Genomic DNA, 57,671 nt, shown 5'->3' with positions numbered 1-57,671 from the left:
TTTACCTGCAAAAGATATGCAGCTACAGCCTTATGAAGCTGTTTACTGGTTAGCGGGGTAACAATGGTTTTTGTTGCTAAATGATATTGCAGGAGCGGGGTAGACCGCATTTTTGCAGTCTACCTGATTACCGTCTTGCAATTCTTATTTGAAATTAACTGGAATTAACGTTTCAATGCTTCTGATAATTCGTTACGCATTTCAGCCAGAATATCTTTAACAACGCGTGGATTACCTGCAACAATGTTGCCGGAATGAATATAATTATGACCGCCAACGAAATCAGTTACGATACCGCCAGATTCACGAACTAACAGTTCGCCACCCATAAAATCCCACGGTTTTAGGCCAATTTCAAAGTAACCATCCACCCGACCAGCCGCAACATAAGCCAAATCCAGTGCAGCGGAGCCTGTACGACGGAAGTCAGCACAACGAACAAATAATTTACCCAAAGTATTAATAAAAACAGTGGAATGATGTTTTGCTTTGAATGGGAAACCTGTTGCCAGAATAGTGCCATCCAGATCACGGGCATTGGTACCACGCAGACGGTAGCCATTCAACTGCGCCCCTTGACCACGGGTTGAGGTGAAAAGCTCATTGCGCATTGGGTCATAAACAACCGCAACTTCAGTACGGCCTTTAATGCGTACTGCAATAGAAACGGCGAAGTGAGGGAGGCGTTTGATAAAGTTAGTCGTGCCATCCAGTGGATCGATTACCCATTGAATATCAGCATCTTCGCCTAGCAGCTCGCCACTCTCTTCAGTAATAATCGAGTGTTTGGGATAAGATTTGCGAATAATGTCGATAATGAGCGCTTCTGCGGCTTTGTCAACGTTGGTAACAAAGTCGTTACTGCCTTTTTGGCTAGCTTCAACCGCATCGGGAGTTTCATAATTTTTGGCAATTAAGTTGCCGGCTTTACGCGCTGCGCGTATAGCGATAGTCAGCATCGGATGCATGGGATATCTTCCACCAGGATGTTAAAGAACGGGTAATTAATCGGCGCGTAGTATAGCAGTAATTCGGAAAAATGACTAATGCTGTGTTAAGATATTTGACTCTTATAATTATCCAGACTATTCAGAAGTTGTCATGTTAGAAAATATCCGCATTATCCTGGTTGAAACTTCCCACACTGGAAATATGGGGTCAACCGCCCGGGCAATGAAAACAATGGGATTAACCAATCTTTATCTGGTTAATCCTTTGGTTCTGCCAGACTCTCATGCGATTGCACTTTCTGCGGGTGCTAGTGATGTTATTGGTCATGCGACGATTGTCGATAGTTTGGATAAAGCGCTGGCGGGTTGCGGCTTGGTGATTGGTACCAGCGCCCGTTCCAGAACGTTATCATGGCCGGTGGTCGAGCCTCGTGAATGTGGTGAGCGTAGTGTTCAGGAGGCTGTACACGCGTCGGTTGCCATAGTTTTTGGCCGTGAGCGGGTAGGGTTGACCAATGAAGAATTGCAGAAGTGCCATTATCATCTGAATATTCCAACTAACCCAGAGTACGGTTCATTAAATCTGGCAATGGCGGTTCAACTTGTTAGTTATGAAATCCGTATGGCCTATTTGGCGCGTCAGGATAAAAATGAGCAAAAAACCGATGAAGTGGAATATCCATTATCTGATGATATGGAACGCTTTTATCATCATCTCGAATCTGTGTTAAATGATTCTGGTTTTATCCGAAAAGCACACCCAGGCCAAATAATGAATAGATTAAGGCGGCTTTTTACCCGTGCCCGGCCTGAAGCGCAGGAACTGAATATTTTGCGTGGCATCTTGTCCTCCGTTGAAAAATGGGCGAAGAAATAGTTGAGTAAATTACTAGGTTAAATAGTTGACTAAAACACTCAGGAATGACACAATTTCTTCATATTTCACCACGGGGTAATTCATTTATGAGATTGACATCTAAAGGGCGTTATGCAGTAACTGCTATGCTTGATGTGGCGTTACACTCACAAGAAGGTCCGGTACCATTGGCCGACATTTCTGAACGTCAGGGTATTTCCCTCTCCTATCTTGAACAGTTATTTTCTCGCCTGCGCAAAAATGGTCTGGTTTCAAGTGTCCGTGGTCCGGGTGGCGGTTATTTATTGGGCAAAGATTCCAGTGAAATTGTTGTTTCCGAAGTGATTTTTGCTGTTGATGAATCGGTAGATGCTACCCGTTGTCAGGGTAGAGAAGGATGTCAGGGCGGTGATCGTTGCCTGACTCATGCTTTATGGCGCGATTTAAGTGATCGTATTACCGGTTTCCTGAGCAGTATCAGTTTAGAAGAATTGGTCAATAACCAAGAAGTATTGGACGTTGCTGATCGCCAGGATAACGATAAACGCCGTGCACCTAACGGCAGAGCACAAGAAACAATTAATGTCAATCTGCGCCCATAAGCAGAACTTGTGATGAATTGAAGTATTAGAAGTAGGGAGCATGTGAGTAATGAAATTACCAATTTATTTAGACTACTCAGCAACGACACCGGTTGATCCGCGTGTTGCTGAAAAGATGATGAACTATCTGACTAGGGACGGGATATTTGGTAACCCCGCTTCTCGTTCACACCGTTTTGGCTGGCAGGCTGAAGAAGCGGTTGATATTGCCCGTAATCAGATTGCTGATTTAGTCGGTGCGGATCCGCGAGAAATTGTTTTTACTTCTGGCGCAACGGAATCTGACAATCTTGCCATTAAAGGGGCGGCTAATTTTTACCAGAAAAAGGGCAAACACATCATCACCAGCAAAACCGAACATAAAGCGGTGCTGGATACTTGCCGTCAATTGGAACGTGAAGGATTTGAAGTCACTTATTTGGCACCTCAGAGCAACGGGTTGATTGATTTAAACGATCTGGAAGCCGCGGTGCGTGATGACACCATTCTGATTTCTATCATGCATGTTAACAATGAAATTGGCGTGGTACAGGATATTACCGCTATCGGTGAAATGTGTCGCAGCCGCGGAATTATTTTCCATGTTGATGCTACTCAGAGCGTAGGCAAACTGCCAATTGACTTAACCAAACTGAAAGTTGATTTGATGTCTTTCTCGGCCCATAAGATTTATGGGCCGATGGGGATTGGCGCACTGTACGTTCGCCGTAAACCCCGCATTCGCATTGAAGCACAACAACATGGTGGCGGTCATGAACGTGGGATGCGTTCTGGTACTTTGCCTGTTCATCAGATTGTGGGTATGGGTGAAGCTTACCGTATTGCCAAACAGGAAATGGAGAGTGAATCTCAGCGTCTGCGTGGTCTGCGGTTGCGTCTGTGGCAGGGTATCAAAGATATCGAAGAGGTCTTCCTTAACGGAGATTTAGAGCACGGCGCACCGCATATTCTGAATGTCAGCTTCAACTATGTTGAAGGTGAATCACTGATGATGTCATTAAAAGATCTGGCGGTTTCTTCGGGTTCTGCATGTACTTCTGCCAGCTTGGAGCCTTCCTACGTATTGCGTGCGTTGGGGATGAATGACGAACTGGCTCACAGCTCTATCCGTTTCTCTTTAGGGCGCTTTACGACAGAAGAAGAGATCGACTACGCCATTGAATTGATTCACAAATCTATTGGCCGCCTGCGTGAACTTTCTCCACTGTGGGAAATGTTTAGACAAGGTGTGGATCTAAATAGTATCGAATGGTCTCATCATTAATCAGATGGTTTCAGGAGTAATAACATGGCTTACAGCGAAAAAGTAATTGATCACTATGAAAATCCACGTAACGTCGGTTCTTTCGATAGTGAAGATCCAATGGTTGGCAGCGGCATGGTCGGTGCCCCTGCGTGTGGTGATGTGATGAAACTGCAAATTAAAGTCAATAATGAAGGCATTATTGAAGATGCGCGTTTCAAAACTTACGGTTGCGGTTCTGCGATTGCTTCCAGCTCTTTAGTCACTGAATGGATGAAGGGCAAATCTCTGGAGCAGGCAGAAGCGATTAAAAATACTGAAATTGCCGATGAATTAGAACTGCCGCCGGTGAAAATCCACTGTTCTATTCTGGCAGAAGATGCGATTAAAGCAGCGATTGCGGATTACAAAAGTAAATGCCAGGGCAAATAATTGCCCTTGATAATAAGAAAATAGAAAAAAATTTGGTGGATACGGGCTGTTACATACCATCCGGTATCCGCCTTTGCTGGTTTTAATAAGTGAGGTTGTTGTATGTCAATTTCCCTTACAGAAAGTGCCGCACAACGCGTTTCGTCATTCCTGAGTCACCGTGGAAAAGGTGTTGGTTTGCGTCTGGGCGTCAGAACATCAGGCTGCTCAGGTATGGCCTATCTGCTTGAATTTGCCGATATGATTAACGAAGATGACACTGTGTTTGAAGATAAGGGTGTCAAAGTTATCGTAGATGGCAAGAGCATGGTCTATCTCGACGGTACGGAACTGGATTTTGTTAAAGAGGGCCTTAATGAAGGCTTTAAATTCAACAACCCAAATGTTTCCAGCGAATGTGGTTGTGGAGAGAGTTTTAACGTTTAATTCCGTTTTTCGGCCAAATCCAGAGTAAGTTTAGATTATGGACTATTTCACTTTATTTGGGCTGCCGGCTCGTTATGCTGTTGATCGTGAACAACTGGCAAGCTGTTATCAAGAATTGCAGCGTCAGTTTCATCCGGATCGCTTTGCTAGTCAGCCAGAGCGTGAAAAAATGCTGGCATTGCAGCAGGCAGTGACTATCAATGATGGTTATCAAACGCTTAAACATCCACTGAAACGCGCTGAATATATGCTCTCTCTGCATGGTTTTGATTTAGCCAATGAACAGCACACTATGAATGACAATGCTTTCCTGATGGAACAGCTTATGTTGCGGGAAGAATTGGAATGTATTGCCAGTGAAACCAATGCAGAAGTGGCATTGGCTGATTTTGCCGCTCGCCTGAATGGGATGATTAAAACCCGTAATCAGTTAATGGTGCAGCAATTGGATGAACAGCAGTGGGAGCAAGCAGCCGATACGGTGCGTAAATTACGTTTTTTGGATAAATTGCAACAGCATGTTGAGCAACTAGAAGAACGTTTATTGGACGACTTTTAAGGAAGGCGTATATGGCTTTATTACAAATTAGCGAGCCGGGTTTATCCGCTGCACCACATCAACGTCGTTTAGCTGTCGGTATTGATTTAGGCACGACACATTCATTAGTTGCCACTGTTCGCAGTGGGCAAGCGGAAACATTGATGGATAGTGAAGATCGTGACCTGCTTCCTTCGGTTGTTCGCTACCATGAAAAGGGCCCTGAAATTGGTTGGCGGGCCCGTCAACAGGCTGCGTGTGATCCTGCGAATACCATCAGCTCAGTAAAACGTATGATGGGACGCTCTCTGGCTGACATTCAGCAACGTTATCCAAATCTTCCTTATCAATTTCAAGCGAGTGAAAACGGGTTGCCGTTAATCAACACCTCAACAGGTTTGGTCGATCCTATTCAGGTTTCTTCTGAAATTCTTAAATCGCTGGCGCAGCGTGCAGAAGAAACACTGGATGGTAAGCTTGACGGTGTTGTGATCACGGTTCCTGCCTACTTTGATGATGCACAGCGTCAGGGAACAAAAGATGCGGCGCGTTTAGCCGGGTTACATGTTTTGCGCTTACTTAATGAACCGACTGCGGCTGCGATTGCTTATGGACTGGATTCTGGTCAAGAAGGTGTGATTGCGGTTTATGATTTAGGCGGCGGTACATTTGACATTTCTATTCTTCGGCTAAGCCGTGGTGTCTTTGAAGTGCTGGCAACCGGTGGTGACACCGCACTGGGTGGTGATGATTTCGATTTGATACTGGCTGACTGGATACGTGAACAGGCAGGGATTGATAATCGAGATGACCATAGTCTGCAACGTCAGCTATTGGATATGGCTACTCAGGTAAAAATCGCCTTGAGTGATGCTGATATTGCAGAGATAAACATTGCCGGTTGGCAGGGTAAAATCACCCGTTGCGAATTTGAAGCCCTGATAACACCATTGATAAAACGGACTTTACTGGCAAGTCGCCGGGCATTGAAAGATGCAGAAGTCTCTGCGGATGAAGTTTTACAGGTGGTTATGGTGGGTGGTTCAACCCGTGTACCGCTGGTTCGTCATAGGGTTGGTGAATTTTTTGGCCGCGAACCGCTGACTTCCATTGATCCAGATAAAGTGGTGGCTGTGGGGGCTTCGATTCAGGCGGATATTCTGGTGGGTAACAAGCCAGATAGCGACATGTTGTTGTTGGATGTGATTCCGCTTTCACTTGGGCTGGAAACGATGGGAGGTTTGGTTGAAAAAGTTATCCCACGTAACACGACCATTCCGGTTGCCAAAGCGCAGGAATTCACCACCTTCAAAGACGGCCAGAGTGCAATGAGTATTCATGTAGTGCAAGGGGAAAGAGAATTGGTAAGTGATTGCCGTTCACTGGCCCGTTTTACTCTACGTGGTATTCCGCCATTACCGGCTGGTGGGGCCCATATCCGGGTTACTTTCCAGGTCGATGCTGATGGCTTGTTGAGTGTCAGTGCGTTGGAGAAATCCACTGGCGTCGAAGCTTCTATTCAGGTAAAGCCTTCCTATGGCTTATCTGATGAAGAAATTGCTCGCATGATAAAAGACTCTATGGCGAATGCTCAGGAAGATATCAATGCGCGCCAACTGGCAGAACAAAAAGTTGAAGCGGCACGGGTACTGGAAAGTGTCACCGGTGCGTTAGAAAAAGATGCCGATCTACTGAGTGAACAAGAACAGGCGGCAATTGATGCTGCCGTAGAAATACTTATAAAAAGCGTTCAGGGCAATGATCCTGAAATTATTGAAAACGCAATTAAACAACTGGATAAGCAAACGCAGGAATTCGCTGCACGCCGGATGGATTCATCTATTCGTCGGGCGTTGGCGGGCCATTCTGTGGACGAGATTTAATTATGCCGAAAATTGTATTTTTACCTCATAACGATCTTTGCCCTGATGGCGCAGTTCTGGAAGCCAAAGAGGGGGAATCCATTCTGAATGTTGCATTGCGCAATGGGATTGAAATTGAGCATGCTTGTGAAAAATCCTGTGCTTGCACAACTTGCCATTGTATCGTTCGTGAAGGTTTCGATTCACTGGAAGAGAGCTCTGAACTGGAAGATGACATGCTGGATAAAGCTTGGGGGCTAGAGCCGGAAAGTCGTCTGAGTTGTCAGGCTAAAGTTTCTGACGAAGATTTGGTGGTAGAAATTCCAAAATACACCATTAACCATGCCCGTGAGCACTGATTGGCAGGAGAAAAATAAATGAGCCTGAAATGGTCCAATAGCCGTGAGATCGGTGAAGCGCTATATGACAAATTTCCAGAGGTGGATCCAAAAACGGTTCGCTTTACTGATATGCATCAGTGGATTTGCGAGCTGGACGATTTTGATGATGTGCCTGAGAAATCCAATGAAAAGATTTTAGAAGCGATCCTTCTCGTTTGGTTGGATGAGTTTGAATAACAAATAGCATTAATTTGTTATTTATCTGTCATCGTTTTAAGTTAGGCTGAACTTCTGAAAAACTGGCTTTGGCCGGTTTTTTTGTAGGATGAATATCGGGCAGGCGAAGAATTATGTAGGTAGAAGCTTGAGTAAGCTCCTTACTGCCATTAAGCGGTAATAATAAGAGGTGAGAAAAGAATGACCAAACAAATCATGCCAATAACACTGTCTTATGAACCAGCAGCAGCTTGCTGGGGTGAAAAAGCGCTGATTAGTTCCAGTGAGCAAGGGGTGATGATTCACCTGGTTGGTAAAGGTAAATTAGGGGTGGTTCAACGTGCCGGGCGTAAAATTGACGGGCAGGGAATTCGTCATGTGGCTCTGGTTGGCGAAGGTTGGGACTTGGAGAAAAGTTGGGCTTTCTGGCAAGGGTTCCGTGCGCCAAAAGGTAATCGCTCTATCGAATGGCCTCAATTGCCCGCGGCTGAAAAACAGGAGCTGGAAAGCAGAATTAAAATTATTGATTGGGTGCGTGACACCATCAATATGTCAGCGGAAGAGCTTGGGCCGGAACAATTGGCGAAGCGTGCGATTGATCTGATGTGTGGTATGGCTGGTGAGTCAGTAAGTTATCGCATTATTAAAGGCGAAGATTTACGTGAACAGGGCTATATGGGTATTCACACCGTTGGCCGTGGTTCTTCTCGTGATCCGATCTTATTGGCGTTGGATTACAACCCAACTGACAACCCACAAGCGCCGGTATTTGCCTGCCTGGTAGGTAAAGGCGTCACATTTGATACTGGCGGCTACAGCCTGAAACAATCTTCCTTTATGGATTCCATGAAATCGGATATGGGGGGAGCAGCAACTCTGACAGGTGCATTGGCGCTGGCAATCAGTCGTGGCTTGAAACAACGGGTTAAACTGTTCCTCTGCATAGCGGATAACATGGTCAGTGGTAACGCCTTTAAACTGGGTGATATTATTCGTTACCGCAATGGCAAATCTGTTGAAGTGATGAATACGGATGCGGAAGGTCGTCTGGTGTTGGCTGATGGTTTAATTGATGCCAGCAGAGAAAAAGCGAAGTTAATCATTGATGCGGCAACCTTGACCGGTGCGGCGAAAACGGCTGTGGGTAATGACTACCACTCTGTACTCAGCTTTGATGACAAACTGGCGGCTGATCTGTTGGCGGCGGCTGCATCTGAGAATGAACTATTCTGGCGTTTACCATTGGCTGAATTCCATCGTAGCCAACTGCCATCGAATTTTGCTGATTTGAACAACGTTGCTGCACCACCACATGCTGCGGGTGCCAGTACTGCGGCGGCTTTCCTGTCTCATTTTGTGGAAGAATACCAAAAAGGTTGGATTCACATTGATTGCTCGGCAACTTATCGTAAATCTGCGGTAGAACATTGGTCCGCTGGTGCAACAGGTTATGGGGTTCGTTCGATTGCTAATTTGCTGTTGGCGAAGGCGAAATAAATTTATTTTATCTAAAAAACTGATTGGAGATTTGTATGGGTTCATTAAGTGAATTAATTTCGGTTGAGATTGATGTTCCAAGTGGTAGTAAAATAACGCTTAGCCAACCGGAAGAATATCCTTCGCAGCTCATTGAAGCTTTGGTCAGTTTATTTAGCCAACGTAAACCTGTTCGCCGTGCTTTTATCATACAAGTTCATGATAAAAATGTGGATGAAAACCCCAATTTATTAATTGGACTGGAAATAAATGGCACCGCAGACGAAATTGAACAACTGATCCATGAAGCGGGCACTATTGCTTGTGAATACACATCGGAAGAAGAGCCGATTGACTTCTGTTTGGTTGATGAAAAAGAGAGTGGCATCAGCCATTATTTGATTCAGCATACGCAGCCATTTTACCAGCGTAAATTAGGCAGTTGGTTACGTGGAAGCATTCCGGTTATGAATAAGTGACTGTTTATCGGGTGATAATATAGTTGTCGGTAGAATTGAAGTCTCCTATTTATTACCACAACCATTACTGAATCAAGTAAAAATTAAAGAGTCTGAGCCTGGTAAAATATAGGGCTTGGACTTTAATAAATGCATGGTTTAATTTCTCAATTTTTTTGTAATAATTCACCATATCGTGGTAGTTTTGACTGCCGTATTTTTTTGTGAATAAATATTAGGTACAAAAATTTTAATTATTTTTATTGATGGTTGTTTGAAAAATAATTTAATTTTAATTATTACTTTATAAATATTCTTTTAACTCAAATAGATACAATAAATTAAAAATAAGAAAATGATAATTGTAATCCAGTTTTATTTCATATATATAGTGAGCCAATGTTAAATCGGTGATTGCAGATAATAAAATGAAAACCAAAATGGCAATATAAAATAAAGATATTTTTTATAAAGATAAAGAATAATAAGTTAAATGACAAAGATAATTGTGAGGCGAATAAACTAAAATCCTAATAACCTATAAATAATTCAGTGTCTCCATTATATATTAACTCTTGTTTTTTAAGTCAATGAAATCATTCATAATTAATATTTCTATTTTTTAAATAAATTTAATTTAATTATCACAGAAATAAATTTATAGAACGGATAAAGTATTCATTATCTGGTAATATATATTTTTTTATTTATTTCACTGGCTTGTTATTTGTTATTAATATTAACTTGTTGATTTTTATTTTTATTTTTTCTCTATTTTCAAGCGCATTCAGTCACTCTGGAATAAATTTTTCATTTTAAATTTATTTGTTTTTGTGTTCTATTTGAATAGTTACTTTATAAAATTATTCATAATGATTTTATAAAAATTTTTAATTTCACTATATGGATAGTTAAATAGGTAATAGTATTGAAATAAAATACTGATGAGAAATTAGCAATATTTTTTGTCTTAAATAGCTATGTTATATAAAACAATTGTTTATTTGTTTTATGCTATTTTTATCACGTTTATATTAAAAAAATATGTTAATTTTTTTTTACGTAATTAACTTTAGTGTTACTTTTATGGGCAGGAGTTTTTAATTGCGTGGCCGGGATAGCCCATTGTTTATAGGTTTTATTGACAGGTGTTTAATTAAATAGAAAGGTTTTATACCCTATGGATTTCAAGATGAATCACGACGGCAAGGGAGTGAATCCCCGGGAGCATAGGTAACTATATGACCGGGGTGAGCGAGTGCCGCCAACAAAGAGGCAACTTGAAGGATAACGGGTATATATCTAAGCTTTGAACTTATGGAGAAATATATGTCTGTAAAGAGGAAAGTTTCATATTTGGAAGAAGTTAGTGGTTCAGCAAAGGTAAACGAGGTATTGACCTGGCTACATGCTTATATTCCAGGTAAAGATCCTAATATTGTCGTTCGGCATGAGCCCAGTAAAGATGCGGCGAAAGAATTAATCCGCAGTGATTACCGTTGGGGGCATCAGAGTGATGACAAATCTGAAACTTTCCAATTAACGTATAACTTCCTGGAGAGTGAACCAGATGATATGCCGTGGATTATTTCTGGATTTTCAGCATTTAATGAAGAACAAAAAGCTGCTGCAAAGCTGTCAATTCAATCTTGGGCTGATGTCGCGAATATTAAATTCACCGAAACCTATGATATCAAGGAAGCGAATATCACTTTTGGTTTCTTTGATTTTAGTTTAACAGATGATTATGCGTTTGCTGAGATGCCGAATCCAGGTTTGAAACAAGTAGGAACTTGGTATAACGCGGAAAGCCGTACTTTCTTAAAAAATGATATTGGAGTGCATGGTTATGGCCGCCATACATTTACTCATGAGATCGGCCATACACTGGGGTTGGATCATCCGGCTGATTATGATGCATCTGATAAGGTAATGCCGACTTACAAGAAAAGCGCTACCTATTTTGAAGATAGTAGTGCTTATACCGTCATGGGTTATTTCAGTGAAAAAAATACAGGGCAAGATTTTAAAGGTATTTATTCTGCCGCGCCATTACTTAACGATATTTCTGCCATTCAGTCGGTGTATGGCGTAAATAATACTACTCGTACCGATGATACGGTATATGGTTTTAATTCCAACACAGATCGCGATTTCTTTACTGCAAAAGATGCAAAGAGCAAACTCGTGTTTACTGCTTGGGATGCGGGTGGCAATGATACCTTTGATTTCTCTGGTTTTACTCAAGATCAACGCATTAACTTGAATGAAGCCTCTTTCTCGGATGTGGGTGGTTTGAAAGGCAACGTCTCAATCGCCCGTGGTGTCACGATTGAAAATGCGATTGGTGGCAGTGGTAATGACATTCTGATAGGGAATGATGCCAATAATACTTTGAAGGGTGGTACCGGTGATGACATTATCTACGGTGGGCTGGGAGCAGATCATCTTTGGGGTGGGGAAGGCAAAGATACATTTGTCTACTTGAACGCCAAGGAATCACCTTTTCTTGAGCGTGATTGGATCCATGACTTTGTTTCCGGTGAGGACAAGATTGATGTGTCATTGTTCGATCTGGGTGAAGCAGGAAAAGGCACTATTAAGTTTGTCGAGGAATTCACTGGCGCTATTGGGGAAGCAGTGATCAGCTATGATAGCGTTAACAAGGTAAATGATTTCGTTATTAATATGGGGGGAGAATTATCTCAAGATGGTTTTGGGGTGAAGATCGTTGGAGAGCCGCTGACAGAGTCTGATTTCATCCTTTCATAACGCAACAACACAACCGCATCTGACTGGATGCGGTTATTCGTTTAGTCATTTTGAACGTCTGGGCGTATATGCTGTCCATGTCGTGCCCGTCAATGTGTACTTTCCTCTCTTCTGGTTGACGTCAAACCCTTTCAAACTGGCGATAGATATTGTGAGAAATACCGTCAGTACCCGGGATTTGGATATATTGGCAATATTTTTGGAAATAAATTTGGCATTAATGGCGACATTAGTTTTACGGATAACATGATTTTTGGGGAAACCATATTAGTCTGAGCTGATTTAGCTAGTCGTTATCATTCCTGATCTACTATTTTTCTATTATATAATAAGTAAAATACATTTTAATAAGTAATTAATGGTGTGATTTTTTTATTTTATAACAATAAGCAAATAATCTATTTTTAATTTAAAATTATTTACTAATGATATTAAATGTAATTAATGCATACGTTGTTCGTATTATTTCATTATGACAAAACAATATATGTGGAAGTTAGTTTTAGTTTGAAATTGTTTCATATCGGTGTTAAATGTAATTAACGTTTACATTAGTTGTATAATTTGATTATTATAAAATAATATGTAATCAGACTAGTTGATAATTTTTATGTGTATAAATATACATTAATCAATGTAACCAAGTGATAAATAATGTTTTTTGTGGTGAAGTCTGTTTCCTATTGGAATGCGGATAGGTCTATTTTTCAAAGAGTTATCAAAGTAAATTCGGTGTTAATTGGGGAACAGGAGGTTTAGTTTGTTTTGCTAATTACTTAATTATTTGTGAAATAATTTACATGTGATATTAATTCAAAATAGACAAAATACAGCAGGGATTTAGCATTCATGCCAGTAAATATATTCAATAAATCCATTTTTATTTAGTTGTGAAATTCAGTGTAGGCCAATAAAAAATTGCACAAAATCAAAGGCGATTATTAAAAAAACAGGAACAAAAATGGAATATCTTTTGCCGGTTCACTTGGTGAATCGTTTATTCCGTTATCAGGAAAATAATTGTCGAAGAATTGATAATTATGCAGCTATTAACCGGGATATTACCTCCGGCGTCCAAGAGAATGTGCTGTCTGAGGATTTTAATTGATGCCTGGTGTGTGCCCGTTTTTATTTCTTGGAGGGAAGAAATAAGGGCAAAACATTTGTGATGACTGTTGAGAATGACAGTTTTCAAATAACTAACAGATTCGTTGAGGTAGTAAGTAGATGAAAGATAGCATAGCTAAAAAGGAAATTATCTTTGACGCTGGATTAGTGCAAGTACCGTCAGACAAGGTTGGTGATGACATCTCTGTTCGGAAACTTAATTTGTTGTCAGAGGCTGAACGTACACTGCTGTTGAAAACCTGGAATGCCACTGAAACCGCCTATCCTGACCAGTTAGGTATCCATCAGTTGTTTGAACGACAAGTGGAAAAAAACCCGACAGCGACGGCGCTAATCGCAAATGATAAGACCCTAAGTTATACGGAGTTGAATACTCGCGCTAACCGACTGACTCATCAACTGATTAAACAAGGGGTTTGCCCGAATGACCATGTGGCAATCCTGTTAGAGCGATCCATCGAATTAGTTGTGGCTCAATTGGCTATTCTCAAAGCGGGGGCGGTTTATGTCCCTATCGATCCCGGTGTACCGGACGAAAGAAAAAATTGGCTGCTAAACGATTGCTTAGCCAAATTGTTGCTCACCAGCACACAAACGGATATCCCGGCAGATCTGGATGTTCCGCTAATTCGTCTCTCTGATGAGACAGGCGCGAACAAGGTGGAAGAGAGTTTCAATCCTGACTTACTTTATTCCAGTACTGCGCCAGCATATATCATGTACACCTCCGGCTCGACTGGCGCCCCAAAAGGGGTGATCGTGCCTCACCGCGCTGTGGTCCGACTCGTTATTAATAATGGCTATGTTGAAATTGAACCCAATGATCGGGTTGCTTTCGCGGCTAACCCGGCTTTCGATGCCAGTACTTTTGAAGTGTGGGCACCTTTACTCAATGGCGGGGCATTGGTGGTTATCGACCACACCACTTTGTTGACGCCGCCGGAATTTGTACAGGCATTAGACCGTTATCAAATTAATATTTTATGGTTAAGCGTCGGCCTGTTTAACCGGCTGGCGGCGGAGTTGTCCCCAGTTTTGCCGCAGTTGAAAAACCTGATTATCGGCGGCGATATTCTTGACTCCCATGTGATTTCCCAGGTTTTACGCAAGAACCCGCCTCAGCAGTTATTGAATGCTTATGGGCCGACCGAGGGCGCCACCTTTACCACCACATACCGGATGGAAACGTTATCCCCAGGAACAACCAACATTCCTATTGGTCGACCCATTGCCAATACGCGGGTTTACTTACTGGATGAGCAGGGCCAGCCCGTGCCATTGGGGAAAACGGGCGAGATTTATGTTGGCGGCGACGGGGTGGCCTGTGGTTATCTGAATCGCCCTGAATTGACCGCTGAACGCTTTTTGGTTGATCCATTTAGTGATGCACCGGATGCGCGGATGTACCGGACCGGCGATTTAGCTCGCTACCTGCCGGATGGCAATCTGGAATTTTTGGGCCGCAACGATCAGCAGGTGAAAATCCGCGGGTTCCGAATTGAACCGGGAGAAATTGAAGCCCGATTGGTGGAGTATTCTGCAGTACGTGAAGCGGTGGTATTGGCGTTAGGTGAGGGGCAGGACAAGCAGTTAGTTGCTTATGTGTTGGCAGAGTCGGATAACGAATTGCCTACCCACTTGCGTGAACACCTAAGTGCGCGGTTGCCTGATTATATGGTGCCGGTGGCCTTTGTGCGGTTGGATGAATTCCCGTTAACTCCTAATGGCAAACTGGATCGTCGGGCGTTACCGGCACCGGGGGAAGACGCCTTTGCTCGTCAGGTTTACGCCGCACCGCAAGGGGAGCGGGAAATTGCATTGGCTACTATCTGGCGTGAGTTACTGGGTATTGAGCAGATAAGTCGGTATGACAGCTTCTTTGCCTTGGGCGGCCATTCACTGCTTGGCGTGCGCATGATTGAACAGCTACGCCATTTAGGGTTGACATTGGCTGCCCGCGACCTGTTTCAATTGCCAATACTGGCGGAGTTGGCCCAAACATTGGGGCAGCATCAGATTGTGACAGTGCCGCTAAATGTCATTACCCCGGCGACCATTGAATTGACGCCAGCGATGTTGCCGTTAATTAATTTGACTCAGTCTGATATTGATTACATCGTCGAGCAGGTACCGGGTGGAGTGGTCAATATTCAGGATATTTATGCGCTGTCACCGTTGCAGGACGGTATCTTGTTTCACCATCTACTGGCGAAAGAAGGTGATCCTTACTTGCTGGCCTATCCAATGATCTTTGCTGACCGTGGTTTGCTAGACCGCTATTTATTTGCGGTACAACAGGTGGTTGACCGTCATGATATTTTGCGTACCGCTTTTATCTGGCAAGGATTATCCGTTCCGGCGCAGGTGGTTTGGCGTCAGGTCCCATTGTCAGTAACTGAACTGACGCTGAACCCGGCTGACGGGCCGGTCAGTGACCAATTGGCGCAACGTTTTGATCCACGGCAATACCGTCTCGATCTAAGTCAGGCCCCGTTGTTACGCTTTGTGATAGCACAGGAAGAGGATGGCCGCTGGTACGTACTGCAATTACAACATCACCTGATTGGCGACCATACCACGCTGGAAGTCATGAACCTCGAAGTTCGGGCCTATCTTGACGGACAGGGCGATAACCTGCCGACACCGGTACCGTTCCGTAATCTGGTGTTTCAGGCTCGGCAAGGGGTTGACCAGACAGAACATCACCGATTCTTTACCGACATGTTGGCAGAAGTGGATGAACCGACGTTACCGTTTGGGCTGACCGAGGTACATCGTGATGGTTCTCAGGTCACACAAGCGCATCGGATGTTGTCTCCCATGCTGAATGATCGTCTGCGTGCGCAAGCGAGACGTATAGGTGTCAGTCTGGCAACCCTGTGCCATCTGGCTTGGGCACAGGTGCTGTCGCGTACCAGCGGACAAGAGAAAGTCGTGTTCGGCACCGTGCTATTTGGGCGTATGGCCGCCGGGGAAGGGGCCGACAGCGGCATGGGGCTGTTTATCAATACCTTACCGTTGCGGCTGGATATCAATGATACCCCGGTACACAATAGCGTCAGAGTGGCGCATACCCGGTTAGCCGGATTACTGGATTATGAGCATGCTTCATTGGCGCTGGCTCAACGTTGCAGTGGGGTACAGGGCGGCACACCGCTTTTTAGTGCCCTGTTGAATTACCGGCATAATGAGCAACCGATGGTCCCGCATGAGATGGTGCCAGGTATTGAATTTCTCGGCGAACAGGAGCGGACCAACTACCCGTTTGTGCTGTCGGTGGAGGATAGTGGCGATACACTGGGGCTGACTGCTCAGGTAGTACAACCGTTTGATTCAGAAAGAGTATGCGGTTACATGCAACAGGCGCTGGAAAGTCTGGCGGGTGCCCTTGAACAGGCGCCGGAAACGCCGGTACGGGCGCTAAACGTTTTGCCTGCATTGGAACGCACGTTATTGCTGGAAACGTGGAACGCGACTGAAACACCGTATCCTGAGCAACTCTGTATTCATCAGTTAATTGAACAGCAAGTGGAGAAAACCCCAGAAGCTACTGCACTGGTGTATGAAAATCAAACGCTCAGCTATGGACAACTGGATGCCAGTGCTAACCGGCTTGCTCATCAACTGATTGCCTTGGGTGTCGTGCCAGATCAACCGGTGGCGATTTGCATGGCAAATTCACCGATGCGGGTGATAGCGGTGCTGGCGGTGCTGAAAGCGGGCGGGGCCTATGTGCCGTTGGACCCGGCTTATCCGGGAGAACGATTGTCGCATATCTTGACCGATGTAGCCCCGGCTAGGGGGTTGAAGGTCATGGGGTCGAAGACAATAGTGCTGGTGGATAGTACCGGGCGGGCTGCATTGGGTGAGCAAACGCTTGCGGGGCTGACGGTACTAGACCCGAATATCTTACCTGACCAGCCGGACAGCAATCCGCAGGTTCTTTCATTGACCTCTCGCCATCTGGCCTACGTGATTTACACTTCTGGATCAACCGGGACGCCCAAAGGGGTGATGATTGAACATCGTGGGCTGGTCAATCTTATTCTGGATAAAATCACCCGATTCGACATTCGCCCCGCTAGCCGGATGTTGCAGTTTGCTTCATTTGGTTTTGATGCGGGTGTCTGGGAAATCATGATGGCGTTAGGCAGTGGAGCCAGCTTGGTTATTCCTGCCGAAACTGTTCGTCAAGACCCGCGTCGCCTCTGGCATTATTTGGAAGAACAATCGGTGACGCATGCCTGCTTGACCCCTGCTTTGTTGCGAGAAGGGGCCGATTTGCCAACGATAACAATAAAACCGACATTGATATTGGGCGGTGAAGCCCCTGGCCCCGTGTTACTGCGGGCACTAAGTCATCAAGCAACTCTATTTAATGCCTATGGCCCGACAGAAATTACCGTCTGTGCCACCAGTTGGCGTTGTCCATCACACTATACTGATGTGTTGGTTCCCATTGGGCGCCCGACAGCAAATACGCGTATTTATCTATTGGATAACCACGGCCAGCCAGTTCCATTAGGCGCGGTGGGGGAACTCTATATTGGTGGGGATGGTGTCGCCCGTGGCTATCTCAATCAGCCAGATCTGACCGACGAACGTTTTCTAGCTGATCCATTTAGTGATGCTGCCGATGCCAGGATGTACCGGACCGGGGATTTGGTGCGTTACTTACCGGACGGCAATCTGGTGTTTGTTGGCCGTAACGACCTGCAGATTAAAATCCGTGGTTTCCGCATTGAGCCGGGAGAAATTGAAGCTCGGTTGGCAGAACACTCTATGGTGCGTGAAGCGCGGGTCGTGGCCTTGGGAGATGGGCAGGATAAACGTTTAGCTGCCTATGTTGTAGCCGAAGCGGATAGTGGACTGGCGGCCAGTTTGCATACTCATTTGAGCGCGATGTTGCCTGATTATATGGTGCCGGCAGCCTTTGTACGTTTAGATGCCTTCCTGCTGACGCCAAACGGTAAATTGGATTATCAGGCATTACCGACACCGGGGGAGGATGCTTTTGCTCGTCAAATTTATGTCGCGCCACAGGGGGAAATGGAAATCGCAGTAGCGGCTATCTGGTGTGAATTACTAGGCGTTGAGCAGATCGGCCGATATGACAATTTCTTTGCCTTGGGCGGACATTCCCTGTTGGCGGTACGGATGATGAACCGGATAGCTGTTTTCGGTGTCGACTTGCCGTTGGCCGCGTTGTTTATGTCTCCCTCACTGAGTGCATTTACCGAGAAGATCTGCGCACAACGTAATATGGGCAGTGATAAATTGCCTGAAATTAGGCCAATATCCCGTGATAGTGTCTTACCCTTATCGTTTGGTCAACAGCGTCTGTGGTTTCTGGCGCAATTTGAGGGGGTTAGTGATACCTACCATATTCCGACAGCCCTGCGTTTACGTGGACGGCTAAATCTTTCTGCCTGGCAGCAGGCCCTGAATCGTCTGTTTGCTCGCCACGAGGTGCTCCGTTCTGTTTTTATCACCGTTGATGGTCAGCCGCAGGTAGAACTGTTACCGGCGGAATTTGGTCTGCCAATAAAAAATTATGATCTCCGTAAAGCACTTGATGTGCAGACACAGCTTGAATTTTTGTGTGATCAAGAAGGTAAAAAACCGTTTAATCTTGCCCGTGGCCCCTTAATCCGTTGTGCGTTGATCCAGCAGGCCGAAGAAGATTATCTATTTCTACTGACTCAGCACCATATCATCTCCGATGGTTGGTCTTTAGGAATACTTAAATCAGAACTGTATGCACTTTATACCGCTTGTCTGAACCAACAGCCTGATCCGTTACCGCCATTGACCATTCAATATCCTGATTATGCTGCATGGCAACAGCAGGTATTTTCTGGTGAAGGGTTACAGGCACAGAGTGATTACTGGCACCGTACACTGGCAGATGCGCCGGTGTTACTTGAGCTGCCGACAGATCGGCCACGTCCCTCCCAGCAATCATTTACCGGCGGTCGGGTAGAGGTGCACATTGATGCCACGTTGGTACAGGCGCTAAAAAATCTGGGGCAGCAACACGGCACTACACTGTTTATGACCTTGCTGACCGCTTGGGCTGCGCTGTTATCGCGCTTGTCGGGGCAGGATGATGTTGTCATTGGTATACCAAGCGTCAACCGCAATCGGCGGGAAATTGAGCCACTGCTTGGCTTCTTTGTTAACACATTAGCGTTGCGCATCGATTTATCCGATATGCCGGATGTGGTCACCCTATTGCAGCGTGTGCAGCAGGTGACATTGGGAGCACAGGATCATCAGGACTTGCCTTTCGAGCAGGTGGTAGAAATTGTTCAACCGCCACGCAGACCGGAGCATACGCCACTGTTCCAGGTAATGTTTGCCTGGCAGGAGAATGAAACAGAGGAATGGCAATTACCGGAATTGGCGGTAGCATCATTCGAGCTAGGATACGATATAGCGAAATTCGATCTGCAACTGGAATTAACGGAAAAGGCAGGCGAAATTGTTGGAGAACTGAACTACTCTTCCGCCCTGTTCGACCATGAAACCATCGAAAGACAGGTTGGTTATTTACAGGCCATATTGCGGGCAATGGTGAACCAATCTCAGCAACCGGTCACGGCTATCGATATTTTGTCATCTGCTGAACGGGAGTTATTGCTAGAGAATTTGAATGCGACCGAAGAACCATATCCTACTCAGCTATGTGTGCATCAGTTGTTTGAACAACAGGTAGAGAAGACCCCGGACGCCATAGCGGTAATCTATGAAAACCAGACGCTCAGCTATGCGGAACTGAATGTCCGCGCCAACCGGCTAGCCCATCAGCTTATCGCTTTAGGCGTAACGCCGGATCAGCGGGTAGCGATTTGTGTGACACGCTCACTTGCGAGAATAATCGGGTTGTTGGCGGTGCTGAAAGCGGGCGGAGCTTATGTGCCGTTAGATCCAGCCTATCCCGGTGAACGTCTGTCTTATATGCTCACTGATGCGACACCGGTTATTTTACTGGCGGATAATGCCGGGCAGGCAGCACTAAGTGAAGACATTCTGGCGACGCTGACGGTGCTCGATCCGAATACCTTGCCGGAGCAGCCAGATAATAACCCGCAAGTCTCTGGATTGGCCCCACAGCATCTGGCTTATGTGATTTACACTTCTGGTTCAACCGGCAGACCAAAAGGCGTGATGATTGAACATCGTAGCGTGGTTAATTTGACACTGACACAAATTAACCAGTTTGATTTTTGTACCGCCAGCCGAATGTTGCAGTTTGCCTCATTTGGGTTCGATGCCAGTGTCTGGGAAATCATGATGACACTAAGTTGTGGGGCTATGCTGGTTATTCCTACAGAAACCGTGCGGCAAGATCCACAGCGCCTTTGGCGTTACCTGGAAGAACAGGCAGTGACCCATGCCTGTTTGACGCCGGCTATGTTTCACGACGGTGCCGATTTACCGGCGATAGCGATAAAACCAACCTTAATATTTGCAGGAGAAGCGCCGAGTACCGCGTTATTTCAGGCATTGTGCAGCCGGGCCGATGTGTTTAACGCTTATGGGCCGACGGAAACCACCGTGTGTGCGACCACTTGGGATTGCCCGTCAAATTATACCGGAGGATTAATCCCCATCGGCAGCCCGACCGCCAACAAACGCCTTTATCTGCTGGATGAACACGGCCAGCCAGTCCCATTGGGCACAGTGGGAGAATTGTATATTGGTGGCGTTGGGGTAGCGCGTGGCTATCTCAATCGCCCTGAATTGACGGCTGAACGTTTCCTGAATGATCCGTTTAGTGATGAAGCGGATGCCCGAATGTACCGTACCGGGGATTTGGCCCGCTACTTGCCGGACGGCAATCTGGTATTTGTTGGTCGTAATGACCAGCAGGTTAAAATCCGTGGTTTCCGCATTGAGCCGGGAGAAATTGAAGCACGATTGATTGAACACCCTGAGGTAAGTGAAGCGCTGGTATTGACGTTGGGTGACGGGCAGGATAAACGACTGGTGGCTTATGTGGTGGTGCCAGCGGATGACGGACTGGCGGCCAGATTGCGTGAGTACTTGAGTGATATTTTGCCTGACTATATGATACCGGCGGCTTTTGTGCGTTTGGATGCCTTTCCGCTGACCCCTAACGGTAAGCTGGATCGCCGGTCGCTGCCAGCACCGGGGGAGGATGCCTTTGCTCGCCAAGCTTACCAAGCGCCACAAGGGGAAATTGAGATAGCATTAGCCACTATCTGGCGCGAATTACTGAATGTTGAACAGGTCGGCCGACATGACAGTTTTTTTGCCTTGGGCGGTCACTCGCTGTTGGCAGTCAAGATGATCGAACGTTTACGGCGTATAGGGTTGGGCCTGTCGGTACAAACGTTATTCCAGCATCCGACATTAAGTGTATTGGCCCAATCTTTAGCGCCGCATCGTGAAATTAGCGTGCCTGATAACGGTATTACAGCGGGTACGACTGTGCTGACGCCAGCAATGTTGCCACTGATTGATCTGACTCAAGCTGAAATTGATCGTATTGTTGAACAAGTACCGGGTGGAATTGCCAATATTCAGGATATCTATGCGCTGTCACCGTTACAGGATGGCATTTTATTCCACCATCTATTGGCAAATGAGGGTGATCCCTATCTACTGATTACTCAACAGGCTTTTGCTGATCGCCCCTTACTTGACCGCTATCTGGCTGCGGTTCAACAGGTGATTGACCGCCATGATATCTTGCGTACCGCCTTTATCTGGGAAGGGTTGTCTGTGCCGGCTCAGGTAATTTGCCGTCAGGTGCCTTTGTCTGTAACGGAATTGACGCTCGACCCGGCTGATGGGCCGATCAGTAACCAACTGGCTCAACGTTTTGACCCGCGCCGGCATCGTATTGACCTGAATCAGGCACCGTTATTACGTTTCGTTGTGGCACAGGAGCGCGATGGTCGTTGGATTTTGCTGCAATTGTTGCATCACCTCATTGGCGACCATACCACGTTAGAGGTAATGAACAGCGAAGTTCAGGTCTTTCTCTCCGGGCGAATAGACACCGGGCAAATAGACAGCCTGCCTGCGCCGGTCCCGTTCCGTCATTTAGTGGCACAGGCTCGTTTGGGTATCAGCCAGACAGAGCATACTCGTTTCTTTACCGACATGCTGGCTGAAGTGGGTGAACCGACACTGCCATTTGGGTTGGCAGAAGCACATCATGACGGTTCACAGGTGACGGAATCTCATCGGATGCTGACAGCGGGACTGAACGAGCGCTTACGTGGTCAGGCGCGGCGGTTGGGCGTCAGTGTGGCGGCGCTATGCCATCTGGCTTGGGCACAGGTGCTATCGCGTACCAGTGGGCAAACGCAAGTGGTGTTCGGTACGGTGCTGTTTGGACGCATGCAGGCGGGTGAAGGATCTGATAGTGGCATGGGGCTATTTATTAACACCTTGCCATTGCGATTGGATATCGATGATACCCCGGTGCAGGACAGTGTACGCGCAGCACATGGCCGACTGGCGGGATTGCTGGAACATGAGCACGCTTCACTGGCGCTGGCGCAACGTTGCAGTGGCGTAGACAGGGGAACGCCACTTTTTAATGCGCTGTTGAACTACCGACATAATACCCAGCCGGTCACACCAGATGAAATCGTGAGTGGCATCGAATTCCTTGGCGCACAGGAGCGGACCAACTATCCATTTGTGTTGTCGGTAGAGGATAGTGGCTCTGATCTAGGGCTGACGGCTCAAGTGGTGCAACCATTCGATCCAGAACGGATATGTGGCTATATGCAACAGGCGTTGGCAAGTCTGGTGGAGGCGCTTGAGCAGGCGCCCGATATGCCGGTACAGCAGTTAGAAATTCTGCCGACAACTGAACGCACATTATTGTTAAAAACCTGGAACGCCACTGAAACAGCATATCCTGAGCGGTTGTGCATTCATCAACTGTTTGAACAGCAGGTGGAAAAGGCCCCGGATGCCACGGCGCTGATACATGAAAACCAATCCTTTAGTTATGTGGAATTGAATGCTGATGCTAACCGATTGGCTCACCAACTTATTGCGCTGGGTGTAGTGCCGGATCAGCGGGTGGCGATTTGCGTAGCAAGTTCACCGGCGCGGATAGTGGCGCTGTTGGCGGTGTTAAAAGCGGGAGGCGCTTACGTGCCGTTAGACCCGGCCTATCCGGGCGAACGTCTGGCCCATATTTTGACTAATGCTGAACCGATTATTTTATTGGCAGATAGTGTTGGACGTTCAGCCTTAGATGAGCAAATGCTTGTGGGGCAGACAGTGATTGATCCGCATTTATTGCCTGATCAATCGGATAACAACCCACAACTATCTACATTGACCTCCCGTCATCTGGCTTATGTGATTTACACCTCTGGTTCGACCGGTACGCCAAAAGGGGTGATGGTGGAGCATCGTGGGTTAGTCAACCTTATTCAGGATAAAATCGCTCGATTTGACATTTTCCCCGCTAGCCGGATGTTGCAGTTTGCTTCATTTGGTTTTGATGCGGGTGTCTGGGAAATGATGATGGCGCTATGCGGTGGTGCCGCTCTGGTTATTCCTGATGAGTCTGTTCGCCAGGACCCATACCGCCTTTGGCATTATCTGCAAGAGCAGTCAGTAACGCACGCCTGTTTGACTCCGGCTTTGCTGCGGGATGGGGCTGATTTGCCGGTGATAACGGTAAAACCTACCTTGATATTGGGCGGTGAAGCGCCCAGTGTGGCGTTGCTTAAAGCGTTGCGCAATAAGGCCACGGTATTCAATGCTTATGGTCCAACGGAAATCACCGTTTGTGCAACCAGTTGGCGTTGCCCACTAAACTATACCGATGTGTTAGTTCCCATCGGGCGCCCGACAGCCAACACCCGTCTCTATCTGCTAGATGCCCTCGGTCAGCCCGTGCCGATAGGGGCAGTGGGTGAACTCTATATTGGTGGTGTCGGTGTGGCGCGTGGCTATCTCAATCGTCCTGAACTGACCGACGAACGTTTCCTTGCAGATCCATTTAGTCATATTGCTGATGCCCGGATGTATCGAACCGGGGACTTAGTTCGCTATTTGCCGGATGGCAATCTGGTATTTGTTGGTCGTAACGACCAGCAGATTAAAATCCGCGGTTTCCGCATTGAACCGGGAGAAATCGAAGCCCGGCTGACAGAATACTCCGGGGTGCGTGAAGCGCTGGTACTGGCCTTAGGCGACGAACAGGATAAACGGCTGGTGGCTTATGTAGCGGCGGAAGCGGATGACGGGTTGGTTAACCGTCTGCGTGAACATCTGAGTGGGTTGTTACCTGATTACATGGTACCGGCGGCCTTTGTGCGGTTGGATGCTTTTCCGTTGACGCCTAACGGCAAGCTGGATCGCCGGGCGTTACCCGCACCGGGGGAGGATGCTTTTGCCCGCCAGATCTACGCTGCACCGCAAGGAGAAACCGAAACCGCATTGGCTGCTATCTGGCGTGAATTACTGGGCGTTGAACAGATCAGCCGGTACGACAGCTTCTTTGCCTTGGGGGGCCATTCGTTGCTTGCGGTACGGATGGTTGAACGTTTGCGTAATTTGGGTTTAACGCTGGCAGTACGTGATCTGTTCCAATCCCCGATACTGTCTGAACTGGCGCAAACATTGAGGCTGAATCAGACCGAAAAAGTGCCGGCCAACATGATTACACCGGCCACCACGGTGTTAACGCCAGAAATGTTACCGCTGATCGATCTCACTCAATCTGAAATTGATCACATCGTCGAACAGGTACCGGGTGGGATAGCCAATATTCAGGATATCTATGCGTTGTCGCCGTTACAGGACGGGATCCTGTTCCACCATTTGCTGGCAAACGAAGGCGATCCCTATCTGTTGGCAGGTCAAATGGCTTTTGCTGACCGGCCTCTGCTGGATCGTTATCTGGCGGCGGTTCAGCAGGTGATTGACCGTCATGACATCCTACGGACCGCCTTTATCTGGCAAGGGTTATCCGTTCCGGCGCAGGTTGTTTGCCGTCAGGTGTCGTTGTCGGTGATGGAATTGCCATTAGATCCGGCTGACGGGCCGATCAGCGAACAATTAGCGCAACGGTTTAACCCACGTCAATATCGTCTCGATTTGGGGCAGGCGCCGCTGTTGCGCTTTGTGGTGGCACAGGATAGTGATAGTCGTTGGATTGTTTTGCAACTGATGCATCATTTGATTGGCGACCATACCGCGCTGGATGTGATGAGCCACGAAGTTCAGGCGTACCTTGACGGGCAGGACGGCAATCTGCCAGCCCCGGCACCATTCCGTAATCTGGTGGCGCAGTCCCGACTAGGGATAAGTCAGGAAGAACATACCCGTTTCTTTACCGAGATGTTAGCTGAGGTTGATGAACCGACGTTACCGTTTGGGCTGGCGGAAGTTCGCCATGATGGCTCGCAGATGACCGAATCGCACCGGATGCTGACCCCTGAGTTAAATAACAGTTTACGTGGTCAGGCGCGGCGATTGGGTGTCAGTCTGGCGGCGCTGTGCCATTTGGCTTGGGCACAGGTGTTATCACGTACCAGCGGACAGCAGCAGGTGGTATTTGGCACCGTCTTATTTGGGCGCATGGCGGCGGGTGAAGGGGCTGAAAATGGCATGGGGCTGTTTATCAATACCTTGCCGCTACGGTTGGATATGGATGATACCCCGGTACGAGACAGCGTACAGGTAGCACATCACCGGCTGGCGGGATTATTGGAACACGAATATGCCTCGTTGGCACTGGCTCAACGTTGTAGCGGGGTGCAGGGAGGAACGCCTCTGTTTAGTACCTTGCTGAACTACCGACACAATATAGCTTCGGTGGAATCGAATGAGATCATGAGCGGTGTTGAATTTCTCGGTGCACAGGAGCGGACTAACTATCCGTTTACGCTGTCAGTAGAAGATTTTGGTGATGCGCTGGGGCTGACAGCGCAAATCGTCCAGCCGTTTGATGCCGAGCGGGTGTGTGGTTATATGCAACAGGCGCTGGAAAGTCTGGTGGGTGCACTGGAGCACGCCTCGGAAACCCCGGTTCAGCGGTTGGAAATTTTACCGGCAGTAGAAAGGAAACTGCTACTGAAAGTCGGCAATGGCCCGCAAACGACATATTCCGACCCGTTGTGTATTCATCATCTGTTTGAACAGCAAGTGGCGAAAAATCCTGAGGCTATGGCACTGGTCTATGAAGAGCAGACTCTCAGCTATGCAGAATTGAATGCATATGCTAACCGACTGGCTCATCAGTTAATTGAACTCGGAGTGGAACCCGATCAACGGGTGGCGATTTGTGTCACGCGTTCACCGTCAAGAGTGGTGGCGCTACTGGCGGTACTCAAAGCGGGTGGGGCTTATGTTCCCTTAGATCCAGCCTACCCGGGTGACCGGCTAGCTTATATGCTCACGGATGCGGCACTGTCAGTGGTACTGGCAGATAATGTGGGCCGTACTGCGTTAGGTGAACAGGCGCTTACGGCGTTAACGGTACTTGATCCGACTGTTCTGCCTGAGCAGCCGGATAATAATCCGCACGTCCCGGCGCTAACCTCACGACATCTGGCGTATGTGATTTACACTTCTGGTTCCACTGGTACACCAAAAGGGGTGATGGTTGAACATCATGGCTTGGTCAATTTAATTTGGGAGAAAATCACCCAATTTGACATTCGCTCGGATAGCCGGATGTTACAATTTGCTTCATTTGGTTTCGATGCCAGTGTCTGGGAAATCATGGTGGCACTGTGTGGGGGAGCTACCCTAGACATTCCGGTTGATAGCGTTCGTCAAGACCCGCTGCGCCTGTGGCGTTATCTGGAAGAGCGGCAGGTAACACACGCCTGTTTGACCCCGGCTCTGTTACGGGATGGGGCCGATTTACCGGCGATAACGATAAAGCCCACCTTGATACTGGGCGGAGAAGCACCCAGTGCGGCGTTGTTGCAAGCATTACGTGGTCGGGTAACGCTGTTTAATGCTTATGGCCCGACAGAAATCACCGTCTGTGCAACCTGCTGGCGTTGCCCGCCAGACTATACTGATATGCTGATCCCTATTGGGCGTCCGACAGCGAATACAGCTATTTATCTCTTGGATAATCACGGCCAGCCAGTGCCATTTGGGGCAGTGGGGGAATTATACATTGGTGGTGCCGGCGTCGCGCGTGGCTATCTCAACCGCTCTGATTTGACGACTGAACGTTTCCTGACGGATCCGTTCAGCGATCAACCGGGTGCTCGTATGTACCGAACCGGGGATTTAGCCCGCTATCTGTCAGATGGCAATCTGGTCTTCGTTGGTCGTAATGATCAACAGATTAAAATCCGGGGTTTCCGCATTGAACCGGGTGAAATCGAAGCGTGGTTGATGGAGTATCCTGATGTGCGTGAGGCGATTGTATTAGCACTGGGAGATGGTCAGGATAAACGTCTGGTGGCTTATGTCGCATCTGAGGCGGATGACGGGCTGGCTAGCCAATTACATCGTCATTTAAGAGCTTTATTGCCTGACTATATGGTGCCGTCAGCCTTTGTGCGTCTGGACGCCTTTCCGTTGACTCCGAACGGCAAGTTGGATCACCGGGCATTGCCGGTGCCTGATCAGAACGCGTTTGCCCGTCAGATCTATGAAGCGCCACAAGGCGAAACAGAGATCGCCTTGGCGGCTGTCTGGCGTGAATTACTGGGGGTTGAGCGAATTGGCCGGCATGACAACTTCTTTACCTTGGGTGGACACTCGCTGCTCGCTATGCGGATGATCAATCTGGCCGCAGAACGAGGGTTGATTTGCTCATTGAATAATCTGTTCCAATTCCCGGTGCTAGCGGAACTGGTGTCAGAGATCACCTCAGATCCACTGTCTCAATTGCAAAACAGCGCCATACCGGTGCGACCGGATGGAACCGAACCGCCGCTCTTCTTCGTGCCGAGTGGCATGGATGACTATTCCTATGTTTTTGGGCTGGCTCAGCATATTCAGGCGGATTACCCGATTTATGCGCTACCTTGGCCGTCTATCAATGAGGAACAGGCGTCGACCATTGAAGCTCTGGCGACCAGAATGATCACCTTTATGAAAGCAGTGCGACCAGAAGGCCCGTATCGGATATACGGCTACTCTTCTGGCGGTATACTGGCTTATGCCATTGCTCAGCAACTTTTGCATGCCGGAGAGACAGTTAATTTCTTGGGGCTAATTGATACACCTGCTCCGCACTGTTTCAAGACACGAGTCGATCAACCTAAACTTCAGTTCCTTGCTGAATTGGCAAGGCAGTCAGTGGATGAGCATCCTCAAGAGATTGCCGCATTGCATCAGAAAATGGACGAACTGAGTTTAGTGCAATTTATTGCAGCAGCGCAGAAGCTGGAATTATACCCATCAAATCTGCGTCCTGACTTAATTGCCAAACGTTGGGTACAGATGGGAAATTATGTCCAAATGGTCAAAGATTATGAACCGAAAGCCTTGGCGATAACGCTACATCAATTCTATGCAATGGAATCTTATCCACAGATTCCATTTGTTACCGATGTTGCGCTACAGTCCGTAACGATGGAACCGTCGTTAGGTTGGGAACAGATAGTTCCTGACTCTTCGCTACAGTTAACCTCGGTTCCGGGGGATCATTTTAGTTTGATGGAAGATAGTGAAAATAAAACTATTTTGGCTAAGACCTTAAGCAGGGCGTTGGCAATGAATTGTGAGGCGGAGGCGCTGTAATGCCAGTGATATTGTGGGATGAAAGGCTGTACTTAAATAAAAATAGTTAAAAATCAATTTGTCCGGTTAACGGTTTTTATAATAGCCGGACAATCTTGCTGAATATAGGCACCGAATGTTAATCACTTCGGTGCCTTATTTTTTATCAAGTCCTACACTTGACGCTGGCGGAGAAATCCTATTTCTCAGCATTGTCTACGCGTGTAAACAATTCTTACACCCTTAAGTATGATAACCACCCATGGAGGTAAATGAGGAAATAGCGTAATCGTTAACTGTCTTTGTTAACAGAATAGCTGTCAGGATAAATATCACTACAGATATTCCGATTAAAACATTTGGCTATATGGGTGAGAGGCATGATTATGCTTTTCTCAGTGAAGAGGGCATGTTGCTATAGGGTTATCTTGATGTCAATAAATGTCATGTTATTGTCATGAAGTTTAAATATTTTGTTCAACATGCTGTTATATCGGTGGTGACAATGGGGGACATTAAAAAATCGTATTTTTTTGAAAAAAAGAGTTGATCTTTATAAGCACCCGTTAAGAGGATAGAAAAAATCAGAAATCGCTCATCCTGTTTATGCATGATGTTATGCAGCGGCTTTTGCGGTAGGTGCTCCTTTGAAAGTAGCTAGTTCCAGTTTACCGAAGGATTTACGTACTGATATAGGGAGAATAATGGAAGTAAGTTTACAACGTGAATTCATTATCGCCGCTGGACTAGTCAATCGCTACGCCAACGGCATGCTGCTCAGTACGCCGTTTTTTCATGAAGCTCTCAACCGTGATGCGAAAAAAGATAGGCACTTATATTCTGTGGCAGTGATATTTCTCTGCCCATTATTATCCCGTTTTAACCTAAAAAGGAAAAGAGAAGGAAAAGAGAATGAAAACTGAGATATTAGCCAATATGCAGACTCGTTGTATCGGGCGTTATCTGATTGATATTCCCTTGGCATTTGAAAACATCATCAACAATGAGATATTTATTGATGATGCAAAAATAGAAACCAAGCGTATGCATCTATCCGCATTTGAACAGCGCATAGAGATAAGAGAGCAAAAATTAAGGACGACTAAAACTGCCGATCCGAAAGATCTGCCCTTTTTAAAGAAAGTTTATCATCTCCAGGGAAAATTATATGGTGTGATTTTTGATAGAAATAATAGTGTCAGTGAACCCGGATTTTCCAGAATATTAGAAGCCCATTTATATGATAATGAGGTTGCTTTTATTATAGAAATGAAATTTATGGAGATATCAGATGATAAATATAGTTATTCAAGAAACCTTTATATAAAATCTGGATTGAATGAAAGCCAATATAAAATGTTTTCTCAAACTCTGGACAAAATGCAAAGGCTAATTGCCAGAATCAGTGGCAGAAAGGATAGTGATATTCCGATAGAGGTAGGAATCTGTATCCCTGATGGCTTTGTTGCCGACTATAATAATGAAAAAGAAAATATAAAGTTTGTCTATCAAGGAAATCAGGATGATAATTTCACATTCAGTCTTGAAATTATTAATGACTTTAAAGGGGAAGGCACTTTACTTGAACGTATTAGTGCGATTGAAAGGGATTGGTTTATTAACTATGGCAAGGTAATAAGAAAGAGGGAAAGAGAAATAAATGGGATTCATGGGGAAGAGTTATTAGCAGTAGGTATGCAATCTCTTGATAATAATCCGCGTTATCAATTTGATTTTATTGCAAATGATATGGTATTGGATGATAAAAAAATCTGTGTTGTTATTATGTTAATGAATTACCAGTTACCTGCAACGCCATATACCGAAGATGAATTGATCGCGTTTTGGGATGCAATAACGAAAACCTTTCGTAGAGGACCGGATGCTTTCGAATAGCGATGAAGTGAGAGGGATAGTGTTTTAAATAATTCACTAATGGGAGGCTTGATTTATATCGCTAATGGCTTTATTAGATTATATGTTGTTTTTAAGTCCGGTAATATTGGTTGTTGATATACTTATCATTTGTCGGATAGGTTACCCGCAAATGCACATGCTCACCATCCCTCTCAACCCTTTCACATTCTCCCTTGTTTGTAAATTTCTGGTGCTATTATCTCGATGTCGAAGTAAATAAATTTTTAAATAAGAAAAAGAAAGAAAAATTATTTTAATTCGTTTTGCCATAATAATGTTGTTTCAGCGGTAGCCTTATTAATAGATCAAGGCTACCGTTATTTATTCTGGTACGTCCAGATTGAATACTATTGTCAGGAACAAAATGGTTTAATAATAAAATTGCTATGACAATAAGAATTTTTCTGGTACATAATGATGAAAATTATTCGCTAAACAATATTCTTCCAGTTGTTGGCTGGAATGAATCCCTATCTTGTTATATATCTGGGCCATATAGGTTTCAATGGTACGATAAGCAATATTTAATATCTGTCTAATTTGTTGTCTGGTGTATTTTTGTAAAAAGAAAAAGATGATATCCCATTCACGCGGCGTAAAAATATCGCTTGGTGGTTGAAGCATAATGGATGCCGGTAGTTTTTTATAATATTGATGTAGGCTGGCTAATGAGTAGCTTTTAGCTTCCCAACAATGATACATGACGCCGATACAATTTCCATCTTCATGATAAAAAGGCAATTTTTCACAAAAGTAAGATGATAACATTTGATCTTGTCCGAATATATGTGTTTCAACTGAACATATTCTCTGTTCTTTTGCCATGACCATACTATCTTGAATAATAAATTCCTTAGCAAATTCAGCGCCGTCCCAAGGGAGTTCATGATCATAAAGTCCATCATAATTAAATGATGCTTTAAAGTTATGAATATATTTCTTTGTTGCTGAGTTACCATAAATGAAATTTGAAGAACTATCTTTTATGCCCCACGGCTCATTGCTGATTTCCATCGTGTTGATAATTTGAGGTGATATCGTATAGTTCTTCATAAAGACTCCTTGAAAATTTTCAGCTTAAATGAACATTCTACTTTGAGATTCCCTAGCGCTTTCTGGGATATAGCGATAAAATTGATGTTTTTCATAAGAATTTTCTAGTGTTATATGTTATGGTAGAACGAATGGTTGCCTATTTATTATATTTAAAACAATGAGTTATGTAGTAAGGCTTCTTGCAATCAAATAATTTCTTAATATTATGAATGAATTATTTTGTTGCTGGATTGCCGTAAATAAAGCATGAAGAACTATCTTTTACTCCCCTACAGTTCATTACCCATTGTATTGACAATCTGAGGTGATATTACATAGTTCTTCTTCATGAAAATTTCGTTGTGATTTAGGACCTAAGGAAATATTCTGCTTTCCCGGTTCACAAATCTCTCTGGCACGTAGAGGTCATAGTCATTCGTGCGACAATAATCTTCTAATTGACGGCTTGAATGAACACCAATTCGTTTATATATTCGTGAGAAATGGGTTTCAACCGTACGATAGGAGATATTTAGCATCCTACCGATTTGCTTACTGGTATACTTATGTAACATGAGGAAAATAACATCCCATTCCCGTTGCGTAAATATATCAGTTGGTGGAGAGAACAGAATAGATGATGGTAGTTTTCCATAAAATAGACGGGTAAATGAGAAATCCTGAGCTTTCCATCCGTGAAAAATGACGCCGACACATTCGTTATCATCATTATAGAATGGATATTTTTCTTGGAAATAAGATGATAGAAAATTATCTTTCCCATACATATGTGTTTCAAGCGAACATACTCTTGAGTCTTTCTCCATTACAGTTCGATCGTGAATAACAAATTCTTTTGTAAACTCAGCGCCATCCCAAGGAATTTCATCATCATATTGCCCTTCATAATCAAATGAATCTGGAATATTCTGGATATGCTTAAATGCTAAGTTACCATAAATGAAGCACGAATTTTTATCTTTGATCCCCCAAGGTTCATTACTTTGCTGCATGGTATTAATGACTTGAGATGAAATATTTATCCTATTAAATTTTCTCATAATGAGATCCTGCCGTGTAATTAATGTTTTATAAATTTACAATTCCTTACTACCAATAGTAATAAAACGTTCAGGAATATAAAGATGATAGTTATTCTTCTTACAGAAATCTGCTAATTCTATCTGTGGTGGTAAATTAAATTTCTGGTAAATTGACTGAATATGATTAACAACATCTTCTGTGCTCATCGTTAATTCTTCACCGATGCTCTCTTCATCCTGTGATCGCAGGGTTAGAAAAAGCACCTCCCACTCGGTTTGCGTCAATAGATTATTTGGTGGCGTAAATTCCAGGTTTGATGGCGATGTTCTGTCATAATAGTAAGAAACAGAAAAGTTTTGAGGTTGATACATATGAAAGAAGATCCCAATGCAATCATTATTCTCATCATAAAGGGGAAATTTATCACAAATATAACTTTGTTTGACGTTATTTTCTCCAAACCGATGTGTTTCCAGTGAAGTGATGCGTTGCATAGTTTGGATGGCTTTTTGATCCTGACGGTGGACTTCTTCTGCATATTCGGCGATAGGCGAGGGTAATTCACCCATGGTAAGCCCGATAATATCGAAATCTTCAGGAAGGTTGAGTAGTTGATAGAAAGCAGGGTTAGCATAAATAAATCTTGACTGATGATCTCTGGCACCCCAAGGTTCATTGCTTTTGTCCCACATCAGGGTTAATTGTGGTGTAATAAGAGTGGATTTATTTCGTATGTTTGACATAGTAACTCCTAAATTCCTATTTAAATCATTATCTGAATGGTTGCTTTTTCGATTATGTCTTAAGTGGACAGCCATATAATAGAATATAATGCTTTTCTCGTCAAAAAGCGTATGTTTATTAATTGAATTTTTACTATTTAATAATGAAACTTTAAATAGAGAGGAATATAACTATATATACTATTTTAGATGAAGATTATTTAAATGATTTATTGAAAAATCAAGTAGAGGTTGTTGCTGTGCTCGCTGCTGTGCCTGATATCAGCTATTTTTAGCTGAAAAATAGGTATTATTAATGGTCAATAATTGCAGATTATAGTTGAAATTATCAGCATCCTCATTGTTGTCAGTTGTTCAATAATTATTTGTCCTAATGCTTAAGAGCTGTTCTGTTAAACTATTTGATTTACTCGTCTTTGTAATAAAGAGAAAATCTGAACAGCGGCATGAAAAAAATGATGGTTTTTGGTCATATTTTTGATGTGACATAAAGATTGGACTAAATAGATTACGCCTGTTGTGTTAAGTATATACCCGTTATCTTTCAAGTTACCTCTTTGTTGGCTGCACTCACTCACCCCGGTCACATCGTTCTCTATGCTCCCGGGGATTCGCTCCCTTGCCGCCGCGATGCATCTTGAAATCCATAGGGTATATGCTCTTAGCTTTTTACATTGTTTGTGCTCATTACCCTTTTAAAAGGGTAGTTGACAATAGTGACTCTCTTGGGATTAAGTAGTAAATACTTAATGAACGACGCTAACATAAATTTTTTCCTAACCTTATTAGTTCATATTCAAAGGACTTGAGTAAAAAGCCAAGTTGTGATTCAGAATGCATTATTGACGAATTTTATCTTTGAGTTACTTTCTCTTGATAGGTATCAAGAATCAGAGGATATCCTAATTGGTAGAATTTCATATAATGATTTTAACTTTATCGACAAAGAGGTAATTAAAACAGGTAAGTAAATAAAGGGGTATGCCGCTTAATTGCGGCGGATTCGACTAATAAGTTAAATTTTCCTGCATTTCTGATGCAATAATGTTAATAATTTAACCTTAGTAATTTTATTTATGAAAATTTTTTAATTATACTAATAAAAACAAAAAGTTAACCTGTAAGTTGATATTATTTTTCACTATTTTATTTGTATTGTTAATATCAATGTAGGGATATAGGGCAATATATGGGGGGTAAACAGACTTTCTTATATATTAATATTGATTTTGAGTTTTTGCTCTATATTATTTTATTCTGCTTATTCATTTAACCGTATTTGTAGATATATAAGTCTATTATATCTCTGAGCTTAGGGTTTTTGCTTCACTATATATTTTATAATCTTTGTCAGTAAATTTCTTGTTGAGGAAGAAATATGTTTAAAAATTTCGAACAAATCACTTCTGATATCAGTTATAACAAAGGCGTTTTTTTTCATTATTTCGTTGATTAGAAAGAAAACAATCAATGGAGTAATAACTCAATAGAGTTAGAATAATCTATCTAATTAGACATAATTTTATAAATAATGCCTGAGTGATGGCTGTCATTATATTTTTTTACCGTGGGAAGAACGGTGGATTTGCTCTGTCCGCGGAAAACTAGATTCTCAAAACCGCTTCTGTATCTGTCAGATGCAGTGGTTTTCTATTTAACCTCAGTTTAAATTAAGGGATTGTTTATGGGAAAATCATCAAACCGCAGTACAGAATATTTCTTTACTGGAAAATACTACGACGATGATGATGGCAATAATATTGTTGCTATTGGTGTCGGAGGGGTTATTTATGCCAAAGGGGGAGATGATCGTATTATCCTCGGGTCAATTGGAGCAACAGTTTATGCCGATTCTGGTAACAAGGTAGTCGATGGTAGCGCCGGATATTTAAAAGTAGTGGATAAGGAAGGTAATCTGACCGTACATGGCGCTGCGGGTTATTCGGGTATTGATAAAAGTGGTAATGGTAATATTTCATTTACTGGTGCGGCAGGGGGTGTTTTTATGGATCATCAGGGTGACTACGGTGATCTCAATTTCTCAGGAGCAGCGGCTTATAATGGCCTGAATCGCAAAGGACAATCCGGTAATGTGACTTTTAACGGTGTTGGTGGTTATAACGAATTATGGCATGAAACGAATCAAGGTAATTTAAATTTTGCCGGCGCTGGTGCTGGTAATAAAATTGACCGTACCTGGTATGATCACTATGAGACAAGCCACGGTGATGTGAAATTTGACGGTGGGGGAGCAGCGAATAGTATCAGTTCGTTGGTTGAAAGTGGCAATATTAATTTCACAGGTGCCGGGGCTGATAACCACATTATACGCAAAGGTAGAGAAGGCAATATTATTTTGCATGGCGCCGGGGCATCAAACCGTATTGAGCGTTTGCGCCAAAGTCAAGATCAATATGGACAGACGCACGGTAATATCGAATTTGAAGGGGCAGGGGGTTATAACCGGATCTATTCTGATGTCGCACATGGTGATATTACTTTCGATGGTGCCGGTGCTTACAATGAAATATCAAGAATCGACGCAGATAGCGGTTCTCGTGATGGTACTCTGGAATATGCTAAAGCTGAAGAGATTGTATTAATAACGGCGACGATGGGAGGAAGTTGGATTCGGCAATCCCAACAAGTAACAGGTATTAAATCAACTATCGAGCCTAACACTTACCTCTTTGCATTTGCCGATGAAATGTACACTAAGATTAGCAAAGTCCAACTCCGAAATGATCCTGAAACCGGTAAGCTCAATTATTACGCCACTTCTTGGTATAAACAGGGAAATCACCTTAAGAATCTTGCTACGGAGAATATCTCTTCAAGCAATGGATTTACTGATATAGGCATCAATGGTGGTTACCGTCTCTCTAATTTAATCTTCGAACATCATCACCCTGTTATTATTCAACATACTGTTGAAGAAGATTTGCAGGAGAACCAGTGGGTGACTTATGCCGGTGGAACCAATGCCCGAGCAGGAGATATCACGTTAATTGATGCCAAGATGCATGGGTATGCAATCCATTCTGGTGGTTTGATATTAGATGTTTCAGCGGTGAAATCGAACTGTCAACCGAACATTTATATTTATGCCAAGTATGTTGAGTCATATACCAAAGTGGTGATGGTTGAATTGGCGAATAATCCTGAAACCGGCGCGCTGCAATATTATGCCAGTGCGTGGTACAAAGCAGGTGATCATACCGGTAATCTGGCTGCTGAAGATTTTTCATTCAAAAATGGTTATCGCTCAATGGGTATGGGCGGATATTCGCTAACTAATCTGCAATACAAAGTGAATTCAGTATGCCGTGTTTCTGAGCACTTAGCACACACTGAGGAATATAGTTATCAGGAGTTGGTGAAATCATCTGCGGGCATAGGTAACAGCTCCGGTGATATTGATTTCAAGGGCATGGGGGGTGGCAACGTCATTACCTCTAGTGTCACACGTGGTAATGTCAATTTTGAAGGCGCGGGTGGTGCTAACGTCATCGTGAAAAGGGGTAAAGAGGGTAATCTGACGTTCCGTGGTGCAGGTCTGGCAAACGTATTGGTTCATCAAAGCCAGCGTGGAGAAATGGATGTTTACGCTGGCGGTGCAGCGAACGTATTGGTTCGAATCGGTGATGGGCGATATCTGGCTCATCTTTTGGCAATGGGTAATATTTCGATTCATCAAGGTAATGGCGATAGCCGAGTTATCATGTTTGGGGGTTACAACACTCATGACCAAATAGGTAATGGCAACGCTAATTGGTTAGGTGCCGGCGGTTTTAATGTGATGACCCAAACAGGTAAGGGGAAGGTCTCCTCGGTACTGGTGGGTGGCGCCAATGTGCTGACCAAACTTGGTGCCGGTGATTTGGTTGCCGGTATGCTTGGTGGCGCGAACATTATCACGCATCTCGGCGATGATAAAATATCAGGCACCACGGCGGTTGCATTAGGTGGTGCCAATATTCTGACGAAAAAGGGCAGAGGTAAAGCTATTGCGCTGATGGGCGGTGGTGCCAATGTGTTTACTCACATTGGCAATGGAAGTACGACGGGGGTGATGTTAGGTGGCGCTAATATCTTGACCAAAATCGAAAATGGTGACACCACGGGTATCATGCTCGGCATAGGTAATGTGCTGACTCATGTCGGTGGCAATCAGACTCTGGGAGTTATGGGAGCCGCAGGCAATGTCTTTACCAAAGTGGGTAATGGAACGGCGATTGCGGCCATGATTGGTGTGGGCAATATCTTTACTCATGTTGGCAACGGTGATGCATGGGGATTGATGGGGGGATTGGGGAATGTTTTTACCAAAGTGGGGGATGGTAAAGCGTTGGCATTGATGATAGCCGCCGGCAATGTGTTTACTCACATTGGTGATGAAATGAGTGTTGCCTTGATGTTGGCTAAAGGCAATATCGCCACCAAAGTGGGTAACGGCATGACGCTGGCAGCAATGATCGGTGAGGCCAATGTGATGACCCATATTGGTAATGGCTCAACCTTTGCCGCGATGATCGGGCAGGGCAATATCCTGACGAAAGCGGGCAATGATTTGGCGCTCGGTTTGATGATTGGTGAGGCCAATATCTATTCGCATGTAGGTAATGGCACCAGTATTGGCTTGTTTGCCGGCGAGCTGAATGTAATGACCAGGGTTGGTGATGGTACAACATTGGCGGCAATGTTTGGTCAAGCCAATATCATGACTCATTCCGGCAATGGCTTAACCGGCGTTTTAGCGTTAGGAGAGGCGAATATTGTTACCAAAGTGGGCGATGATTTTATGGGGGTGGTTGCGGCGGCGGAGGCGAATGTCATCACTCATAAGGGATCATCAACTACTGTTGCCGTGCTATTCGGTAAGGGCAATATTCTAACGAAGGTAGGGGACGGGACAACAGTCGGTTTACTTATTTCCGATGTGGGTAACATCATGACCCATGTTGGTCATGGCGTGACGGTGGGGTTCGCCAAAGGGAAAGCCAATATCATTACCAAAGTGGGGGGTGGTATCGGCGTTAATGCTGTTTGGGGGGATGCTAATATTCTAACGCAGGTTGGTGATGGTGACCGTTATAACTTCGCGAAAGGTAAAGCAAACATTATTACCAAAGTGGGTAATAATCAGCAAGTCACGGTTGTTCAGGGTGATGCCAATATCATCACCCATGTGGGGCAAGGTGATGATTATACCGGCGCTTGGGGCAAAGCTAATGTGATTACCAAGGTCGGTGATGGGCGCAATGTCGTGCTTGCCAAAGCGGATGCCAACATTGTGACTCAGGTCGGTAATGGTGACAGCTTTAATACCTTGTGGAGTGAAGGAAATATTGTCACCAAAGTGGGTGACGGTATGCAGGTTACTGTGGCAAAAGGCAAAGCCAATATCACGACCACGGTGGGGAATGGTTTAAGTGTCACCGCGACGCATGGCGATTTTAATGTCAATACCAACGTGGGTGATGGTGTTTCCGTTAACGCAGTGTGGGGTGAATATAACGTTAATACTAAAGTCGGGCAGGGTCTTAATGTTGCGATCATGAAAGGTAAAAGCAATGCCAATATTCATGTTGGTGATGGCCTGGGGATTAACGCCTCTTATGCACGTAATAATGTGGCGATTAAGGTGGGTAATGGTGATTTCTACACGCTTTCTATTGCAGAAAGCAACACGCAAAGTAATAACCTCTCCTTACTGTTTAAAAGTATTAAACAAACTGTGTTAAATGTGGAAGGTAGCCACGCAATTAACTATCTGATTCACGGTAATGAGGCGAATACTTCTGGAACCCATAAAGGCCGAGGGGCGATTAATTTAACCGAAGTTTCTGCCATTGATGGTTTCCAGATGAATGCCATTGATGAAGTTGATTCGGATCTGCGTGATAAATTAAGTGGCACGGTAACTCAGGTGGAGACTCCTGATACTGAGGCTATCCAGAATGCCTTGCATATTGGAGACAAGGTTGATTCGACTCAGAGTGAATCATCATCGCAAGCTGATGCTGTTATTAAACATGCAGAACAGGGCAGCGCTGCGCAAAATGCGTTAAGTGATAAAGAGAAAGCGGAGGAGAATCGCCGTATTCTGGAACAAGAAAGGGATGACCAACTTAAAACAATTTCAAAATCACAATTCCAATTGGAATCAACGGATCAAAATGCGCTGAAGACCAATGGACAAGTACAGCGTGATGCAATAAGTGGAGAAGAGCGAGCAGTAATGAAGGAACTGTTCTCCATGACTCAACGTCTGGATGCGCTTAATGGCTATGGGAATTACGCTGGTCAATCGGGTGATGAGTGGCGTGACCGGTTTGCTGCGGGATATTTGGACCGTACTCAGGAGAAATTAGATGACACCAAATTTATTTCACAGAAAAAATTAGCGGGTTTACAGCCGCGCCTTATTGATAACCAACAACAAGTAAAAAATGCAATTGGCAAATCAGAGGCAGGTTTAGAGCAAGGTTATCAGAATATAAAGAACGCAGACGACAATATTGAGGATGCGCGTACAAAAGCGAAATCAAGACAGAAAGAAGCAGATTTACAACGCCTGCGGGCAGCAAAAGCGGAAAGTGATGCCTATGCCGTGTATGAAGAAGCGAAACAACGCGGTGAACATGATAGTTCGGTGGCGAAAAATAAAGTCGCTCAGGTACAGGCTGATGCGAAAGGTGCGAAACAGGCTGGTGATGCAAAACCCGATCGTAGCGGGGCGACCGGCAGTGGCTTGTCTGGAAAAGCGTATACACCAATCGACGTAGCGAAACCGAAAAGTCATATCAATCCTGAATCCAAAACGGAAGCTAATGGCTGGAACAGTGAAGATCTAACGCTAACAGCCACAGATTTGGCGGCATTGAGTAGTGCGCAACAGGCGATTAATCGGCTACAGATCAACAGGAGTATTCGCGCAGAAAATGTTGGTGCTTCGATCATTTCCCTGCTTACCGGAACGTCATCCGATAGGGTTGTGGAACCTATTTCGAATCAACCTGGAAAGTTAACCAAAAAAGCACCTGTAATTTCGGGTATCAATTTGCAAGGATTGGGGCAAACGGCTGGTGGAGATAGCCTTAAATCTCATTCTTCCATCCTGAGAGAGTTTGAGCCTTTCTTGCTGAATCAAGGTGACAAACGGTTTATTGATTCGACAAAAAGATATCTTGGTCAGATAAATACCGATCGGCCCAGTAAGGCGCTGGTGGCAGTACGTGAGGCTTTCAACAATACGGTCGAACAACCTAATGAGCAGCATGTGTTGCAGCTTGAGCAAGCGCTTGCTCATTGGCAACAGCATGATCCCAATGAATTTACCAAGCGTGGTCGATTAGTCAAAAGCCTGCGTTTTGAGATGGGGGAATTGGTTGCTTACCTTCAGGCAAAAAGAGCTGAATCAGCCGGGATTTTAGGGGTTAGCTTAGCGCCTGACCATGTTGCACAGTTTGATCAATATGTATCCTTTGATGGATTCGGGCGTGTGGTAGGTCTGAAAGGTGATATCGCACAAAGCGAGATTAATCGTCTTACTGATTTACAAATCAAGCCATTGACTCAGATTAACTCTGCGGCGGAACGGGAAGCGCCTAAAACTGAAGGTGAAAGCCTGATCGTTTTCATTAGCCGATTGCAACAAGAAGCTATTCCTGAAGGTATGCCACTAATTGAACGGGCCAAAAACCTTTGGTTTAGCGGACAAGTAACCCGACAGGAAACCATTAAGCTATTTGAGGATGCGGCTACCCAGTTGCAGACACATCCTGAATTACACACGTTAGCTCAGCAGTTACTGGCTGATGCCGGCAAAGAAAAGACGACGGGGCAATATATTGACAACCTGTTTGGCCGCCATTTTGATTCTGAATTGGCCCATGAATTGGTGAAAACAGCGCCACAGGATGCCATGACCACTTCCAGGCAGACAGGACAATTTCTGGTAGAGAAATTTGAACAGTGGATAGCAGGTTTTTATCCTGATGTAGCCGAGCGTGAGAAGATTATTGCTAAAAAGATGACGGGGTTCGCTAGGGCCATTAACAAGGACTTTCGTCCCTGGTTTAGTCGGGTGCCTGAATTGACGACGTTTCTGGATGAACCGACTTTTGCCAATTTCAACGTCATGATGACTCAGGTTGATGATGGTTTTGCTGTGATTAAGGTGCCATTTCTGGCAGTAAAAATGGCAATTACCCCAGGAATGGGGATGGATCGTGCAGAGTGGAAGGTTAAAGGGGATCGTTTCTATGAAGATGTTATCACCAAAGCCCGTTCGACCAGTAGTCAACTGACTAGCGGGGCTGATGTCACGTATGAAGTTGAAATAACCGAAAAGCAGACTAACGATTATGGTACTGCGTTACCCTACCAGCCTGCTAATAACAAGCATGATGACTTTTTGTATGGCAGAAAGGTTGCTACGGGTCGAATTTTGGTCCCCGGATGGGAAACGAGATTTGAGTATAATGCGTTAGCGCAAGGTCATTCTGTGGTAACGGGGGCTTCTGGCTCGACCAATATCATGGTTCACCTCAATAACTATATTGCTAGTGAACAGCCTACTTTCTCGGCCAGACAGAGCTATCTCAACACGCTGGCGTTTCTGGTATTTGATGGTGGTCATTCTGTCAACGAAAGTCTGGCGGTTTATCGGGCACTACAGGTAACCGGTGATGAACAACGTAAGCAGTTACTAAATAGCTACACTGCCAATTATCGGGATCTGTTGGATATTGCCGGTGAAGAAGGCAAAGTATGGGTAAGTCGGGCGCTGGATAACGCTTTCCAAGAAACTGGGGAATTCTATCAGAAACATGCCAGGGTGAAACCACAAAGCCGCCCTACAGTGGAGGAGTTAGATGAGTTATCGAGTAAGAATAAGAAGTCAGAACCTACTATCATCGACGATACTCATCAAGATAAGAAAACGAGCAGGCTACTCGGTGACTGGCAAATAGAGAAGGTGACGCCACAAGCTGATGGTCGTGAAACTCGCTTTGATGGTCAGATTATTATCCAAATGGAGGATGATCCGGTCGTTGCCAAAGCCGCGGCTAATCTGGCGGGTAAACACTCAGATTCTAGCGTAGTGGTTCAACTTAATTCTAAGGGCAAATATCGTGTGGTTTATGGTGATCTTGCCAGATTATCCGGTAAGTTACGTTGGCAGATTGTCGGTCATGGTCGTGATACGTTGGAGCAGAATAACATTCGTCTGAGTGGTTACGCTGCTGATGAACTGGCGACCAGATTAACGCGGTTTTATCAGAACGTTAATCAGGGTAACAGCATAACTCACAAACCTGATCACATCAGTATTGTGGGCTGTTCTTTGATAAGTGATGACAAACGGGATGGCTTTGCTCGTCTCTTTATCACAGTGTTGGATAAACAAGGCATTCGCAGCGATGTTTCCGCTCGCAGTAGTGAAGTGGCTGTTGATGCCAGTGGACGCAAATTTACCCGTGATCAACATAACCAATGGGTTAACAATTTGCCTGATAATAAAATCGTATTGAGTTGGAATAACCAAAATGAGTTGATCACGCATACCGAGCTAGTTCGCCGTGGTATTGCCGAAAGTGATATTAACTTCTCTAGGGTAGGACATACCGAAGCTGATACTGTTATTAAAGGAGCGATCGCGGGTAACGTTGAACAATTTGTTAAACCAAACAAACGTAAAAATACGATTCAAATTGATTCCAATGAGAAAGCGAATAATCAGCTCAGTTACTCCGGTAATATCCAGGTGAATGTGGGAGATGGGGAGTTTACCGCACTCAATTGGGGAACCTCGAACGTTGGTATCAAAGTGGGTACCGGTGGTTTTAAATCACTGGCCTTCGGTGATAACAATGTGATGGTGCACATCGGTAATGGCGACAGTAAACAGAGCTTCGATATTGCAGGTTATCAAGCGCTTGAAGGGGCGCAAATGTTTATCGGTAATCGTAATGTCAGCTTCAACCAAGGCCGCAGTAATGACCTGATTGTGATGATGGATAAATCCATCCCAACGCCGCCGTTGGTTAATCCGTTTGATGGTGTGGCGCGTATTACCGATGTACTGCAAGGTGTCGCGGGTTCCAGTGAGGATCAGGATTGGTTAGCGGCACAAGACCAGCAGTGGACCATCGCCGGTGCGAAGAAGTTTGTAGAGGATATGTCCGGTTTGGACCAAACCAGCAGCGTGGACTACAACACATTGACTGATCTGGATTCTCAACATGAGCGTAGCAGCCGTGGTTTGAAGTATGATGCTGAATTGACATTGAACAAGAAGTTTAATCAGTGGCTAGGCGAACATGGCAAGGGCACTGGTATGGGCAAAATAAGTCGTATAGAACAATTCCGTCAGGCCAATCAAAAACTGGCTTTCAACTTTGCTGTAGGTGGGCGTGGCGCCGATATCCAGGTGACAACCGGTAACTGGAACCTGATGTTCGGAGACCATATCCAGTCGATTCTGGATACTAACTTGGGTTCGCTGTTTGGCTTGATGACGCAGCAATATTCGGCAACCGGCATGGCGAAGACCACCTTTACCTATAATCCACAGGACTTACCGCGTCAGCTTAAGAATAAACTGATTGGCCGATTAGCGAGTGTAAATGCAGATACCACCTTAGCGGATATTTTTGGCGTGAACTACACCGCAGAGGGGAAAATTATTTCCTGTACAGGCAAAGCGATTGATGGTGAGGCAATTCTGCAAGAGATGCTGGAAGTGATTGGGGAATTTAGTGGTAGTCAACTACAAGTTTTCACCAATCCAGAAAAGTTACTTGATAGCCTGGAGGCGGGCATTGATATGGGCGAGGAAGGTGTCAGGTCATTTGTGGAGAGTCATGGCCTGAAAGAGAAAGCGCCTGATGAGAGTCAGGAATCAGGATCTTCGGTGAGTATCAATGGAGAAAATGCTCAGACCAATAATAAATCAAAGCCTGCATTTGGTTTTAATGCGCTGAACTTACCTAATCTGTTTGCAACGATGTTTAGCGAAAAGAAGCAACGAGAGATGAAATCGTTAGTGGCTAACCTGAAAGAAAACCTGACGACAGATCTGCTTAATATGGAAGAAAAAACGTTTGATTTCCTGCGTAGCAGCGGTCATCTGCAAGGGGATGGCGATATCCACGTATCGTTGGGGAACTATAACTTCAACTGGGGCGGTGACGATAAAGATCTTGGCGCTTATCTGGGAGATAACAACAACTTCTGGGGTGGTCGTGGTAGTGATGTCTATTACTCGCTAGGTACCTCCAATATTTTTTCAGGTGGTGAAGGTAATGACTTAGGCGTCCTGATGGGGCGTGAAAACTGGATGTTTGGCGGTAAGGGGGATGATACCGCAGTGGTGGCCGGGCGTATTAACCATGTCTTTATGGGGGAAGGCAATGACCAGACATTTGTCTTTGGTGAAGGCGGTTTTATTGATGCGGGTAACGGGCAGGATTACGTTGTCACCTCCGGCAACTATAATCGGGTGGATACTGGGGAAGGTCAGGATTATACGGTGATCATCGGCAATAATAATCAGGCCGAACTGGGAGGAGGCGACGACTTTGCCAGAGTATTTGGTAATGACAACCGGATTGATGGTTATTCCGGCAATGATGCGATTAAGCTGATGGGCTACCATGCGGTAATCAACGGTGGAGAAGGTGATGATCATCTGATAGCCGCAGCGATTTCGAAGTTCAGCCAGTTTGATGGCGGTGAAGGTCAGGATCTGCTGGTGTTAGGCGGGTATCAGAACCATTTCCGGGGCGGTGCAGGTGTGGATAGCTTTGTGGTCAGCGAAGAAGTGATTGATAACCGAGTGAGCGATATTAACGCAGAAGATATGATCTTGTTTAACGGTGTTGACTGGCAAAATTTGTGGTTCCAGCGTAGCGGGTATGATCTGGTGCTGTCAGTGAATCGCCATACTCAGGACAACACGGCTCAAGGGAGATTTGAATCGGTGGGTTCTGTCATCTTTAATGATTACTTTAATGGCAATCGCGCTAAATTGGTGACTCGGATGAGTGATAAGAACGCGTCAGGGGATCGCGAATTTACGGCACTGTCAGATAATACTGTGGATTCCTTGATCCAGGCAATGAGCAGTTTTGCTCCGGCAGTGGGTGATAATGGTTTTATTGAGAGTCTGGACAGTCAGGCGAAAACGGCTATCGCAACGGCGTGGACCGATGTCACGATTGGTAAGGGGAAATTTGCTTAATTAACGGCAGATTTGCTTAAGGGCGGCAATTTCAGAATCATGTAAATTCAAGCTCGGCTTTTTCGGTAAATTGTTGGCAAAAGTCATCGATGTTGCAGTAAAGTTCTTCTAGATTATACATGCCTGAGGATTTCTACGATTTTGTTTTCTTGAGCAGAAACTTTGATTAAGCCTCAGGCACTTACTGCCTATTCTAATAGGACTATTTTATTTGCCCTTCTTTGCTATAAAGAGCGAACTTGGGCAGTGCTCAGACAAAAGCATTAGCTTTTGACCGCACTTTACAATTACGCCTATTGGGATAGGCTCTTAGTTCCCTTCTTAAACAAACCTCAGGTCAACTTAATTAACTGCTTTAAAATTAATTTGGCTATAGAACCATTCCATAATCTCGGCGATAAGGTTTTTAACTTCATTCGAAGTTGATGAAGTTATAGTGATTTCAGCTATAACTTGGCGCTCGTCAGAAAAATAATCTCCATCCTTAGCAAAAGTTTTATAGCTTGTAACTTGAGGGTAAGGGCAAGATTCAGGAATATTATAAATATAAGAGTTGGTTAATTTATTTGGTATAATTATCCATCCGTAAATTGAGCTTGGCCTAATATTGATAGAGTCAAGCTGTTCATTTGACACATTACCAATGTAAGCATTAAATGCAATCTCTTGTGGGTTGATGCCAAATATATTTTCTATCGCAGTCATTACTGGCCCACCGCCTGCACGAGCAGCGATTTCGCATAATTTAAAACTTCCGTCAGAACATAGGAAAACTTCTGCATGAAAAGCAAAATTCACAGGTGAAGGAAGTGCCCCAATACATTTTCTTACATATTTTATTATTCTATCAAACAGTTTATCCTCAGGTAATAACAAACAACTTGAAATATAGTTTCCATCCTGAAAGTCCATGCAATTTGACACATATAATGAAGGCCAAATAAATCTTATCTGATTATTTAAGACAACTCCATCAACATGATACATTGGGCTATCAACAAATTCCTCGACCATCATATTAATTAGCTCTTCGGAATTTTTCTTTAATCCAATATATAAAGAATTATGGAGATCATTGTCATTTTTCAGTATTGAAATGCCTCGTGCACGTTTAGAAGTTCGTGGTTTGAGTATGACGGGATAATCATTCTCCTCAATGAATTTGATAACATCTAGAGCATTTTTTATCAATGAAAACTTAGGGATGGAAACATTATTTCTTTCCAAAATCTTTTTCATCACACCTTTGTCTCTATATGCTTCTATTGCCTCGACACTTGCACCTGACAGACCCCATTTATCTCTTATGTAAGCAGCGGGTAATAAGTCAAACTCTCTGACCCCTATAACGTAATCAAAGACCGTTTCTTTTCTCAACTTTTCTGCATGATAAAAAATAAGGTCATCATTATCTGGATGTAAACTTTCAATACCAACAACTTTCTTAAACGATGAAATCACTTCATTGCTCATTAGCCTTAATGATTCGATAGAGGTAATTAAATAGCAATTGTGATCTTTATACCATTCACTTACAGGGTTAGAATTAGAGGATTCAAAATCAATAATAAGCAAATTCATCTTATACACACCTTAGCAGTCAGCGGATTTAGGAAACTTAGCAGGAACCCAACTTTCTTTTAACCAAATAATCAGCATGAATATTGATTCAATTAAACGATACACGAGAAACGAAAACCATAGTATTTCAATGCCATGATTTTTGAAAAGACAAAGATAAATAGCTAACGGTATGAAAAAAAACCACTGCAATGGCACAGTAACCATTGTCAACTGCCGGTTGAAACCTGCTCCAAACATAGAGAATTTTAATATTTGAGCAAAAACCTCAGAAAAAACAAACAATACCGTTATTTTAAACAATCCTATATAATTATTTACTATAAAATTATCTTTTATGAATAAACCCATAATGTAATGTGGATTTATCAAAATGAAGAGTTGAATAGTGAATATTCCAAAGCCTAACTTTACCGCAATATTACCCCACGATTTAGCATCCTTATATTTATTTGCTCCAAGAGATCGACTCACATAAACCGCAGAAGCCATTCCCATTCCGATTAACGGTGTGATGCTTAGCAGAATAAGATTATTGAGAACTGTTATCACTGCCAAAGCGGAAGAATTCATTTGGCTAGCAATAATGAACATGACTGCAAACCCACCCGAAAAGAAGAGTTGCTGTATACCTGCATAGAAAGAAAGTTTTGATATCTCACCGATCTGTTCAAAAATTTTAGTAACTTTAAAAAAACGATATTTAGAATCTATAAAATATCCACTGAAATAAAACAAGCAGGCACCTATATAAAAAGCACAACATGTTCCCAATCCAGCACCTCTGATTCCATACCCTAAGGAAACGAGTGTAAAACCTATTAAGAAATTAAAAAAATAAGTAGAGAAGATTATTAATACACTCATTTTATTCTCACCGATCCCGCCATAGTAACCTCGAAAAGCCCTGACAATCCCTATAGCTGGAGCACCTAACACTAGAGCTTGAAGGTAAGTTATACAGTTAGAAGCTAAAACTTCATCATGAATAAACAGTGTTATGAATTTTGGGATAAAAAAACCTAAGCCTATGATTAATATACCTAAAACTATAGCAACAAATATTGCACTATGAAGCGCATTAATACCTTGATTTATTTTTCCAGCACCAATGCTCTTACCAACTACAGTTTGAACGCTTATGGTTATACCAGTTACACAACTGGTCATTATCGAGAAAATAAATCCGCAAAGACCAACAGCGGCGATGGCATTCATGCCGATCCTACCTACAATGAACATATCAATAATGCTATTTAAGCTTTGTGAAAGCATAAGCAAAATAAAAGGGAAGGCAGTAATTAAAACTTGCTGATATGATTTGAAGTTAATTCTGTTATTCATTCACATCACCAGATTGGTTTTCTTCACAAGAAGTAATATCTAATAAAAATAAAAGGCAATCGACATCTTTTTTATTGCTTACTGACGCTCGTATCCAACCTGGGAGTCCAAAAAGACCACAATCACGAACCATAACTCCAAATTTTTCTGCCTTTATAAGAAAATCAGTATTTCCCATAGGGGGTTTAAAACATACAAAGTTAGTAGAGGATGGTATATATGTCACCTCAGACTTACTAAATGATAATTCAATAGTGGATATTAACTTTCTCACTGTTCTTACATTGATGGATAAAATATCACTGGCAAGAACTTCAGAAGCCATCCTTTGAGCGAAACGGTTTATTCTAAATGGCAAGGCGAGAGCAGTTAAGGAGACAGCATGAATTAAATCTTTAGGGCCTACCGCAAAACCCACCCGTAATCCAGCAAGGCCATATGCTTTGGAAAAAGTCCGCAACACAATAGCCCTTCCACCATTAGCTATATATTTTAGAATAGAGTTCTTATTTTCATCAAAAAATTGAATATAAGCCTCATCAATGATGGGGATAACTCTTTTATCATTCATTATCTCAATGAAATTGATAACTTCATTTACGCTTACTATACTTCCAGTCGGATTGTGAGGGTTGCATAAATAAGCAAGAATAACATCGCTAGCAATATTTTTCTGATAATTAGCAATACTACATCTCATATCATTTAAAGGAACGTATATAACATTTCCCCCGACAATTTTTGCTGATGTCTCATAACCGGGAAATGTGGCCTCACTGGTCAATATAGTCTTTTTGTTTTTTAAAAAAGTTAAACTTAAGAGAAGAATTATTTCATCTATACCATTTCCTAAAACCACCATATCAGGTGAAACTCTACAGTGATAGGATATTTTGTTTTTTAGATCTATATTGCCTGGATATGGATAGATACTAATCTTTTTAAATTCATTTAAAAAAACATGATTAAGATTAAGTAAGTTATTGCTATCACTTTCGTTCAAATGTAGTCGATGAGATATATGGGTATCACTGGTGTTGAAATCCATATTTTTATTCATTTCAAACCTCCTTGGAACCATATAATATGCCAAAGCAGTAACATCCCTTACTAGCCTTTCTTGTAATGAATTGATGTTCTATTCCAGCTGGTACATGAATAACACTAGGAGAGGAGTATGTCTTTGTTTCTCCATTTATTGTTACATCAATGACAGCTTCGTTTGGCTCAGGAGAAATTAGGAAATATATTTCATCAACTTCATGTTTGTGTAATGCGGCGACAGGTTTATTCACTAACTTTGATATATCGCCGCCTGCAAGCTCGAAAGGTACACCCCCGAACATTTCTTTAGTTATAAAGAAGGGAACCTTGTTCTCATGACCTACGACAGGTTTCATTACCGGTAGATTTTGCGCGCAATTATAAAAATCCATATAAGCCTCACTTCAGAGTGAAAAGGTAAGTGTTAGGAACATTCAAATATTGAATTTTTTCAATTTCAAAACCAGCTTTGGAGAAGAAATCTATGTACTCTTCTTTCTTGTAAATCCTTATATTCATAAAGTGATGCACGAATTCAAAACCATAAATAAATATGGGAGTTTCTTTGGTGATTGTATTTTCATCTGACATAAAGGTATCTGCCAGGAGAAATCTTTTTGCTTTTGGGAAAGTCTTTTGTAATGTTCGAAGAACGTCCACAGGATCTTTGATGTTAAACAAATCATGCAGCATCATGAAGGAAATTACTGTATCAACAGTTTCGAATGTGGCTATTAATGAAGCATCATCGGTAGCTTCCATTACGTTCTGATTAACCACACAAATTCTGTCATCCATAGAATTATTTCTTATATTAACTTCAGCCGCTTCAATAGCTTTATGGCTTATATCAATACCTAAGCCCGTTACTTTGTTAAAAATCTTACAAATGTCGATTAAAGCTCCAGCTGCACCACAACCTAAATCTACTATTTTACTTATATTTAGTCTTTTTAATTCCTTAATTATTGTATTCCACATGTATTCACGATTTGCTTGCCGAGATCCTAACGCTACGTTAGCTCCATCAATCAGACTATATAATGAATTATTTTTCTCATCTTTGAGGTCTGTAAAGTTTCGCATGAAATTCCCATAGCCACCTATAGACCAAGTGAAAAATCCAACATTTTTCCTCATATCCATGCCTAATGGAGTCAGGCTAATTTTCCCTTCATCAGAATCAACAAAAAAACCAAATTTTGTTGAGAATGAAATAAGGGATTCAATTATTTTTATTTTTTGGTTGTCAAAATTTTTTTCTTTCAGAATAGACTTATCGAATGAAGAGTTGCTTCCGAATAATTCAAATATACCTTCTTTCTCAAGGTGGTAACATAGGTTGGAGCCAATATAACCATTAAATAAATTTGATGCCAACATGGTGATTTTCCTTATTCATTGCATATAATGTCAATTGAAAAAGCTAAAGCATTACACAACAACATGGTATGCCAATAATTAATCATATTGTTCTACAGATCTATATTGCAACAATTTGGAATGGGATAAATAAGAAGGAAATAAAAGCAGCGGATATTGCCTTTTATTTATTAAAAGATCATGATTCCTCCCACTATTTGCCCAATTCCATCTTAAATATTCATACATTATACGTATAAAAATGTAAAGTTTTTTATTAGTTAAATCATGTTGTGACATATAATTTATTGATAATATTAAGTATTTTTGTGGTTATTATCATTGAGGTTGGTGGTTTTTCTTAACGAATTGGTAAGCAGGGTTGATGATTTGTCCTTGATTTAGGGTTTTGTTATTAAATAGAGTTAATTATAAAGTTTAATTGTTTTTTTATGATCATATTAATGAGTTAATTTATTGTCAGTATGTTGATTTTGGTTATATGTCAAAATAGGAATGTCACAAATAATATAAGTTTAAAATGTTGTTTGATTACTATTGCGAAAGTTAATCGTTAAAAACTAAGTAATAACAAACTCTCATAAAATCTTGCCCCGGCTAATCACAGGGGCAGATTTTGCTTAGTGTTGTCAATCTAGTGTCCAATCTTCCACTCTTAATCCATCGACCCTATTGAATTCCTTTGTGTTATTGGTAACAACTATCAACCCCTTGCTTCTTGCATGCCCTGCAATATGCAGATTGTTATCTCCGATCTGTTTTCCGATTTTTTCTAGTGATGTACGAATATTTCCATAGTGAAATGCGGCTTGTTCGTCATAAGGAAGAATAGTTAATCGAGAAATAAAATCTTCTATAACTGCCAAATTTCTCTCAGGATTTCCACTTTTTTCAACCCCAAAAATCAGTCTTGCCAACGTGATCGTAGAAATAGCCATGTGGTCTGTATTCTTATTGAATTTAGGCAGAATGGATTGAGGGCGCTTTTTTATCGCGAAAATCACGATATTAGTATCGAGCAGATACTTAATCATCGAAAGATTCTCTTTCACTTGTTACTTGATCAGGACGTTCAGGTAAAAAATCGTCAGTTACAGATTGATCAGACAGGAAAAAACTATCCCATGTATTTTGTATGGGCGCAATAATTCGTTCCTTGCCTCTTGACCTAACAGTAACTTCTTTTACATTATCAGGGAAACGGATATCTGCGGGTAACCTCACATTCTGAGTTCGGTTGCTCATAAAAACTTTACTTTAATATATCATGGCACACCTCTTTAATTATTGCTATATATCACGAGTATATAGCATAAAATCAAATATGGGTAAGGTCTATGGTGACTGATTGCTGATGGTTAACATGTTGTAAAGGCCAAACAGATCGTTTGGGATCTTTTTATAACTCCTCATATCGCTTAAACCGGATTGAGTTCCTTCAAAGTGTTCGACTATTTTGCAAAGTTATTCAGGACAAATTAACCCTAATATTAATAGCGGTACTCTTTACTACAAAGTTATTAATTTTCTTATTTAATGTTACAGATCGCATTTTTGTGAACAAAAGAGACGCTATTATGCATTAGTGAAATCGCTTAACGACGGGTAAAGATAACGTTCTATTTGTCTGTATAACGATGAAACTTGTCATTCAATTTTAATAACTACTATTCATTCAGAGGTCTTTATGGGCAGTACCGGAAGTGTCAGTGCGTGGGATGAAGCGTTATTAATTGCCGCTATTCAATATCCTGTTCCTATTATTAAGGGGCCTGAAGATATTCAGGTTCAAGTGCAGCAGATCTGTAAAACAATCGATTCAACTAAAACCGGTTATCCTGACTTGGATTTTATTGTATTTCCTGAATATTCCGTTCAGGGATTAAATACCAAGATCTGGACTTATGATGAAATGTTATTATCGCTGGACGGTCCAGAAGTTGACTGTTTTCGTCGAGCTTGTATTCGCAACGATATCTGGGGTGTGTTTTCAGTAATGGAACATAATGAAGATCCGTCGCAGCCACCTTATAACACTGCGATAATTATTAACAGCAACGGTGAGATTGTATTGCATTACCGCAAGTTGCAGCCTTGGGTGCCGATTGAACCCTGGATGCCGGGTAATTTGGGTATGCCGGTTTGTGAGGGGCCTAAAGGTTCAAAGCTGGCGGTATGTATTTGTCACGATGGTATGTTTCCAGAATTGGCGCGTGAAGCTGCCTATAAAGGCTGTAACGTTTTTATCCGCATTTCCGGTTATTCTACCCAAGTCAACGACCAATGGATCTGGACTAACCGCACTAATGCTTGGCAGAACTTAATGTATACCGTATCGGTTAATCTGGCAGGTTACGATGAGGTTTTTTATTATTTCGGTGAAGGTACGATTTGTAATTATGACGGTAACATTATCCAGCAAGGGCAGCGTAATCCGTGGGAAATTGTCACTGCTGAACTGTTCCCGCGTTTGGCGGATAAGGCTCGTGAGAACTGGGCGTTAGAGAACAGTATTTTTAATCTTGGTTGTCGAGGTTATGTTGGTAAACCTGGAGGAGAGAGAGCTAATTATTTGACTTGGGTGCGTGATTTAGCAAACGGTGAATATAAACTACCTTGGGATGAAAATATCCGTATTCGTGATGGCTGGAAATATTATCCAGAAGGTGTGAAATTGGGGCCATTACCGAAAATTGATAAGTAAGCTGAGAGGCTGATAATGTAGCACCATAGAAGCGCTGCGATGCTGCTATTCTTTCCATCCTGTGTAAACTTAAAGCGTAGTGGAAAAGTGGTGAGTCTGGCATTCTTCTGGTATGAAGGGTATTGTGGAAATATAGGATGTAATGATTGTCGGATTGGCCGGTGATATTTTACCTCCCATTATGTCCTATATTTATTGATTTGAATCTTTTTTTGGAATTGAAAATAGTATAAATATTTTATTGGATAACTATTATAGCAAGGTGATTTTTCATTATATTTTTATTAATCCCATTGTATTTATTAATTGGTTGTATTACTAGTTTAACATTAATTTATTGAATGGATTAATCATCTATATGATGATTGAGAATAGTTTTAATTCTTGTGTAAATTGGATATATAAAATCTAAATTTAATTGAATTGGGATTATTTCTTTACCGGGAATTATTTCGCTGATGATAATGACATTGATGCCATTGGATTTGGTGGCTACATTTATGCCCGCGGAGGAGATGACCAGGCATTTGTCTTTGGCGAAGGTAGTCTGATTGATGCGGGTAACGGTCAGGATTATGTTGTCACCATCGGTAATAATAACCAGATTGAGTTAGGTGAAAGCAATGATTTTGCCAGAGTATTTGGCAATGACAACCGGATCGACGGTTGTTCTGGCCATGATGTGATAAAACTGATGGGCTACCATGCAGTCATCAACGGTGGAGAGGGCGATGATCACTTGATAGCCGCGGCGATTTCGAAGTTCAGTGAATTTGATATTTTTATCGCTAATTAATCGGTTTCCTACATTAATTCCGTATTGGTATTAAGAAAACGATGAATTGCCTTTAACACTGCGTCTGGTTTTTCTGCGTGAACCCAGTGATCGCAACCAGCGATAATCCAAGCTTTGGCTTGTGGAAATTGTCTGGTGATATCATTCCGGTACTCTTCCTGGATATAAGAGGAAAGGCCACCACGAATAAACAGGGCCGGGCGAGGCCATGTAGGGATTTCTTGCCAGCCGATGATCTTTTCATACTGGTTAATTAATGCCGGTAAATTGAATTTCCATTCCCCCTGATGGAATGATTTTAGTAAAAACTGAATGACACCTTCTTCCTGAATATTTTCTCGCATAATCTTAGCAGCGTCTTGACGGGATTTCACTCCGGCTTCTGTCACTTTGTTCAGTGCGGTAAAAATTTGGTCATGACGGCGAACCTGATAGGCAACGGGGGCTATATCAATAAGAACAATTTTTTCTATCCGCTCTGGTGCTAATGCGGTCATTGCCATCGCGATCTTACCGCCCATTGAATGACCAATAATAAGGGTGGACTGAATTTGCAGATGATCCAGCAGGGAAATAACATCTTGTGCCATATCGTGGTAATCCATGTTGTTTGCCCGTGGAGATAGACCATGATTGCGTACATCGACTTGAATGACGGGATAGTATTGCTGCAAATCACGAGCCAAAACCCCAAGATTATTGAGATCACCGAATAACCCATGGATTAATACCACAGGGGTAGAAGAGAGCGGATTTTCCGGTATCTGCATATGGTAATTTAACGGGTTGTCTAATTTCATGATGAGAATTGTTTTCTTTCAGGTATTGATATCATGCCGTGTATATTGTTGCTTAAATTATAAAAAAGCAACCAAGCTGTACAATTATAGTTAATAATTTTTTATGATTACATCGTTTTCAAAATGTTCATGTATCAAAAATTTGTTAATTTTTTTATGGTAATACTTAATGGATTGAAAAATAAACATTCTTCGAGTAAATAATATTTTTAAATGGAAAGTTTTAAATAACTTGTGAGATGATTATTGGTTCAATCATCTTAGTGAGGTTATTGATTGTGTGTTTATGTGATCTGTATCTTAAAAAATTGTGTGTTAATTTTAATTTTTTGTGAAAAAATGATGAAAATTTACTTTATGTTTTATTAAATAAAGGTATAAAGTACATTTAACAAAAACTACATCGTTCTAATAAGAATAAATAGAATCTGATTTATACTATGGATTAGGGAATTAAGAAGTGAAGAAAAATTTACTAAAGAGTCTTTATTTTCAAGTTTTGCTCGCAATAACTATCGGTATACTTCTGGGGCATTTCTATCCAGAGCTTGGTACAGAAATGAAGCCATTGGGTGATGGATTTGTTAAATTAATCAAAATGGTTATTGCTCCTGTTATTTTCTGTACTGTTGTAACCGGCATTGCAGGTATGGAAAGTATGAAAGCTGTTGGTAAAACGGGTGCTATTGCACTGGTGTATTTTGAAATAGTTAGCACAATTGCTTTGATTATTGGGCTAATTGTTGTCAATGTTATGCAGCCTGGTGCTGGGATGAATATTGATCCCTCTACGTTAGATGTTAAAGCGGTATCCCTATATGCGGAGAAGGCTGCTGAACAAGGGATAATAGCATTTTTACTTGATGTTATTCCGGCCAGTGTCATTGGGGCGTTTGCCAGTGGTAATATTTTGCAGGTCTTATTATTTGCTGTGTTATTTGGTTTTGCGCTTCATCGTTTAGGAGAGAAAGGGAAATCAATCTTTAATATTATTGATGGTTTTTCGCATGTTATTTTCGGTATTATCAATATGATAATGCGATTGGCTCCTTTAGGCGCTTTTGGTGCAATGGCATTTACCATCGGTAAATATGGTATTGGTACGTTGGTACAATTAGGACAATTAATAGTTTGCTTTTATATCACCTGTATTCTTTTTGTCATATTTGTTTTAGGGACAATCGCAAAAGCGACAGGATTTAGTATATTCCGGTTTATTAATTACATTAAAGAAGAGTTATTAATTGTATTGGGAACATCATCTTCTGAATCAGCATTGCCGCGTATGTTAGATAAAATGGAGAAAGCGGGATGCCAGAAATCTGTTGTTGGATTGGTGATACCGACGGGATATTCCTTTAATCTGGATGGTACCTCCATTTACCTGACAATGGCTGCGGTATTTATTGCTCAAGCAACAAATACTCATATGGATATTGTGCATCAAATAACGCTATTGGTTGTATTACTTTTATCTTCTAAAGGTGCTGCTGGCGTAACAGGTAGTGGGTTTATTGTATTAGCTGCGACAATTTCTGCTGTTGGGCATTTACCACTAGCAGGGCTGGCATTAATACTGGGAATAGATCGTTTCATGTCAGAAGCCAGAGCTTTAACGAATCTAATTGGTAATGGTGTTGCAACGATTGTGGTCGCGAAACGTTGTCGTCAGCTTGATGAAGGCAAATTAAACGAAGTGCTAAATGCCAAGTAAGTAAATTTTTAAGTTTTTATCTATTCGATGACCAATTAATAAAATAATGCCGGCCTTGTGTCGGCATGAATTCTAATCAATGAAGACCAGCAGCAATTCATACTATTCTCCCGCTGATATGCATACGTAACTTACTTTCAATTTATTGGGATCTAAAGTGTGAATAACTCAGGTAGTGGCATAATTAGCCTGATTTATTTTCCTTATCTCATTTTCTGATTTTGGCGGTTCTGTATGTGAATTCTCACAAATAGGACATCTCTTTTACTGTAAAAGGCAAAACCAGTAACCAGAAGAAGTCTGTAAAGAGGATA

Annotated in this window: 31 protein-coding genes and 2 pseudogenes (1 of these 33 only partly in view); 21 read left to right on the top strand and 12 right to left on the bottom strand. The window is 43.1% G+C overall.

Features of this window, described 5'->3' with window-relative positions:
• Positions 1-61: the final stretch of an alpha,alpha-phosphotrehalase gene (treC, locus tag AACQ83_RS03645; RefSeq protein ID WP_112876337.1), read on the top strand. 1,601 nt of this gene lie to the left of the window's left edge; only the last 61 of its 1,662 coding nucleotides appear in the window; its start codon lies beyond the left edge, outside the window; it ends in the stop codon at positions 59-61.
• A gap of 103 nt (positions 62-164) precedes the next feature.
• On the opposite strand, the gene suhB is transcribed toward treC, so the two are convergent.
• Positions 165-968 (bottom strand): inositol-1-monophosphatase, encoded by an 804-nt coding sequence (gene suhB / locus AACQ83_RS03640; protein WP_112876336.1) that lies wholly within the window; start codon positions 966-968, stop codon positions 165-167.
• A gap of 133 nt (positions 969-1,101) precedes the next feature.
• Here suhB and trmJ point away from each other — a divergent pair, with 133 nt between their 5' ends.
• From trmJ to AACQ83_RS03560, 16 genes and pseudogenes are all read left to right on the top strand, one after another.
• Positions 1,102-1,827 carry a tRNA (cytosine(32)/uridine(32)-2'-O)-methyltransferase TrmJ gene (trmJ, locus tag AACQ83_RS03635; protein ID WP_112876335.1) on the top strand — a complete coding sequence of 242 codons (726 nt, stop codon included), beginning with the start codon at positions 1,102-1,104 and terminating at the stop codon, positions 1,825-1,827.
• A gap of 86 nt (positions 1,828-1,913) precedes the next feature.
• On the top strand, positions 1,914-2,408 hold the full coding sequence (gene iscR, locus AACQ83_RS03630; RefSeq protein WP_112876334.1) for a Fe-S cluster assembly transcriptional regulator IscR: 495 nt from the start codon (positions 1,914-1,916) through the stop codon (positions 2,406-2,408).
• A gap of 49 nt (positions 2,409-2,457) precedes the next feature.
• On the top strand, positions 2,458-3,672 hold the full coding sequence (locus AACQ83_RS03625) for an IscS subfamily cysteine desulfurase (RefSeq protein ID WP_112876333.1): 1,215 nt from the start codon (positions 2,458-2,460) through the stop codon (positions 3,670-3,672).
• A gap of 24 nt (positions 3,673-3,696) precedes the next feature.
• Positions 3,697-4,083, top strand: a complete 387-nt coding sequence (gene iscU / locus AACQ83_RS03620) for a Fe-S cluster assembly scaffold IscU (protein ID WP_112876332.1) — start codon at positions 3,697-3,699, stop codon at positions 4,081-4,083.
• 102 nt (positions 4,084-4,185) lie between these two features.
• Positions 4,186-4,509, top strand: coding sequence for an iron-sulfur cluster assembly protein IscA (gene iscA, locus AACQ83_RS03615; RefSeq protein WP_011147476.1), 324 nt, complete (start codon positions 4,186-4,188; stop codon positions 4,507-4,509).
• A 37-nt stretch (positions 4,510-4,546) separates the two neighbouring features.
• Complete coding sequence (hscB, locus tag AACQ83_RS03610) at positions 4,547-5,068, top strand: co-chaperone HscB (RefSeq protein ID WP_112876331.1); 522 nt, start codon at positions 4,547-4,549, stop codon at positions 5,066-5,068.
• An 11-nt stretch (positions 5,069-5,079) separates the two neighbouring features.
• Positions 5,080-6,930: a Fe-S protein assembly chaperone HscA gene (hscA, locus tag AACQ83_RS03605; RefSeq protein WP_112876330.1), complete on the top strand. Its 1,851-nt coding sequence runs from the start codon at positions 5,080-5,082 to the stop codon at positions 6,928-6,930.
• Positions 6,931-6,932: 2 nt separating this feature from the next.
• Positions 6,933-7,268 (top strand): ISC system 2Fe-2S type ferredoxin, encoded by a 336-nt coding sequence (fdx, locus tag AACQ83_RS03600; protein ID WP_011147473.1) that lies wholly within the window; start codon positions 6,933-6,935, stop codon positions 7,266-7,268.
• Between the two features lie 18 nt (positions 7,269-7,286).
• A complete protein-coding gene (gene iscX / locus AACQ83_RS03595) occupies positions 7,287-7,487 on the top strand; it encodes a Fe-S cluster assembly protein IscX (RefSeq protein ID WP_112876329.1) in 201 nt (66 codons plus the stop codon).
• A gap of 180 nt (positions 7,488-7,667) precedes the next feature.
• Positions 7,668-8,963, top strand: coding sequence for an aminopeptidase PepB (gene pepB, locus AACQ83_RS03590; protein ID WP_112876328.1), 1,296 nt, complete (start codon positions 7,668-7,670; stop codon positions 8,961-8,963).
• Positions 8,964-9,028: 65 nt separating this feature from the next.
• Positions 9,029-9,421: pseudogene (locus AACQ83_RS03585) on the top strand (enhanced serine sensitivity protein SseB C-terminal domain-containing protein); the annotation flags it as partial.
• Positions 9,422-10,729: 1,308 nt separating this feature from the next.
• Positions 10,730-12,172, top strand: coding sequence for a serralysin (gene prtA, locus AACQ83_RS03580; protein ID WP_112876326.1), 1,443 nt, complete (start codon positions 10,730-10,732; stop codon positions 12,170-12,172).
• 961 nt (positions 12,173-13,133) lie between these two features.
• Complete coding sequence (locus AACQ83_RS03575) at positions 13,134-13,280, top strand: hypothetical protein (RefSeq protein ID WP_158537749.1); 147 nt, start codon at positions 13,134-13,136, stop codon at positions 13,278-13,280.
• 119 nt (positions 13,281-13,399) lie between these two features.
• Positions 13,400-29,023: a non-ribosomal peptide synthetase gene (locus AACQ83_RS03570; RefSeq protein WP_112876325.1), complete on the top strand. Its 15,624-nt coding sequence runs from the start codon at positions 13,400-13,402 to the stop codon at positions 29,021-29,023.
• A 683-nt stretch (positions 29,024-29,706) separates the two neighbouring features.
• Positions 29,707-29,925, top strand: a complete 219-nt coding sequence (locus AACQ83_RS03565; RefSeq protein ID WP_112876324.1) for a hypothetical protein — start codon at positions 29,707-29,709, stop codon at positions 29,923-29,925.
• On the top strand, positions 29,915-30,898 hold the full coding sequence (locus tag AACQ83_RS03560; protein WP_112876323.1) for a T6SS immunity protein Tli4 family protein: 984 nt from the start codon (positions 29,915-29,917) through the stop codon (positions 30,896-30,898). The genes AACQ83_RS03565 and AACQ83_RS03560 overlap by 11 nt, the downstream gene beginning before the upstream one ends.
• Before the next feature lie 405 nt (positions 30,899-31,303).
• On the opposite strand, the gene AACQ83_RS03555 is transcribed toward AACQ83_RS03560, so the two are convergent.
• From AACQ83_RS03555 to AACQ83_RS03545, 3 genes are all read right to left on the bottom strand, one after another.
• Positions 31,304-31,972 (bottom strand): LuxR C-terminal-related transcriptional regulator, encoded by a 669-nt coding sequence (locus tag AACQ83_RS03555; protein WP_112876322.1) that lies wholly within the window; start codon positions 31,970-31,972, stop codon positions 31,304-31,306.
• Positions 31,973-32,328: 356 nt separating this feature from the next.
• On the bottom strand, positions 32,329-33,015 hold the full coding sequence (locus tag AACQ83_RS03550) for a helix-turn-helix transcriptional regulator (RefSeq protein WP_112876321.1): 687 nt from the start codon (positions 33,013-33,015) through the stop codon (positions 32,329-32,331).
• 36 nt (positions 33,016-33,051) lie between these two features.
• Positions 33,052-33,741 (bottom strand): PAS domain-containing protein, encoded by a 690-nt coding sequence (locus AACQ83_RS03545; RefSeq protein WP_112876320.1) that lies wholly within the window; start codon positions 33,739-33,741, stop codon positions 33,052-33,054.
• A 1,684-nt stretch (positions 33,742-35,425) separates the two neighbouring features.
• Between AACQ83_RS03545 and rtxA the strand changes: the two genes are divergently transcribed.
• A complete protein-coding gene (gene rtxA, locus AACQ83_RS03540; protein WP_112876319.1) occupies positions 35,426-45,991 on the top strand; it encodes an MARTX multifunctional-autoprocessing repeats-in-toxin holotoxin RtxA in 10,566 nt (3,521 codons plus the stop codon).
• Positions 45,992-46,333: 342 nt separating this feature from the next.
• Here rtxA and AACQ83_RS03535 read toward each other — a convergent pair whose 3' ends face one another.
• The 7 genes from AACQ83_RS03535 to vapB form a co-directional block, all read right to left on the bottom strand.
• Entirely contained in the window at positions 46,334-47,572 is a 1,239-nt protein-coding gene (locus AACQ83_RS03535; RefSeq protein WP_112876318.1) for an ATP-grasp domain-containing protein, read from the bottom strand.
• A gap of 12 nt (positions 47,573-47,584) precedes the next feature.
• Positions 47,585-48,916, bottom strand: coding sequence for an MATE family efflux transporter (locus tag AACQ83_RS03530; RefSeq protein ID WP_112876317.1), 1,332 nt, complete (start codon positions 48,914-48,916; stop codon positions 47,585-47,587).
• Positions 48,909-49,976 (bottom strand): pyridoxal phosphate-dependent aminotransferase, encoded by a 1,068-nt coding sequence (locus AACQ83_RS03525; protein WP_158537748.1) that lies wholly within the window; start codon positions 49,974-49,976, stop codon positions 48,909-48,911. The genes AACQ83_RS03530 and AACQ83_RS03525 overlap by 8 nt, the downstream gene beginning before the upstream one ends.
• A 1-nt stretch (position 49,977) precedes the next feature.
• Positions 49,978-50,352 (bottom strand): cupin domain-containing protein, encoded by a 375-nt coding sequence (locus AACQ83_RS03520; RefSeq protein ID WP_112876315.1) that lies wholly within the window; start codon positions 50,350-50,352, stop codon positions 49,978-49,980.
• A gap of 7 nt (positions 50,353-50,359) precedes the next feature.
• Positions 50,360-51,343: a class I SAM-dependent methyltransferase gene (locus AACQ83_RS03515; protein WP_112876314.1), complete on the bottom strand. Its 984-nt coding sequence runs from the start codon at positions 51,341-51,343 to the stop codon at positions 50,360-50,362.
• A gap of 629 nt (positions 51,344-51,972) precedes the next feature.
• Positions 51,973-52,377: a type II toxin-antitoxin system tRNA(fMet)-specific endonuclease VapC gene (vapC, locus tag AACQ83_RS03510; protein WP_112876313.1), complete on the bottom strand. Its 405-nt coding sequence runs from the start codon at positions 52,375-52,377 to the stop codon at positions 51,973-51,975.
• Positions 52,370-52,588 carry a type II toxin-antitoxin system VapB family antitoxin gene (gene vapB, locus AACQ83_RS03505; RefSeq protein WP_112876312.1) on the bottom strand — a complete coding sequence of 73 codons (219 nt, stop codon included), beginning with the start codon at positions 52,586-52,588 and terminating at the stop codon, positions 52,370-52,372. The genes vapC and vapB overlap by 8 nt, the downstream gene beginning before the upstream one ends.
• 442 nt (positions 52,589-53,030) lie before the next feature.
• On the opposite strand from vapB, the gene AACQ83_RS03500 reads away from it, so the two are divergent.
• Both AACQ83_RS03500 and AACQ83_RS03495 read left to right on the top strand, forming a co-directional pair.
• On the top strand, positions 53,031-54,047 hold the full coding sequence (locus AACQ83_RS03500; RefSeq protein ID WP_112876311.1) for a formamidase: 1,017 nt from the start codon (positions 53,031-53,033) through the stop codon (positions 54,045-54,047).
• Positions 54,048-54,504: 457 nt separating this feature from the next.
• Positions 54,505-54,825, top strand: a pseudogene (locus tag AACQ83_RS03495) (hypothetical protein); the annotation flags it as partial.
• 26 nt (positions 54,826-54,851) lie between these two features.
• Here AACQ83_RS03495 and ybfF read toward each other — a convergent pair.
• Entirely contained in the window at positions 54,852-55,613 is a 762-nt protein-coding gene (gene ybfF / locus AACQ83_RS03490; RefSeq protein WP_370446036.1) for an esterase, read from the bottom strand.
• A gap of 490 nt (positions 55,614-56,103) precedes the next feature.
• On the opposite strand from ybfF, the gene AACQ83_RS03485 reads away from it, so the two are divergent.
• Positions 56,104-57,357: a dicarboxylate/amino acid:cation symporter gene (locus tag AACQ83_RS03485; RefSeq protein WP_112876308.1), complete on the top strand. Its 1,254-nt coding sequence runs from the start codon at positions 56,104-56,106 to the stop codon at positions 57,355-57,357.
• The last annotated feature ends 314 nt before the right edge of the window (positions 57,358-57,671 follow it).

Origin of the sequence: Photorhabdus sp. S10-54, assembly GCF_963878145.1 — a bacterium.
In the GTDB taxonomy this organism is placed as follows: Bacteria; Pseudomonadota; Gammaproteobacteria; order Enterobacterales; family Enterobacteriaceae; genus Photorhabdus; species Photorhabdus kayaii.
The sequence above is the reverse complement of the archived record's forward strand: the minus strand, read 5'-3'. Positions and strand labels throughout refer to the sequence as shown.

Bases quoted from the DNA above. Each gene is read 5' to 3' on its own strand.
- AACQ83_RS03520 (WP_112876315.1), bottom strand. From the start codon at position 50,352: ATGGATTTTTATAATTGCGCGCAAAATCTACCGGTAATGAAACCTGTC.
- AACQ83_RS03565 (WP_112876324.1), top strand. From the start codon at position 29,707: ATGGAAGTAAGTTTACAACGTGAATTCATTATCGCCGCTGGACTAGTC.
- vapC (WP_112876313.1), bottom strand. From the start codon at position 52,377: ATGATTAAGTATCTGCTCGATACTAATATCGTGATTTTCGCGATAAAA.
- iscR (WP_112876334.1), top strand. From the start codon at position 1,914: ATGAGATTGACATCTAAAGGGCGTTATGCAGTAACTGCTATGCTTGAT.
- AACQ83_RS03555 (WP_112876322.1), bottom strand. From the start codon at position 31,972: ATGAAGAACTATACGATATCACCTCAAATTATCAACACGATGGAAATC.
- AACQ83_RS03525 (WP_158537748.1), bottom strand. From the start codon at position 49,976: ATGAATAAAAATATGGATTTCAACACCAGTGATACCCATATATCTCAT.
- iscX (WP_112876329.1), top strand. From the start codon at position 7,287: ATGAGCCTGAAATGGTCCAATAGCCGTGAGATCGGTGAAGCGCTATAT.
- hscB (WP_112876331.1), top strand. From the start codon at position 4,547: ATGGACTATTTCACTTTATTTGGGCTGCCGGCTCGTTATGCTGTTGAT.
- AACQ83_RS03575 (WP_158537749.1), top strand. From the start codon at position 13,134: ATGGAATATCTTTTGCCGGTTCACTTGGTGAATCGTTTATTCCGTTAT.
- iscA (WP_011147476.1), top strand. From the start codon at position 4,186: ATGTCAATTTCCCTTACAGAAAGTGCCGCACAACGCGTTTCGTCATTC.
- iscU (WP_112876332.1), top strand. From the start codon at position 3,697: ATGGCTTACAGCGAAAAAGTAATTGATCACTATGAAAATCCACGTAAC.
- AACQ83_RS03535 (WP_112876318.1), bottom strand. From the start codon at position 47,572: ATGAATTTGCTTATTATTGATTTTGAATCCTCTAATTCTAACCCTGTA.
- AACQ83_RS03530 (WP_112876317.1), bottom strand. From the start codon at position 48,916: ATGAATAACAGAATTAACTTCAAATCATATCAGCAAGTTTTAATTACT.
- prtA (WP_112876326.1), top strand. From the start codon at position 10,730: ATGTCTGTAAAGAGGAAAGTTTCATATTTGGAAGAAGTTAGTGGTTCA.
- AACQ83_RS03625 (WP_112876333.1), top strand. From the start codon at position 2,458: ATGAAATTACCAATTTATTTAGACTACTCAGCAACGACACCGGTTGAT.
- AACQ83_RS03570 (WP_112876325.1), top strand. From the start codon at position 13,400: ATGAAAGATAGCATAGCTAAAAAGGAAATTATCTTTGACGCTGGATTA.
- AACQ83_RS03560 (WP_112876323.1), top strand. From the start codon at position 29,915: ATGAAAACTGAGATATTAGCCAATATGCAGACTCGTTGTATCGGGCGT.
- AACQ83_RS03500 (WP_112876311.1), top strand. From the start codon at position 53,031: ATGGGCAGTACCGGAAGTGTCAGTGCGTGGGATGAAGCGTTATTAATT.
- hscA (WP_112876330.1), top strand. From the start codon at position 5,080: ATGGCTTTATTACAAATTAGCGAGCCGGGTTTATCCGCTGCACCACAT.
- vapB (WP_112876312.1), bottom strand. From the start codon at position 52,588: ATGAGCAACCGAACTCAGAATGTGAGGTTACCCGCAGATATCCGTTTC.
- AACQ83_RS03545 (WP_112876320.1), bottom strand. From the start codon at position 33,741: ATGTCAAACATACGAAATAAATCCACTCTTATTACACCACAATTAACC.
- fdx (WP_011147473.1), top strand. From the start codon at position 6,933: ATGCCGAAAATTGTATTTTTACCTCATAACGATCTTTGCCCTGATGGC.
- AACQ83_RS03550 (WP_112876321.1), bottom strand. From the start codon at position 33,015: ATGAGAAAATTTAATAGGATAAATATTTCATCTCAAGTCATTAATACC.
- ybfF (WP_370446036.1), bottom strand. From the start codon at position 55,613: ATGCAGATACCGGAAAATCCGCTCTCTTCTACCCCTGTGGTATTAATC.
- rtxA (WP_112876319.1), top strand. From the start codon at position 35,426: ATGGGAAAATCATCAAACCGCAGTACAGAATATTTCTTTACTGGAAAA.
- trmJ (WP_112876335.1), top strand. From the start codon at position 1,102: ATGTTAGAAAATATCCGCATTATCCTGGTTGAAACTTCCCACACTGGA.
- pepB (WP_112876328.1), top strand. From the start codon at position 7,668: ATGACCAAACAAATCATGCCAATAACACTGTCTTATGAACCAGCAGCA.
- suhB (WP_112876336.1), bottom strand. From the start codon at position 968: ATGCATCCGATGCTGACTATCGCTATACGCGCAGCGCGTAAAGCCGGC.
- AACQ83_RS03515 (WP_112876314.1), bottom strand. From the start codon at position 51,343: ATGTTGGCATCAAATTTATTTAATGGTTATATTGGCTCCAACCTATGT.